Annotated in this window: 58 protein-coding genes and 6 pseudogenes (1 of these 64 running past the window's edge); 40 read left to right on the top strand and 24 right to left on the bottom strand. The window is 32.8% G+C overall.

Annotation, left to right across the window (positions count from 1 at the left end):
• On the bottom strand, positions 1 to 91 hold the 5' portion of the coding sequence (locus tag CQZ94_RS24680; protein ID WP_258166048.1) for a DUF3916 domain-containing protein. 389 nt of this gene lie to the left of the window's left edge; 91 of the gene's 480 nt are visible here — the first part of the coding sequence; its start codon is at positions 89 to 91; its stop codon lies off the left edge, out of view.
• Positions 92 to 457: 366 nt separating this feature from the next.
• On the opposite strand from CQZ94_RS24680, the gene CQZ94_RS24675 reads away from it, so the two are divergent.
• Positions 458 to 2,653, top strand: coding sequence for an LPXTG cell wall anchor domain-containing protein (locus CQZ94_RS24675; RefSeq protein ID WP_105587537.1), 2,196 nt, complete (start codon positions 458 to 460; stop codon positions 2,651 to 2,653).
• 262 nt (positions 2,654 to 2,915) lie between these two features.
• Here the strand turns inward: CQZ94_RS24675 and CQZ94_RS24670 are convergent, their stop codons facing one another.
• A complete protein-coding gene (locus CQZ94_RS24670; RefSeq protein WP_105587535.1) occupies positions 2,916 to 3,146 on the bottom strand; it encodes a DUF3937 family protein in 231 nt (76 codons plus the stop codon).
• A gap of 283 nt (positions 3,147 to 3,429) precedes the next feature.
• On the opposite strand from CQZ94_RS24670, the gene CQZ94_RS24665 reads away from it, so the two are divergent.
• The gene (locus CQZ94_RS24665) at positions 3,430 to 4,050 is read left to right on the top strand and encodes a recombinase family protein (protein WP_105587534.1); all 621 of its coding nucleotides are present in this window, start codon (positions 3,430 to 3,432) and stop codon (positions 4,048 to 4,050) included.
• 99 nt (positions 4,051 to 4,149) lie between these two features.
• Complete coding sequence (locus CQZ94_RS24660; RefSeq protein ID WP_141497420.1) at positions 4,150 to 4,809, top strand: protein kinase family protein; 660 nt, start codon at positions 4,150 to 4,152, stop codon at positions 4,807 to 4,809.
• A 571-nt stretch (positions 4,810 to 5,380) separates the two neighbouring features.
• Here the strand turns inward: CQZ94_RS24660 and CQZ94_RS24655 are convergent.
• A complete protein-coding gene (locus tag CQZ94_RS24655) occupies positions 5,381 to 5,977 on the bottom strand; it encodes a recombinase family protein (protein WP_181149545.1) in 597 nt (198 codons plus the stop codon).
• Positions 5,978 to 6,459: 482 nt separating this feature from the next.
• Here CQZ94_RS24655 and CQZ94_RS24650 point away from each other — a divergent pair, with 482 nt between their 5' ends.
• The 6 genes and pseudogenes from CQZ94_RS24650 to CQZ94_RS24625 all read left to right on the top strand — a co-directional run bounded on the left by CQZ94_RS24650 (position 6,460) and on the right by CQZ94_RS24625 (position 10,531).
• Positions 6,460 to 6,813, top strand: a complete 354-nt coding sequence (locus CQZ94_RS24650; RefSeq protein ID WP_002035151.1) for an ArsR/SmtB family transcription factor — start codon at positions 6,460 to 6,462, stop codon at positions 6,811 to 6,813.
• A gap of 1 nt (position 6,814) precedes the next feature.
• Positions 6,815 to 7,249: a hypothetical protein gene (locus CQZ94_RS24645; protein ID WP_002203099.1), complete on the top strand. Its 435-nt coding sequence runs from the start codon at positions 6,815 to 6,817 to the stop codon at positions 7,247 to 7,249.
• Between the two features lie 143 nt (positions 7,250 to 7,392).
• Positions 7,393 to 9,156: a SulP family inorganic anion transporter gene (locus CQZ94_RS24640; protein WP_098915880.1), complete on the top strand. Its 1,764-nt coding sequence runs from the start codon at positions 7,393 to 7,395 to the stop codon at positions 9,154 to 9,156.
• An 86-nt stretch (positions 9,157 to 9,242) separates the two neighbouring features.
• A pseudogene (locus tag CQZ94_RS24635) lies at positions 9,243 to 9,767 on the top strand (hypothetical protein).
• Positions 9,768 to 9,808: 41 nt separating this feature from the next.
• Positions 9,809 to 10,048, top strand: a complete 240-nt coding sequence (gene dltC, locus CQZ94_RS24630; protein WP_105587531.1) for a D-alanine--poly(phosphoribitol) ligase subunit DltC — start codon at positions 9,809 to 9,811, stop codon at positions 10,046 to 10,048.
• A gap of 141 nt (positions 10,049 to 10,189) precedes the next feature.
• Positions 10,190 to 10,531, top strand: a complete 342-nt coding sequence (locus CQZ94_RS24625) for a zinc ribbon domain-containing protein YjdM (protein WP_105587529.1) — start codon at positions 10,190 to 10,192, stop codon at positions 10,529 to 10,531.
• Positions 10,532 to 11,409: 878 nt separating this feature from the next.
• Here CQZ94_RS24625 and CQZ94_RS24620 read toward each other — a convergent pair.
• Complete coding sequence (locus CQZ94_RS24620; protein WP_105587528.1) at positions 11,410 to 11,955, bottom strand: CGNR zinc finger domain-containing protein; 546 nt, start codon at positions 11,953 to 11,955, stop codon at positions 11,410 to 11,412.
• A 370-nt stretch (positions 11,956 to 12,325) separates the two neighbouring features.
• Between CQZ94_RS24620 and CQZ94_RS24615 the strand changes: the two genes are divergently transcribed.
• Both CQZ94_RS24615 and CQZ94_RS24610 read left to right on the top strand, forming a co-directional pair.
• Positions 12,326 to 13,528, top strand: coding sequence for an MFS transporter (locus tag CQZ94_RS24615; RefSeq protein WP_105587527.1), 1,203 nt, complete (start codon positions 12,326 to 12,328; stop codon positions 13,526 to 13,528).
• 245 nt (positions 13,529 to 13,773) lie between these two features.
• A protein-coding gene (locus CQZ94_RS24610) for an IS3 family transposase (RefSeq protein WP_105587525.1) occupies positions 13,774 to 15,320 on the top strand; the annotation gives its coding sequence in 2 pieces (ribosomal slippage) (positions 13,774 to 14,407 and positions 14,407 to 15,320; 1,548 coding nt in all).
• 92 nt (positions 15,321 to 15,412) lie between these two features.
• Here the strand turns inward: CQZ94_RS24610 and CQZ94_RS24605 are convergent.
• Positions 15,413 to 15,673 carry a hypothetical protein gene (locus CQZ94_RS24605; protein WP_105587523.1) on the bottom strand — a complete coding sequence of 87 codons (261 nt, stop codon included), beginning with the start codon at positions 15,671 to 15,673 and terminating at the stop codon, positions 15,413 to 15,415.
• A 295-nt stretch (positions 15,674 to 15,968) separates the two neighbouring features.
• Positions 15,969 to 16,148 (bottom strand): annotated as a pseudogene (locus CQZ94_RS32270) (hypothetical protein).
• A gap of 275 nt (positions 16,149 to 16,423) precedes the next feature.
• Between CQZ94_RS32270 and CQZ94_RS24600 the strand changes: the two are divergent.
• From CQZ94_RS24600 to CQZ94_RS24590, 3 genes are all read left to right on the top strand, one after another.
• Complete coding sequence (locus CQZ94_RS24600; protein WP_105587522.1) at positions 16,424 to 16,615, top strand: hypothetical protein; 192 nt, start codon at positions 16,424 to 16,426, stop codon at positions 16,613 to 16,615.
• A gap of 268 nt (positions 16,616 to 16,883) precedes the next feature.
• Complete coding sequence (locus CQZ94_RS24595) at positions 16,884 to 17,084, top strand: helix-turn-helix transcriptional regulator (RefSeq protein ID WP_002094847.1); 201 nt, start codon at positions 16,884 to 16,886, stop codon at positions 17,082 to 17,084.
• A gap of 5 nt (positions 17,085 to 17,089) precedes the next feature.
• A complete protein-coding gene (locus CQZ94_RS24590; protein ID WP_002192061.1) occupies positions 17,090 to 17,383 on the top strand; it encodes a hypothetical protein in 294 nt (97 codons plus the stop codon).
• 271 nt (positions 17,384 to 17,654) lie between these two features.
• Here CQZ94_RS24590 and CQZ94_RS31345 read toward each other — a convergent pair whose 3' ends face one another.
• Positions 17,655 to 17,828, bottom strand: a complete 174-nt coding sequence (locus CQZ94_RS31345) for a hypothetical protein (RefSeq protein WP_181149544.1) — start codon at positions 17,826 to 17,828, stop codon at positions 17,655 to 17,657.
• On the bottom strand, positions 17,828 to 18,922 hold the full coding sequence (locus CQZ94_RS24585; protein ID WP_105587521.1) for a Rap family tetratricopeptide repeat protein: 1,095 nt from the start codon (positions 18,920 to 18,922) through the stop codon (positions 17,828 to 17,830). The genes CQZ94_RS31345 and CQZ94_RS24585 overlap by 1 nt, the downstream gene beginning before the upstream one ends.
• A 1,013-nt stretch (positions 18,923 to 19,935) precedes the next feature.
• Here CQZ94_RS24585 and CQZ94_RS24580 point away from each other — a divergent pair.
• The 3 genes from CQZ94_RS24580 (at position 19,936) to CQZ94_RS24570 (ending at position 22,107) form a co-directional block, all read left to right on the top strand.
• Positions 19,936 to 20,325: a hypothetical protein gene (locus tag CQZ94_RS24580; RefSeq protein WP_105587520.1), complete on the top strand. Its 390-nt coding sequence runs from the start codon at positions 19,936 to 19,938 to the stop codon at positions 20,323 to 20,325.
• A gap of 33 nt (positions 20,326 to 20,358) precedes the next feature.
• On the top strand, positions 20,359 to 20,835 hold the full coding sequence (locus tag CQZ94_RS24575; protein WP_105587518.1) for a metal-dependent hydrolase: 477 nt from the start codon (positions 20,359 to 20,361) through the stop codon (positions 20,833 to 20,835).
• A 342-nt stretch (positions 20,836 to 21,177) separates the two neighbouring features.
• Positions 21,178 to 22,107, top strand: coding sequence for a DUF3994 domain-containing protein (locus CQZ94_RS24570; protein ID WP_105587517.1), 930 nt, complete (start codon positions 21,178 to 21,180; stop codon positions 22,105 to 22,107).
• Between the two features lie 309 nt (positions 22,108 to 22,416).
• Here the strand turns inward: CQZ94_RS24570 and CQZ94_RS24565 are convergent, their stop codons facing one another.
• Positions 22,417 to 22,776 (bottom strand): hypothetical protein, encoded by a 360-nt coding sequence (locus CQZ94_RS24565; RefSeq protein ID WP_105587515.1) that lies wholly within the window; start codon positions 22,774 to 22,776, stop codon positions 22,417 to 22,419.
• A gap of 185 nt (positions 22,777 to 22,961) precedes the next feature.
• Between CQZ94_RS24565 and CQZ94_RS32455 the strand changes: the two are divergent.
• Positions 22,962 to 23,217, top strand: a pseudogene (locus tag CQZ94_RS32455) (IS66 family transposase); the annotation flags it as partial.
• Positions 23,218 to 23,523: 306 nt separating this feature from the next.
• Here the strand turns inward: CQZ94_RS32455 and CQZ94_RS24555 are convergent.
• Entirely contained in the window at positions 23,524 to 24,174 is a 651-nt protein-coding gene (locus tag CQZ94_RS24555; protein WP_105587512.1) for a Yip1 family protein, read from the bottom strand.
• A 557-nt stretch (positions 24,175 to 24,731) separates the two neighbouring features.
• Between CQZ94_RS24555 and CQZ94_RS24550 the strand changes: the two genes are divergently transcribed.
• Positions 24,732 to 28,013, top strand: a complete 3,282-nt coding sequence (locus tag CQZ94_RS24550; protein WP_105587510.1) for a VaFE repeat-containing surface-anchored protein — start codon at positions 24,732 to 24,734, stop codon at positions 28,011 to 28,013.
• An 80-nt stretch (positions 28,014 to 28,093) separates the two neighbouring features.
• Here the strand turns inward: CQZ94_RS24550 and CQZ94_RS24545 are convergent, their stop codons facing one another.
• On the bottom strand, positions 28,094 to 28,774 hold the full coding sequence (locus CQZ94_RS24545) for a 3'-5' exonuclease (protein ID WP_105587508.1): 681 nt from the start codon (positions 28,772 to 28,774) through the stop codon (positions 28,094 to 28,096).
• 488 nt (positions 28,775 to 29,262) lie between these two features.
• Between CQZ94_RS24545 and CQZ94_RS24540 the strand changes: the two genes are divergently transcribed.
• The 8 genes and pseudogenes from CQZ94_RS24540 to CQZ94_RS24500 all read left to right on the top strand — a co-directional run bounded on the left by CQZ94_RS24540 (position 29,263) and on the right by CQZ94_RS24500 (position 35,067).
• A complete protein-coding gene (locus tag CQZ94_RS24540; RefSeq protein WP_105587507.1) occupies positions 29,263 to 29,526 on the top strand; it encodes a hypothetical protein in 264 nt (87 codons plus the stop codon).
• A gap of 12 nt (positions 29,527 to 29,538) precedes the next feature.
• Positions 29,539 to 30,177, top strand: a complete 639-nt coding sequence (locus CQZ94_RS24535) for a hypothetical protein (protein ID WP_105587505.1) — start codon at positions 29,539 to 29,541, stop codon at positions 30,175 to 30,177.
• Between the two features lie 211 nt (positions 30,178 to 30,388).
• Positions 30,389 to 30,793 carry a PH domain-containing protein gene (locus CQZ94_RS24530; protein ID WP_105587504.1) on the top strand — a complete coding sequence of 135 codons (405 nt, stop codon included), beginning with the start codon at positions 30,389 to 30,391 and terminating at the stop codon, positions 30,791 to 30,793.
• A 233-nt stretch (positions 30,794 to 31,026) separates the two neighbouring features.
• Positions 31,027 to 31,830 (top strand): hypothetical protein, encoded by an 804-nt coding sequence (locus tag CQZ94_RS24525; protein WP_105587502.1) that lies wholly within the window; start codon positions 31,027 to 31,029, stop codon positions 31,828 to 31,830.
• Positions 31,831 to 32,141: 311 nt separating this feature from the next.
• Positions 32,142 to 32,582: a hypothetical protein gene (locus CQZ94_RS24520; protein WP_105587501.1), complete on the top strand. Its 441-nt coding sequence runs from the start codon at positions 32,142 to 32,144 to the stop codon at positions 32,580 to 32,582.
• A gap of 167 nt (positions 32,583 to 32,749) precedes the next feature.
• Positions 32,750 to 33,109 (top strand): annotated as a pseudogene (locus tag CQZ94_RS24515) (S-layer protein); the annotation flags it as partial.
• Between the two features lie 405 nt (positions 33,110 to 33,514).
• Complete coding sequence (locus CQZ94_RS32450; protein ID WP_105587499.1) at positions 33,515 to 34,231, top strand: DUF6843 domain-containing protein; 717 nt, start codon at positions 33,515 to 33,517, stop codon at positions 34,229 to 34,231.
• Between the two features lie 596 nt (positions 34,232 to 34,827).
• Entirely contained in the window at positions 34,828 to 35,067 is a 240-nt protein-coding gene (locus CQZ94_RS24500) for an amidase domain-containing protein (protein ID WP_258166047.1), read from the top strand.
• Between the two features lie 302 nt (positions 35,068 to 35,369).
• Here the strand turns inward: CQZ94_RS24500 and CQZ94_RS24495 are convergent, their stop codons facing one another.
• Positions 35,370 to 36,752 carry an alpha/beta hydrolase family protein gene (locus CQZ94_RS24495; protein WP_105587496.1) on the bottom strand — a complete coding sequence of 461 codons (1,383 nt, stop codon included), beginning with the start codon at positions 36,750 to 36,752 and terminating at the stop codon, positions 35,370 to 35,372.
• A 257-nt stretch (positions 36,753 to 37,009) separates the two neighbouring features.
• On the opposite strand from CQZ94_RS24495, the gene CQZ94_RS31340 reads away from it, so the two are divergent.
• From CQZ94_RS31340 to CQZ94_RS24485, 4 genes are read left to right on the top strand one after another with little or no spacing between them, the layout of a single operon-like run.
• The gene (locus CQZ94_RS31340) at positions 37,010 to 37,255 is read left to right on the top strand and encodes a hypothetical protein (RefSeq protein WP_181149546.1); all 246 of its coding nucleotides are present in this window, start codon (positions 37,010 to 37,012) and stop codon (positions 37,253 to 37,255) included.
• On the top strand, positions 37,252 to 37,566 hold the full coding sequence (locus tag CQZ94_RS24490; protein ID WP_258166046.1) for a thermonuclease family protein: 315 nt from the start codon (positions 37,252 to 37,254) through the stop codon (positions 37,564 to 37,566). Before CQZ94_RS31340 ends, CQZ94_RS24490 begins: the two co-directional genes overlap by 4 nt.
• On the top strand, positions 37,548 to 37,997 hold the full coding sequence (locus tag CQZ94_RS31930; RefSeq protein WP_258166045.1) for a DUF4046 domain-containing protein: 450 nt from the start codon (positions 37,548 to 37,550) through the stop codon (positions 37,995 to 37,997). The genes CQZ94_RS24490 and CQZ94_RS31930 overlap by 19 nt, the downstream gene beginning before the upstream one ends.
• Before the next feature lie 15 nt (positions 37,998 to 38,012).
• Positions 38,013 to 38,237, top strand: a complete 225-nt coding sequence (locus tag CQZ94_RS24485; RefSeq protein ID WP_258166044.1) for a hypothetical protein — start codon at positions 38,013 to 38,015, stop codon at positions 38,235 to 38,237.
• Between the two features lie 165 nt (positions 38,238 to 38,402).
• Here the strand turns inward: CQZ94_RS24485 and CQZ94_RS24480 are convergent, their stop codons facing one another.
• From CQZ94_RS24480 to CQZ94_RS24460, 5 genes and pseudogenes are all read right to left on the bottom strand, one after another.
• Positions 38,403 to 38,654: a hypothetical protein gene (locus tag CQZ94_RS24480; protein ID WP_105587494.1), complete on the bottom strand. Its 252-nt coding sequence runs from the start codon at positions 38,652 to 38,654 to the stop codon at positions 38,403 to 38,405.
• Positions 38,651 to 39,754: a tetratricopeptide repeat protein gene (locus tag CQZ94_RS24475; protein WP_105587493.1), complete on the bottom strand. Its 1,104-nt coding sequence runs from the start codon at positions 39,752 to 39,754 to the stop codon at positions 38,651 to 38,653. Before CQZ94_RS24475 ends, CQZ94_RS24480 begins: the two co-directional genes overlap by 4 nt.
• Before the next feature lie 302 nt (positions 39,755 to 40,056).
• The gene (locus tag CQZ94_RS24470) at positions 40,057 to 40,842 is read right to left on the bottom strand and encodes a hypothetical protein (protein WP_258166043.1); all 786 of its coding nucleotides are present in this window, start codon (positions 40,840 to 40,842) and stop codon (positions 40,057 to 40,059) included.
• A gap of 210 nt (positions 40,843 to 41,052) precedes the next feature.
• On the bottom strand, positions 41,053 to 41,412 hold the full coding sequence (locus CQZ94_RS24465; protein WP_105587491.1) for a hypothetical protein: 360 nt from the start codon (positions 41,410 to 41,412) through the stop codon (positions 41,053 to 41,055).
• A gap of 156 nt (positions 41,413 to 41,568) precedes the next feature.
• Positions 41,569 to 41,847: pseudogene (locus CQZ94_RS24460) on the bottom strand (NUDIX hydrolase); the annotation flags it as partial.
• Positions 41,848 to 42,106: 259 nt separating this feature from the next.
• On the opposite strand from CQZ94_RS24460, the gene CQZ94_RS24455 reads away from it, so the two are divergent.
• Together CQZ94_RS24455 and xerS are read left to right on the top strand one after the other, a co-directional pair.
• On the top strand, positions 42,107 to 42,514 hold the full coding sequence (locus tag CQZ94_RS24455; RefSeq protein ID WP_181149542.1) for a hypothetical protein: 408 nt from the start codon (positions 42,107 to 42,109) through the stop codon (positions 42,512 to 42,514).
• A 2,014-nt stretch (positions 42,515 to 44,528) separates the two neighbouring features.
• Positions 44,529 to 45,605 (top strand): tyrosine recombinase XerS, encoded by a 1,077-nt coding sequence (gene xerS / locus CQZ94_RS24440; RefSeq protein ID WP_070129389.1) that lies wholly within the window; start codon positions 44,529 to 44,531, stop codon positions 45,603 to 45,605.
• 480 nt (positions 45,606 to 46,085) lie between these two features.
• On the opposite strand, the gene CQZ94_RS24435 is transcribed toward xerS, so the two are convergent.
• The 3 genes from CQZ94_RS24435 to CQZ94_RS24425 all read right to left on the bottom strand — a co-directional run bounded on the left by CQZ94_RS24435 (position 46,086) and on the right by CQZ94_RS24425 (position 48,612).
• On the bottom strand, positions 46,086 to 47,039 hold the full coding sequence (locus CQZ94_RS24435) for a DUF3994 domain-containing protein (protein ID WP_105587486.1): 954 nt from the start codon (positions 47,037 to 47,039) through the stop codon (positions 46,086 to 46,088).
• A 284-nt stretch (positions 47,040 to 47,323) separates the two neighbouring features.
• Entirely contained in the window at positions 47,324 to 47,668 is a 345-nt protein-coding gene (locus tag CQZ94_RS24430; RefSeq protein ID WP_042984607.1) for a hypothetical protein, read from the bottom strand.
• Between the two features lie 635 nt (positions 47,669 to 48,303).
• Positions 48,304 to 48,612 (bottom strand): hypothetical protein, encoded by a 309-nt coding sequence (locus CQZ94_RS24425; protein WP_255260669.1) that lies wholly within the window; start codon positions 48,610 to 48,612, stop codon positions 48,304 to 48,306.
• A 532-nt stretch (positions 48,613 to 49,144) separates the two neighbouring features.
• Between CQZ94_RS24425 and CQZ94_RS24420 the strand changes: the two genes are divergently transcribed.
• From CQZ94_RS24420 to CQZ94_RS31925, 6 genes are all read left to right on the top strand, one after another.
• Positions 49,145 to 49,393, top strand: coding sequence for an NUMOD4 domain-containing protein (locus CQZ94_RS24420; protein WP_258166042.1), 249 nt, complete (start codon positions 49,145 to 49,147; stop codon positions 49,391 to 49,393).
• 605 nt (positions 49,394 to 49,998) lie between these two features.
• Positions 49,999 to 50,202: a hypothetical protein gene (locus tag CQZ94_RS24410; protein ID WP_105587541.1), complete on the top strand. Its 204-nt coding sequence runs from the start codon at positions 49,999 to 50,001 to the stop codon at positions 50,200 to 50,202.
• 186 nt (positions 50,203 to 50,388) lie between these two features.
• Complete coding sequence (locus CQZ94_RS24405; RefSeq protein ID WP_071770702.1) at positions 50,389 to 51,075, top strand: alpha/beta fold hydrolase; 687 nt, start codon at positions 50,389 to 50,391, stop codon at positions 51,073 to 51,075.
• A 154-nt stretch (positions 51,076 to 51,229) separates the two neighbouring features.
• Positions 51,230 to 51,646: a hypothetical protein gene (locus CQZ94_RS32265; RefSeq protein ID WP_105587484.1), complete on the top strand. Its 417-nt coding sequence runs from the start codon at positions 51,230 to 51,232 to the stop codon at positions 51,644 to 51,646.
• Positions 51,647 to 51,650: 4 nt separating this feature from the next.
• Complete coding sequence (locus CQZ94_RS24395) at positions 51,651 to 52,097, top strand: hypothetical protein (protein ID WP_105587483.1); 447 nt, start codon at positions 51,651 to 51,653, stop codon at positions 52,095 to 52,097.
• Between the two features lie 226 nt (positions 52,098 to 52,323).
• The gene (locus CQZ94_RS31925; protein WP_229163531.1) at positions 52,324 to 52,719 is read left to right on the top strand and encodes a hypothetical protein; all 396 of its coding nucleotides are present in this window, start codon (positions 52,324 to 52,326) and stop codon (positions 52,717 to 52,719) included.
• 189 nt (positions 52,720 to 52,908) lie between these two features.
• On the opposite strand, the gene pagR is transcribed toward CQZ94_RS31925, so the two are convergent.
• From pagR to CQZ94_RS24375, 3 genes are all read right to left on the bottom strand, one after another.
• A complete protein-coding gene (gene pagR / locus CQZ94_RS24385; protein WP_105587482.1) occupies positions 52,909 to 53,208 on the bottom strand; it encodes a transcriptional repressor PagR in 300 nt (99 codons plus the stop codon).
• A gap of 428 nt (positions 53,209 to 53,636) precedes the next feature.
• Positions 53,637 to 54,398, bottom strand: a complete 762-nt coding sequence (locus CQZ94_RS32260; protein ID WP_105587480.1) for a hypothetical protein — start codon at positions 54,396 to 54,398, stop codon at positions 53,637 to 53,639.
• A 683-nt stretch (positions 54,399 to 55,081) separates the two neighbouring features.
• The gene (locus tag CQZ94_RS24375) at positions 55,082 to 56,752 is read right to left on the bottom strand and encodes a ribonuclease J (protein ID WP_105587479.1); all 1,671 of its coding nucleotides are present in this window, start codon (positions 56,750 to 56,752) and stop codon (positions 55,082 to 55,084) included.
• A gap of 497 nt (positions 56,753 to 57,249) precedes the next feature.
• Here CQZ94_RS24375 and CQZ94_RS24370 point away from each other — a divergent pair.
• A pseudogene (locus CQZ94_RS24370) lies at positions 57,250 to 57,390 on the top strand (IS6 family transposase); the annotation flags it as partial.
• 75 nt (positions 57,391 to 57,465) lie between these two features.
• On the opposite strand, the gene CQZ94_RS24365 reads toward CQZ94_RS24370, so the two are convergent.
• Positions 57,466 to 57,671, bottom strand: a 206-nt coding sequence (locus CQZ94_RS24365; RefSeq protein WP_105587477.1) for a hypothetical protein, incomplete at its 5' end; no start/stop codon positions are given.

Below are 57,671 nucleotides of genomic sequence, written 5' to 3'. Positions count from 1 at the left end.
TATTAAATGGCAGATAAAGATGCCAACATCCTAAGTCAGAATGATCATGATAGTTAGGTAAAGAATTCGTATCTTCAGTAATACACTTCAAAAAAGTACGACATCTGTTGAGTGACAATAAAATTGTTTAATTTTGCCCCTAGAAATACAATAACCACCTATCAAATTTACTGGATAGGTGGTTATTAAAGTTATTTAAAAATCGTTTTTCTTCTTTCATCGTACAATACTTCAGGAATAATAAAGTTATTTAATTTTGAAAGAGAACCATTCATAATGGTCCTCTTAATCTTCCCAATCTAACCTTAGCTTGATAGCGATGTGGCGAGACCCTATAAAACTTGTTAATATTTTCATATACACCAATCGAGTTATGCATATATTGGTTTTATTATGTTAAAATTGTAATGAATATTGCAAATATACTAATAGTTCAAGCGACGGAAGGGGCTTTCAGATGGGGAATAAAACAGCCAAATCAAAAAAACTAGTAGGATTTGTAGCAACAGCAACATTAGCTACGTCAATGATTGCAGGAGTAAGTAACGCAAGCGCTCAAACAACAGATTCATTAAAAGTAAGTGAGCCAACACAGGAAAAAGCAGCAGACAAGAAAGAAAAACTTCCAGAAAACCAGGCGCCAGTATTAACTGGAATTTATGATATTGAAAAACATGTAGGAGATTCATTTGATCCAATGTTGGGAGTGTCAGCTATTGATTCAGAAGATGGCGATATTACTTCTAAAGTAAAGGTAGACGGTAAAGTAGATACTTTTAAGCCAGGCATGTATGAATTAACTTACACGGTTACAGACTCTAAGGGTCTTACAGTAACTGAGAAAAAAACAGTAACGGTTAAAGAGAATTTGAAACCTACATTAACAGTGCCTTATAAAGCAACGATTCATGTAGGAGATTCATTTGATCCAATGGCAGGGGTGTCGGCTATTGATCCAGGAGATGGTGACATTACTTCTAAAGTAAAAATAGACGGTAAAGTAGATATATCTAAAGCAGGTAATTATGAGTTAGTTTACACGGTTACTAATTCTAAGGGCCTTACAGTAACTGAGAAAAAAACAGTAACGGTTAAAGAGAAGGAAGGAACAAAAAATGAAGCACCAGTATTAACTGTACCGTTTACAACTATATTACATGAAGGTGATACGTTTGATCCAATGAAGGGAGTATCAGCTTTTGATCCAGAAGATGGTGATTTAACAAGTAAAGTAAGTTATGCAGGTGCAGAAGACGTAGATACTTCTAAACCGGGTAAATACATTATAGTATATGGTGTTCTCGATTCCCAAGGGGAGCGTACAATAAATGTACGACATGTAGATGTAGTGGCATCAAATATGGGACCTACATTAACAGTGCCTGTAAAAACAACGATTCATGTAGGAGATTCATTTAATCCTATGGCAGAGGTATCAGCTATTGATTCAGAAGATGGCGACATTACTTCTAAAGTAAAAGTAGACGGTAAGGTAGATACTTCTAAAGCAGGTACTTATGAGTTAACTTACACGGTTACAGACTCTATAGGGCATAAAGTAACTGAGAAACAAACAGTAACGGTTAAAGAGAAAGAAGAAACAAAAAATGAAGTGCCAGTGTTAACTGTACCGTTTACAACAACACTGCATATAGGTGATACGTTTGACCCAATGAAAGGTGTAAAAGCTGTTGATAAAGAAGATGGTGATTTAACAAGTAAAGTCAAACATAAAGGCAATGTAGATACGTCTAAACCAGGTAAATATATTGTAGAGTACGGGGTTGTCGATTCCCAAGGAGTTAATGCAACAGCTACACAGACTGTAATTGTGGAGGAAAATGGAGAAACTCCAGATATGGAACCGAAATTAACAGTGCCTGTTGGAGCAACGATTAATGTTGGAAATAAATTCGATCCAATGGCAGGTGTATCGGCTATTGATAAAGAAGATGGCGACATTACTTCTAAAGTACTAGTAGACGGTAAAGTAGATACTTCTAACGCTGGTACTTATGAGTTAACTTACACGGTTACAGACTCTAAGGGTCATAAAGTAACTGAGAAACAAACAGTAACGGTTAAAGAGAAAGAAGAGTCAAAAGGTGAAGCACCAGTATTAACTGTACCTGCTGAAGTGACTATGAATGTAGGAGATAAATTTGATCCAATGTCTGGGGTTAAAGCTATTGATAAAGAAGATGGCGATATTACTGATAAAGTAATCCATTTTGGTGAAGTAGATACATCTAAAGCTGGTACTTACGAAATGAAATTCCTTGTTCGTGACTCAGACGGTAATGAAGCAACTATGACACAAAAAGTGGTTGTGAAGGATAAGGACAATGGTAACGGCTCTGATAATAGTAATAACAACACTAACAATAGCAATGGCTCTGATAATAGTAATAACAACACTAACAATAGCAATAGCCCTGATAATAGTAATAACAACACTAACAATGGCAATGGCCCTGATAATGGTAACAGTAATAGCTCAAACAATAGTACTTCTTATAAAAAAGAAGATATATATAAACAGCTTCCAAAAACGGGTGCAAGTTCAAATAACAGTACAGCAGTAGGCGTATTGATGATCCTTGCAGGTATGGTAATTACTTTTGGACGCAAATTTAAAAAGGCGCTAAAATAAAGCTACTCAGTGCATCAAATAAAAAGATGGTGTGAAATTCTAATTCACACCATCTTTTTAAATAACTATTTTATTTTTAAAAGGACTTTATTATTTTTTTTACAAATCTATTATTTGTGTACAACATCTTCTTTTTAAACCTCTTCTTTTCTTTATTCTCATGTATAAAATCTCTCCAAATCATCTATTTCTTTATATATAACACAAAAATATAAAGTTTACATAACACAACTTACCGGTAGCAAATCAGAAAAAACGGCATCTACATAGATGCCGTTTTTTCTGGTAATTTTTTCGTACATTGATATAAAGCAATTGCACCTAAAATAACAAGTATACCTTCAGGAGCATCTAATAACACAGCTTTCCATGTTCCAGAAATTAACAATACATTACCTGTATACCCCTTAATATAGCCAATAGTAAATTGAATTACAGATAAAAAGATATATAAACCTAAACCAATTCGAATCACTTTTTTATTTGTAAACATATTTATCCCTCACTAACAATTTTATATCTTTATATTTAATTATTATAGATGCAATTAAATATTCTGTCAATATATCTGGAATAAAAGGAATTTTTAAAATATCCCCTTATTTATTTTGGTTATTTTTATCCATAAATGCATATCAAAAGGTATACCTTTACAGATACATAGAAAACTATAAAAAACCACGTCTATAAATGTCGATTTCTTATTTTACAGATATCTATTTATTTCATATTCCTTTACAGACATAATTGATATAATTACCAGTGAGGTGTGGCATATGAAACATAAAAAATTTGGATATGTACGAGTTTCAAGTAAAGATCAAAACGAAGAACGACAAATTCAAAATATGAAGGATTTAGGGATAGAAGATCGGGATATTTTCATTGATAAAGAATCTGGAAAAAATATGGAGCGAGAGAACTATCAAATGCTAAAACGTCTTGTTCGTACGGGAGATACTATTGTATTTGATTCCTTAACAAGACTTGGGAGAAATATGAACGATACATTAGAAGAATTTAGGCACTATGAAAAACATAGAGTAAATTTACAATTTATAAAGGAACCCTATATTAACGTCAATTACACTGGAGAAAGTACAAATGATGTCATTCAGAGTGCGATTCAAAAAGCAACTCTTACAATATTATCAGCCTTTGCAGAAAAAGAGCGCATTGATATTAAACAACGTCAAGCTGAAGAAATTGCTCTTGCCAGAAAACAAGGTAGACGTTTAGGACGTCCGCCTGTCGAAATAACAAAAGAATTTACGGATGCTTACAAGGAATGGAAATCCGGTTCAATTACAGCAGTAGGAGCCATGAAAAAGTATGGCATCAAACGTTCTTCTTTTTATAAGCTTGCTAAACAGTATGAGGAAAGAATGAAAGAATAGAGAGACAAAATTTTAATTTGTTAAGATAGTAATTGAGGTAGCACCAACATTCGTCAAAATGTGGGTGGGCCCCCTTTTAGCAAAACCGGAGTGGAAATGATGAGTATAAATAGTTTTGTGGGATTGATAAAGGACGAATTATTAAAAGAGGTAAGCATAAGAAGTGAGGATGAATTCGAGCCTGTAGTAGTTAAAGATATTCCTAGACTTTGGAAGTGTTTAGGGACAGGTAATTATGCCGCAGTATTTATGCACAAAGAATACAAAGATTGGGTAGTGAAAGTTTACGCGCGAGAAGGAGAAGGAATTGAAAAAGAGTCAGAAGTATACCGAAGAATCGGAAATCATCCTTCTTATTCGAAGCTTATATATAAAGGAGAAAATTTCATAGTATTGAAACGTTTAAAAGAAATTACCTTATACGATGCTATTCATAAGGGAATTAAAATTCCTAAGCAGGTAATCCTTGATATCAATGAAGCTTTAGAGTATGCAAGGGAACAAGGATTAACTCCTTGTGATGTTCACGGGAAAAATGTGATGATGGAAAACGGAAGGGGATATGTAGTCGATGTATCTGATTTCTTAAAAACAAAAGAAGATAGTAAGTGGAGAGACCTAGAAAAGGCATATTTTACATTTTACTTGCCTTTCATTTATAAATTGCCTTTCCCTGTTAAAATACCGTATTTCATGTTAAACATTGTTAGACGTTCATATAGAAAATATAAGAAGCTTAAAAAGAAATTCAAATTGTAAAAGGACCACATACTTATCTTTAGGTAAGATAAGTGAACCACTAGTAAACAAAAGGACCGTACATTTTAGATATGTCTAATATGTACGGTCCTAATTTTATAACTTCATGAAGGCGTACAGCCAACATTTTAACGAAAATATACGCTAAGCAAAATTCGACATGAAAAAACGTTGATTTTATTACTCTAAGGGAATCATCTAATCTCAAAAACGTAGGTATTTGAGACAAATGCACTTCAAGATAAAAGGTGCTGAAATGAGCCTAAATAGTGTCTCAAAACCCATCTTTAAATCAAAATCTCAACTCAAATCGTATTATTTAGTTTTGAGAATCCTTTAGCGTATAAAAACGTTAAAATGTGCGTGCTACCCCTATGAAAACTGTATTTTAAACCAAATTAGGGCTACATCATCACATCTTTATTTCAAATTCACAATTTCAAAGACCTTTGTATGTAAAAATATAATTAAATGGCTTAAAATGCGCCTGACGGTATCGAGATTTTTGAATACACATACAAAATATGGTTTCATTTAACAATGTATCATAAAAATACCCTCCATTTTTTATTCACTCAGTTTTTAAACGATTTCTTTTTTCCCGTTGCAAGGTGCTTACACTAATTCCTGTTATTTTCTCTACTTTCCTATAAGATTCGGTTTTTAATAATTTAAGAGCGTAATCCATTTTCTCTTTACTATATTTCTTCGGTCGCCCCTCTTTAAAATTAGGATTCAACTTAGCAATTGCTTTTCCTTCTTGTGTTCGTTCTACAATCATATCTCTTTCAAATTCAGCAAATGCACTCATGATGTTAAACATCAATCTACCGGTTGGCGTATCTTCCACTATTCCCATGTTGAGTATGTGAACTTTAACACCTTTATCAAATAACATTTTAATCGTTTGGATTGCATGTTCAGTCGAACGTGCAAAACGATCTAATTTTGTTACAACAAGTGAGTCCCCTTTTTCTAGTACAGAAAGTAGCTCCTGGAATTTTGGTCGATCAAATTTTGTGCCTGTAAATTTTTCAGAGTAAATTTTCTTACAACCTTCTTTTTCTAACGTTTGAATTTGAGATTCCAAATCCTGGTTCAAAGTACTCACCCTAGTGTATCCATATTTATCCAAAAAAACACCTTTTCTATGTTCACTTTTGACCATAAGTTTTAATATAGGTCAATGTACTGATTTTATCACATCTTAATAACATGTTCAAAACTTTTAAGTTATGAACATGGTTTCGTGATGCGGTATTTTAAATACATCAAATTAATGCGCAAAACAAGATTCACGATATTAAGGGGTCTCGCCAACTAAACGCGAATTTCGTACGCTAAGGAATTTCTAAGTTGAAAAACTGGGTTTTACCGTGCGTTAACAAAGTTCCATAAACGACATTTAATGTTTGTTATGGGACTTTGTTTTTGGTAATGAGTTTTAGAACTGGTTTTTGACCGTATTTCTTTCAGTTTTGTTAGAACTAAATAGAGTTCCTTAAACGGTCGTTTCTGGTTCTTTTTCAACGTTTCAAAATTTGTATTGAAAATAGTAAGTCATAGAAGTATCATATACATATTCAAACGTTTGAAGATGTATATGATACTTTTGGTTTTTAATTAAAAATAAGTACTAGAGGTGTTTTAATGGGAAATGAAATGCAACAATTTAAAGCTGATTTTTTTAAAGCCTTATCACATCCTCTGCGAATAGGTATTCTAGAACTATTGTCAGAGGGTGAAAGAAGTGTAAATGAAATTCAAACCATCCTTAACAAGGAAGGTTCAGCTGTTTCTCAACAATTAAGTGTACTACGTTCAAAAAACATTGTTGTTGGTACTAAAGATGGAAAACGAGTTTTATACTCTCTACGGGACCCTATGATTGTGGACTTACTGGTAGTTGCACGGAAAATTTTTAACAACCATTTAATCGACACGATTTCAATGTTAGAAGAACTAGATGAAACAGAACGTGAAACGATAGTTAAGGAGGGTTAAGTTGAGCATTGAAGTTAAGAAAGAAGATATCATTCAACATGGAATGGAAATATTTCGCTCAATAGGAGCTCATCACGTTTGTAATGTTTGTATTAAAAGTGGAAATTCTTGTTGTTTTTCATGCCAGCATTTACAGGATGGAGTTGGATGTCAAAAGAGAAATACAGCTTGTACAGCTTGGTTATGCGGAATTCAAAGTTTTTTATTTGATCAAATAGGGTTATTGGACGAATGGAATAGTTTCTGGAGTGAAATTCCAGGACAAATGTTTCGTAGAGATAGTACCCCAGATAACGTAAGAATTAAATCGTTTATAGATATGAAAAAGCTAGATAGTCGAGGTGGATTACTTCTAGTAGAAAGGTTAAATTCCTACATACAAGAAGGAGGAGATATAGGTAAATTAGAACGTCATTTAAGCAAAACGTATAACTAATATTAGATTGATGCTCTCTTATAAAGAGATAAAAAGCGTCTATATAAGAGTATGAGAAATGCATTTGTAACTCGAATTTATCAAAAGAAAATATTCTTTCAGAAGAAGTAAGATTTATTAAAAATAGAAAAGAAGGTTTTGTAATGAAAGGGTTATTTACGGGAAGATTTGAAGGATATTCATTGGGACATTTTCAAAAGGATCTTCTTTCAGGAATGATTGTTGGAGTTGTTGCGATTCCGCTTGCTATGTCTTTTGCTATAGCCTCTGGTGTTAAGCCAGAATATGGGATTTATACAACATGTATTGCCGGGATACTTATTTCGCTATTTGGTGGTTCAAAGTACCAAATTGGAGGGCCTACAGGTGCTTTTGTTCCTATTCTTTTAGGGATTGTAATTACCTATGGATATGAAAATTTACTACTTGCTGGTTTATTAGCTGGAATTATCTTATGCCTTATGGGAATTTTTAAACTAGGATCTTTAATTAAATTTATTCCACGTCCTGTAACAATTGGCTTTACATCAGGTATTGCCGTCAGTATCTTTACGGGACAAATTGCTAGTTTTTTAGGTTTAACAGGTATAAAAAAGCATGAGGAATTTATAGCGAATCTGAAGGAAATTTTTACTCATATCGGTACTACCAATTCTTACAGTGTCATAATTGCTTTGATTTGCTTTCTTGTTATACTCATAACACCAAAAATTTTTCCAAAAGTACCAGGTTCATTAGTAGGTGTTGTTATTTCAACTTTAATTGCAACTGTATTTTTCTCAGGTCATGTACCTACTATTGGTACAGCATATGGTACGATTCCAAACACACTTCCTCAGTTTGATATACCAGAAATCACAGTAGAGCGTATAAAACAGTTAATTGGTCCTGCATTTGTTATTGCAATGTTGGGTGGTATTGAATCTCTTTTATCCGCCGTCGTGGCAGATGGTATGACAAATAGTAAACACAACAGTAACAAAGAGCTTATTGGCCAAGGAATTGCCAATATTGTTGCACCGTTATTTGGAGGAATTCCGGCAACTGGAGCAATTGCCCGCACAGCAACCAATATTAAGAGTGGAGCGGTATCCCCGATTTCGGGTGTTATTCATGGGGGATTTGTGTTATTTACACTTCTACTATTAGCTCCATACGCTTCGCATATTCCACTGGCTAGTATGGCTCCCATTTTAATGGTAGTAGCTTGGAACATGAGTGAGCAAAAACATTTTTATCACATACTTAAAATGAAGACAGGAGACTCCCTTGTCTTACTGGTAACATTTACACTCACTGTATTTACCAGTTTGACAACAGCTGTGGAGGTCGGTCTTATTTTAGCTATTATTTTGTTTACAAAACGTATGAGTAATATGCTTGTCATATCTAAAGTGCTTCCTGATCATACAAAAAAGAATGAAAAATTGTTACCACATGTGGTAAATAAAGCTCATGATTGCCCGCAAATTAGTATTTACACAATAGAAGGACCATTATTTTTTGGGGCTGCTCAAACATTTGAACAAAATATTTTAGCGACCATTCATTATAAACCTAAAGTTTTAATTTTACGTATGGGAAAAGTTCCTTTTATTGATACCACAGGAGAATCTTACTTTAGGAATATTGTTCAGCATTTTAAAAAACAAGGTGGCGTACTTCTTATTTCAGGAATTCAATCAGAACTAAAAGTAACTCTAGATAAGAATGGATTGTATGCTGAGATTGGGGAAGAAAACTTTTTTGACCATACCGGAGAAGCCATTAACTGTGCTTTAGGACATTTGAATACAAAAAAATGTATAGGGTGTAAGCATTTCGCTTTTCATGAATGTACCGGGCTTTCTCAGCAATCTCAGGAAGTGAGTACAATAAAGAATAAGGCAAATGCATTAGATTTTTAAAAAATTCACTTCACATACAAGGTTTGTTTGATTTGATCTACTCTTTTAATCCTTTTATTAAAAAATAGAGAAGGAGAAAGTTTGCTTTGGAGAATGCGGAGAAGATTTTTACAAGGTGTGAACAAGAAGGTTTTTCATACATCCAACAAATGATTATCAAACAGTAAGAAGAGAATATCTTCCTTACATTTAAACGAAAAACGGATTATACAAACAGTATCCTTTCAAAAGATGATAAAAAGAATTATGAAAAAAATGTCTCGTTTTTTTCACATGTTTCTGGTGGTGTAATTATATGGGGAGTAGCTTCGAGTAAAAACAAAGATGGTGTTAACATGGCTAAAAAAATCCAACCTATCTCTAATGGAAAATCATTTTTAAGTAATTTAAATTGTTTATTTCCAAAAGATTTTATTGCTATAAACCCGGATGTTAAAAACATATATATTCCTTTTCCTAAAGAAACAAACAACGGATTTGTAATCACATATGTTCCGGGGAACAACTATCTGTTAAGCCTTAATAACTATTATACAAAGACCAGGGATAACTTTGTAATGATGATGGGGCAGATTCTTTTAAATGATGTGTTAAAAAATAGAAGACTATGAAGAAATTCATTATAAATCATGGATATAGAGGAGAATAAATAATGTCTGAATTTAAAGGTCAAGTATTAAATGTGTTAGAAGAAGTATGTGAAAATGATATCGTAAAAGAGAACCCAGATGTGCAATTATTTGAAGAAGGAATTCTAGATTCTTTTGGTACAGTGTCTTTATTAGTAGAATTTCAAGAACGTTTAAACATCGAAGTGTCTATTTCTGACTTTGACCGTGATGAATGGGCGACACCGAACATGATTATTAAGAAATTGAAAGATATGAGATGAAAATAGGTGTTTGAGATACAGATAAGAAACACTTCTCAAAATTAAAGTTTGTAATTGCTAGTCTTACAAATCTGTAAAAGGAAATTGAAAAATAATGCTTATCTATTCAAATGAATGATAACAAGTGGAGGAAATAAAAATATGTCTAATTTACCTAGTTGCCCAAAATGTAATTCAGAGTACACTTACGAAGATGGAAATCTTTTTGTTTGCCCAGAATGTGCCCATGAGTGGACTTTAGAATCAGAAACTGAAAATAGTGAAGATACAAAGGTAATTAAAGATGCAAATGGAAATGTTTTAAGCGATGGTGATTCTGTAACAGTAATTAAAGACCTTAAGGTAAAGGGAACTTCATTAGTCGTAAAAATAGGTACAAAAGTAAAAGGTATCCGTTTAGTTGATGGAGACCATGATATTGATTGCAAAATTGAAGGTTTTGGAGCTATGAAATTAAAATCTGAATTTGTTAAAAAGGTATAAATGCGATTTTAATGCAACAGAACTAATTTGAGTTAATTGTTTAAGGCCAATAGATGTACAACATTTTTAGGATAGAATTCAAATAACTTTTATAATAGAAAGACCTCATTCATGATAAGTATTCTTGAATGAGGTCTTTCTATTTTGTGACATTATCTCGAACATACCCGTATATTTTTTGAAAAATGATGCGGGAATATGCTAGAAACATAAGAAGCGAAATTCCTTAACGTGGGAAAATGGGTATTCCGCATGGTGAAATTGTCTTAGCGTGGGTTTTATGTCATTCTGTTGGCGGTACCCCATCGCTATCAAGCTAAAATTTTATAGCACCCCAGAACGAAATTTTGTACTAACTTAACTTGTAACAAAAAAGCTCACTTTTTCGTTTTGGGGTAATTCTGAATTCTTAAGTTGATGGGCATGGGGTCACCATATCATTTCGGGAAAATTGTACGTTTAGACATAATTTGGACACATTTTAACCAGTTCCTGTAGATTTAAAATAAAGTTGCACTGTTTATAAAAAAGTCATACCGTTTTGAAAAAGTTTGACTGTTTGTAAAAAAGTTGTACTGTTTTGCTCTTTTTTTATTAAAGAATTCTAAGTGAGTTTTAATTAAACTTTTTTATAAAATGGAATACTCATTCAAAAAGAAACGAATCCATTTTGATTAATCTTTTTTCAAAATGGATTCGTTTTCTGTATTTAAAAATATGGGTTTATACGAAAAATTTTTACAAAATCAGTCTGTCTAAAATCAGAAAGTGTTCATTTGTTAAGTGTTTGCATTGACAACATAAGGAAGGAGGTGTCATTAGGAATCTTTTGTTATTCTTATTCTACGTTATATATTTACACACAAAAATATTTATTCCTATACCTTTGAACTAGCTTTATTCTTTTTTCGATGTCGTTGCACTTTTGCTATGGTACCACATGATCTCCCTTTTGGTTCGGATGCATACATACCACACCAACGTTTACTTCCATTTCGAGAATTATCATAAAAAACCCATTTGCAATCTGGACATGCTTTAAGACGCTTCCACTGACTTAAGGAGATGCTCTTAACAATTATAATCAAAATCCCACTAAAAAAGTCATGTTTTTTAATAGCATTATATTGAATATTATCAACATCTAAAATAGATATATGTATAGGGTAATTTGTTAACCACTTGGTTAAATTATCAACATTATTTGTTTCTAATGACATGCGAACATCTTTCCGAAATCGATGCACATCCTCTAGCTTACCAGAAAATCTAATACCACTAAAATTCTTTGATATAAAACATTTAATATCTTCTTCACAATTTAAATGTTCTAATGGTTTACGTGTATCATTTGGAATCTCCCAAGTATTTAAGAAACTACGGACAATTTCTAGCTCCCCTGGTGCTACTTGATTATTAATCAATCCTGTTCACCTCTTAATTTGTAACATTGACTTTATTATACAATCATTGGTAACATAATGAAAGAAAATGTTAACCATTAAACTTTAAAGAAGGTTAACAATATCGAATGATAATTAGACTTTTAAGGTGGTGATGTAATGTGTTATGAGACTCTTAAGTTAATAAGAAGTATTTTAACTAATAATCAAGATTACCATGATCACTTTATGAAAGTTGTACTATACACAATAATGCATAAATGAAAGTGTTCTAAAAATTTTTATTTTTACCCAATATTTTAAAAATGTAAATTAGCACTATACAGGAGATTACATAATAAAACTAAGTGTTACAGTAAATTTAGAAGAAAGAGGAAGGGAGTAACAATAAATGATTAATACAAGAATTCCTGTTCCCATCAAGATATTACTTACAGCTGTGTTATTTATGAATACAGGCAGTTTTATGATTATGCCTTTTTTAGCACTGCATTTAACAAATGATCTCCACTTCTCTTCTTGGGAAGTGGGGACTATTTTAACTACAATCCTCGTTTCACAGCGTGGGCTACCAGTATTTACAGGTTTTATAGGTGATCGTGTAAGTCATACAGTAAATGTAATTTTAGGAGTGATGGTAAGAGCATTAGGATTTGGGGCGTTTGTTTTTGCTAACAGTTTTTGGTCTGTGGCTATTGCAGCATTTTTAATTGGCTTTGGAGGAGCATTATTTGATCCTTCTGTGACTGCTTTCTTTACATCGCAAAAAGAAACAGTTCGAAAAAAAATATTTACTTACTTTAACCAAATGCTTAACACAGGAGTGATTATAGGTCCGTTAGTTGGAGCATTATTGGTTAAGTTTGATCCAGTATACCCATTTACTATCGCAGGTATTGCTATGTTAGTTTTATCTTTTATTCTTTTTATCTATCGCAGTAGATATCCTAGAACTATTAAGGATAATCAAAAAGTATTATTAAGTTTGAAAGCCGCTATTTCAAATAAATCGTTTGTATTATTTATATGCATAATGCCTTTGTTTTGGATCATGTTTGCTCAATTAAATATTTCATTTCCAATTAAAGCATATGATTTATCTGGTGATAAACAATTAGTGAGTTCCATTTTCATAATAAATGGGGTTTCAGGATTACTCTTAATGTTTTTTTTAAGAAAATTATTTATTAATCAAGATCCTATGATTATGGTGAAGCTGGGTGTCTTGATTATGGGAGTAGCAATAGGGATGATTCCTCTCATGTCATCTATTTATTGGATGCTATTTTGTATTTTTCTTTATACGTTAGGAGAAACACTGGTACTGCCAGGAGCTGAAATGACGGTGGCACAATTTAGTGCTAACAAACCTGCAGGTTTGTTTTTCGGAATGTTTCAAGCCTGTTGGGCTTTTGGAGGTTCTTTAGGAAATTATCTTGGAGCTTGGTTAAATAAATTCAACCATATTTCCTGGTGTTGGTTAATATTTTTAGCGATAGGGGTTTTGGCTTCAATTTTATTTAATATGATACATCGTAGTATGAAGGAAAAACCCGAATTTACAGAAAAACAAAATATTAGTTCATTAACTTGATTTAGAGTTGCTTACATTTCATTTTGGTTATGTCCCGCATAATTTACAAAATTGTATGTGTACTCAATTGATGTTATAAGCTAAGTCGAGAATAAACTCTAGATACCTTGAAAGTGATTGAACTTTTTTATAAAGCCCAAACTTAAATATACTGAATAAGAATCTATTTTGATCAATCTTGATATGCTCCCCATTAGGTAGACAGATAAAAAATAAAATTTGTTTATCTAAGGGGAGTATTTTCTATGGCTCGAATAAAGTATTCTAAAGCTGAAAAACTGGCTATTTTAACTCTTTATAAAGATGGTCATCATTCAATAGCTGACATTACAGCTAAGTTTTCTGTTGATCCTGGTACGATTAGAGATTGGAAGAGAAGATATGAAATGAATGGTGAAGACGGTTTAACAGAGGCGACTTCTTGGAAGTCTTATTCAAAAGAGCTAAAGTTAGCAGCGGTCAATGATTATCTATCAGGACACTATTCGTTAAGCAAGGTTATCCAAAAATACAATATATCCAGTACTGCGGTTTTAGGAAAATGGATTAAAAAGTATAATAGTCATAGAGAATTAAATGATACTGGTAAAGGAATGAAAAACTCTATGACAAGTAGAAGAAAAACAACATTAGAAGAACGAATTCAAATTGTAAATTACTGTATACAACATCAGAAAAGCTATCAACTCGCAGCCAAAAGCTATGAAGTTTCTTATCAACAGGTATATCAATGGGTCAAGAAGTTTGAAGCACATGGTGAAAAGGCACCACAAGACAAACGTGGTCGAAAGAAAGAGGAATATGAATTAACAGATGAAGAAAAGTTTAAGCTGGAAATGAAACGTTTAGAGCGAGAAAATGAACGATTACGTGCAGAAAATGCTTTTTTAAAAAAGTTAGAGGAACTCGAAAGGAGGCGTCGTTAACAAGCATTCGTCTACAAAATAAATATAAAGCAATTCAAGATTTACATGCGAACGAAAATCTGCCAGTGATCCTTTTATGTGAAATTGCCGGTGTATCTCGTGCCGCTTATTACAAATGGCTACAACGTACGCCAACAGCTAGAGAGTTAGAAAATGAATCAATTCTTCAAGATATTCAAGCTATTTATGAACAAGTAGGAGGCATTTATGGGTATCGAAGAATGAAATTAAATATTAATAGAAGATACCATAAACGCATTTATCGCTTAATGCACATCGCTGGATTACAGTCCGTGATTCGTCGAAAAAGAAAACGCTATGTTCCCTCGTCAGCGCAATATGTCGCTGAAAATCGCCTCAATCGTGAATTTACTGCAAGCAAGCCTAATGAAAAATGGGTAACAGATGTCACAGAGTTCAAATTAAGAAACGGAAGAAAAACATATTTAAGCGCCATTTTAGATCTTTATGATGGCTCTATTATTAGCTATGTATTGGGTCATTCAAACAATAATAAATTGGTATTTCAAACATTGGCCCAAGCCATCACTATATTAAAAGAGAATGAAAAACCATTGATTCATAGTGATCGAGGGTATCAATATACGTCACATGGGTTTAAGAGAAAAATAGAAAAAGCAAACATGATTCATAGCATGTCCCGTGTAGGAAAATGTATAGATAATGGACCAATGGAATCGTTTTGGGGAACATTGAAATGTGAAAAATATTACCTACATAAATATGAAACATTTGAAGCGTTACAACAAGCAATAGATGATTATATCCAGTTTTACAATAACGAACGTTACCAAGAAAGATTAAACGGCTTAAGCCCATTGGAATACAGAGTTCAAGCCGCTTAAAGTATTTTTATTATTTCCACTGTCTACTTGACAGGGAGCTGTTCAAAAAAGAATACCACCTTTAAAGGCGGTATTCTTTTTTATATTTTCATCTAAGCAACTAAATAATTAAATGCCATATATATAGTTAAAAATACACCTAATACTAATTCAAGACCAATAATTATATATGAAACATTTAAATTAAAATCTCTTATGCTTCTATATATAAACATAATCCCTAATAAGAAGAATGTAACATATAAATATTGACCGATACTAAAAGTTAAAGCACTCGATAGTAAAATTAAAATTATAAACAGTTTGTCTATTGTTTTATAATTAATTATTTTTTGTCCAACAAATGGTTGCATAAATTCCCTCCTAACATTTTTTCCGAATTATGGATATTATAAGGGCTATTATATCATGAATTTTCAGTTTTTTTACGTTATAAATAAGCTGTTTATATAAGTTTACATAACCCCACTTATGGGTAGGAGAACGTTACAGGCATAATTACACATAAAGAAAAAGAATCCCTTATGATTTCTGGGATTCTTTTTCTTGTTTAAAGTTTTATCAGACAAATGATCTGCACATAAATTTATTTTTGATATACAGATCATTTTTCTGATAATTTTTATAAATAATTGCGGAGTAATAAGCTTACATAAATGCTTTTAAAAGTTCTTGAACTAATGGAATTGCTCCACCTACGAATTTTAAAACTGCCATTGCGATTTCCATAATCATTTCCTCCTTTTTATATGATGTAGTAAATCTTATACTCTCATTATATTAAGTGTATTAACTTACATCAATACATTTTAATATGCAATATTTCATCTTAAAATCATGTTTTATACGGTTATAATAGAATAGGTAAATTCTACAGCATTTTTCGATATACTAAATGGCTAATGAACATAAAAAAGATGCGATGTTTATAATAAAGTCGCGACGTTTTGAAAAAAGTTTTATTGCGGATTTATAAAAAAGTTGTTGTTAAAGATGGTGTGAATTGGAATTTCACTCCATCTTTTCTTTTTAATTTTGTATAATGAAAATAATGATATTTATATATATTTATATTAAATAATTAAACAGGAGGAATAAATAATATGTTAGATACATTAATAAATCATTTTAAAGATGTAAATTTAGTATGTTCACAATGTGGTAAAACAATTGAACGTGGTGAACGATTTGCAGTTTCTTTAGTATTATCCGAAGACAAAATTATGCCTGTTGGACAATTAGATAAAGTATTAGCTAAGATAGCAAACGAAATTTTATGTAGTAAATGTAGATAATACTGAACAGGGAGCTAATCTTCACTATTTGCTTGCCAAAATTATCAAACTTAATAACAAATGTACCTTTGAAATAAAGTCGTACTGTTTATAAAAAAGATGTACCGTTTTAAAGAAAGTTATACCGTTTATAAAAAAGTTGCACCGCTTTATCCCTTTGTATAAAGGGATATTTTTTGTGCGTATTTTTAATTACAAAAAACATTTTGTCAAAAATACTTTACGAATTGTAAGAAATAAATTACAATACTTTCAAGAGGTGTTGCTATTGTTACATAATAAAATTGTCGTTTGTCGAGCAGAAAAAGGTTGGACTCAAGAAGAACTGGCAAAAAGAGTAGGTGTTAGTCGTCAAACTATCGCTACTCTTGAAAAAAATAAATATAATCCTTCTCTAATTCTTGCTTTTAAAATTGCAAATATATTTGAAAAGTCAATAACTGACGTGTTCGATTATCAGGAGGAGTGAGACATATGTTGTGGTTAAAATCTTTATTTTTAGTTTTAATATTCATCAGTCAGATGTATGTAATAAAATTTCAATCAAGTGATGAAGCAAAAGACGAAAGAGGGAGAGAAATTCAATATAAAACAAATAATTTGTTGTACAACATCCTATATTTAGGTATCATTGCTATTATTATTTTTCAATCGATAGATATTGTTCCTTCAGAATTTCTACCTGATTTATTGTTATATTTTGTGCTTTCATTAAGTGTGCTAGGCAGTATTTTTATATTTATCAACAGAAACAGGAAAAATTACTAATATGAGTTAGGCTTTTTATCTTGTTCTTTTAGACGATTGAACAAAATGTTTCTTTTAAATTACACCCTTTCTACATAATAGTTTATTCCGCGATTTGTGGACAGTGAAACTCCCAGCATAAAATTGGGCCGAAGCAAAGAAGTTAGGTGGGAGATCAACCGCTCGTAAAAGCCTGATGGATTCAGCTGAATATATGAACTTAAAGACACAAGAGTACAACTTAATGTAATAAAAAAAGAGCCATATATGATGGTATGGCTCTTTTTAAGTATTAAAATGTTTCTCCATGTTCTCTCATTACGTAATGGATAGAGCTATCCTGTACTTTTGGTGCAAATGTTTCTCCATGTTCAGCATTTTGTGTTGTGTTGTTTGAAGTAAAACTAAAACCAAAAACGGCTACTAATCCTAGAGTGATACCTAAAACTTGAATTACTTTCTTCATTATTTTAGTGCCTCCTTTTTACGTAGTTTTTCTTCGGCTTCGTGTGACTTAAAGAAATATTGGTTTGCTTTATCTTGCTGGTTAGATGAGTAGTATTTTAAAGCCAATTGTTTAGAATAGTCATGAACGAACCCTAATAAACCTTCTTGCTCAAAGTACTCAATTCCTTCTGCGATTAAATTTCCGTACTTTTCTGTAGATTCTTTTGAGTTAAGGGCACTTAATATTAAGAAGTGATGTTTATATTCCGTGTTATTGATATGATCGCATGCATCTAACCCAGTTTTAATAAATTTTAATGACTCTTCTGTATTTCCCAGTTTGTAATTTTCTCTTGCAATAAGGAAAATAGCTTTATAACTTTTTTCCGGAGTAACCATAGCTGTTGTTAGGTTTCGTATAGCTGCTTCTGAAAGATCCTGCTCAGCATATAGAAAACCTAGATTATGTCTAATTTTAAGCCCTAACAAGGTATTCTGTTTTTTAGTAACGATATCTAAAGCCTTTATAAAGTATTCTTCCGCGTATTCATATTGCTTAAGTGAAGTACATGTTAATCCAAGGATGTTATTACAAGCTGCTATATTAAGTTCATATCCTGTTTCAGGTTCGAAGAATTTTAAAGCGCGGTTTGCATACTTCACTGCTTCTAAAGGTTGTCTTACCTGATAGTAAAAAGCAGCTGCTTTATAATAGAATTCTGCTTTCTCAATCTCATCAGGGATATTTGCGATTAATTGTTTTGCCTTATCAAAATACTCACCAGCTTTTTTATATTCTCCAATTTCTGTGTTATGAATTGCCTTAAAGAAATTGTAATAGTAATTCAAAAGTTCTTCACTTGGTTTATTAAAATCTTCAATTTTTTCAAGTGATTTTTTTGAACCCTCATAATCTTTGTTTAACATGTTATGTCTAAACTCTAATAAAGAGTAATATAAAAGTACGTTTTGGTTTTCGTCAATTTTATCAATCTTATTTTGTATTTCTCCAAATAAATTAATTGATTTTTCATGATCAAGTACACGAATAGAATCATGCCAGTTACTTAAAAGCTCTGTAATTTCACTTAATGCTACTGTTGCAGCTCCCATATAAAACCCTCCTATTATATATTGTGCGATTTCTCATTATTGTATCAAAATTGTTAATATTCAGGTATCTAGAAAAATATTTCTCAACAAGATTCTATTTACTTCTTCAAAAAAATCGTTGTTTTCGAGGTTTTGAGACTGTAACACCCAAAAATAAACTAGAAAATATGTTTTTATAAGGACAATTGAACTCCAAGCAGAATTATTAAGTCTGACCTAATTTAGATATTATTTTACTAGGCTTAAGAGTTTTAACCGACATTAACGGGCTGTAAGGATTCCACCGCAAAATTCGGCGTATGTGAGGAAGTTAGGTAGGAGTCTTACACCCGCAAAAGCCCGAATGGTTCAACTAATAATCAGTGGGGATGAACAAAACCCCCAATGATTAAAGTTTCATTTTATTGAATGTAATTAATTAATAATGATTTGAACCTATTGCTTACGCTTGTTTCTATTTTGAATTGAGAATATGCTGATATTGTTTTATCGGTTCTTAGTTTCGTAGATTTATTTGTATATATTTAAAGTGAAGGACAAGGAAGGTACCTTTATTCATCTGTTAAGTAAAAAGTTTTTTTATCTTTATAATTAAAGGGGGATCTGTAGAAAAGTGAATCCAGTTTAGTTTGCGATTCTTATGATAGTTATAGCAATAATTTTTAATCTAGGAATCCTTTTTTGGGGAAGATCCAGAGGAGATTACAAAAAGCAACGATTACATAATATTAATCTTAAGAAAAGGGAGAAATGACATTTGTCTATTTTTGATAGATTATTATTTCTTTATGTTTTAAGCATGGTTGCTTTATTATTCTGTGATGTTTTAGGAGTCAATGTGTTTTATAGTTTTTCTACGATGATAATAAATATGATTTGTTCGTGCTACCTATATATTCATTATGTGAAAAGAAGGAATATAGAAGTCCATTATGATGTTTAAAGGTAACTGGTAGAAATTTGTGAACATACTTATTAGTCGATTCTGGGAATAATGATTGTGGGGGAAAAAGATGAAATGGGGAATAGAAGCAATAAAAAGTTATGAATTAAATTGTAACGACCTAGATCGATATACATTTTTAGGGAAAGAATACCAAAGTACAAACTGGAGTTACTTATCTCTCTCTTATCTTCAAAATTTCTTAGAAACATCAGGTTTGGATAGAGATATGATATTAGAACTGCTGCCGATTAATTTTAAAGGCATTGTATGGAATTCTCTCGAAAGCGAGGACTTGGAATTTATAAATGCTTTAACTAACCCTAAAAGATGTTTGGAAATTTTAGATAGATATAACTTAATGGATTCTGCAGCAACTTATACACCAAGTATGGAATATAAACTGAGATGGTTAAAAGAGCGTTGGGTGAAAGGATATTATATTTTCGCCAACTGTTAAGATAAAACTTGAATAATAGAAAGGAGGATACAATTGAGAGGACCGACTCATGTAGCGGCAGGAGCAGCATTTGCTTTAATTGCACATAATTATGCGGGAATAGGGGACGATTCATATTTATTAACGGCCACATCAATAATTGGGGCATTAATACCAGATATTTGTCATCAAGGATCTACTTTAGGAAGAAAAATACCTTTATTATCTTGGGGAATCAATAAAACTTTTGGTCACCGTACTATAACACACAGTCTAATTTTTCTATTTGGTATTACGGCACTTCTTTGGTACCTAGTTCCCCAGTACCCCTTAATATATATAGGAATGTTTATTGGGGTATTAAGTCATCTAGTGTTAGATGCACTCACTCCTAGTGGGATTCAACTGCTATATCCATTAAAAATGAAAATAAGATTTCCGTTATATACAAGAACAGGAAGCATGATTGATTATATATTATTCTTTTCACTTATTATAATTGACATTACTTTAATTGGAGGTTCTTTTTAAAATCACATGTGGAGTTGGGTAGGAATAAGGCACTCGAACAGCTTTTTAATGTTCGAGTGCTTTTTTAGTGTAGTATTTTCAGTTTAATTATTGTATTTATGAGGAAGTTGTTTTTTCTGTTGATTTACAATGGAATTGTTAAACGCATAATACAGTGGATTAATTCTTAATGAACAGATGGTATAGGTTAGTGTTATAACTAAATTTTATAGAGGCATACAAATTGTAAAGACTCTCAAAATTATTCTAAAATATGGGAAAACTTCATATCTAATTTATATAATTTATGTTATGGTACATTATGTAAAATAATTGAAATGTTTTCTAAGGGGAGGATACATAATGAAAGCAAAAAAACTAGTAACTTTAGCGATACCGATTATGCTATTGGCAGGTTGTGGTACCGATAAAACAGACGCAAAGCCAAAAGAAAAAGTAGAGTCTAAATCAGAAACTAAGGAAAAGTTATCAAAAGAGCAGTATCCAGTTCGTATGACGGGTTTATCTTCTGAATTAATGAATAAAATTTCTTCCATAACTGAGATAGCATTAGATAAAACGAAGGACGAAAAGGATTTAGTAAAAGGGTTAGTAAAAGAAGAAGCTGAGTTACAAAAGACTATTACTAAGTTTAATAAAATAGAAGCACCTAAAGAGTATCAAGACTCACATAAAGAAATATTAAAGGCGGTAGACTGTTATAGTAAGGCATATGCAATTCAGGCTAAAATGGCAAAAACGGATGCTAAAGACATAGATAAATCAAAAGCAAAAGAATCAATGGATTTAATTAGAGAAGGTAATGGTTATTGGAAAACTGGTTTCAAACCAGTTGAAGATGCTACAGTAAAAAAAGCAAACGATCTTGGTTTCGGTACAGGGACAAAAACTGATACTCCTTCAACTTCTAAGACCGATGATGATAATGTGCAAATATCCGCAGACGGTAAAGAGTTATTTGGCACGTGGGGTAGTTACAGAGGTTCTGAGTTTCATAAAGGTTTAGACCTTAGAGAAGATAATTCATTCACGGCTTATGATGATACTGGTAAGTCTTCTTATGAAGATAACCATATGACAGGTACGTGGTTATATAATGCAGACAAGAAGCAAGTAACTATGATTCCTACTGAATTTGTTAAAGACGGTAAGAAGATAGATGCTAGACAAATGAATGCGGTAGTAGATTATACTGTTGAGTTTTTTAGAGCAGGTTCTTTAAGAATGGTAGATAGTAAAGGTAACAAATTAGAAGTAGAAAGACAGAAGTAAAATTGAAATAAAGTCGAAGTTTCTATAAAAAAAGCTGAACCACTAGATTCCTTTGTATAAAGGGATCTTTTTTGTGCTTATTTTTAATTACAATGTTCTTATAGGGTAATACTTTTGTTACAAGTAATGAGGCAAAAGACGAAAGAGGTGTGGATTTGAAATAAAGTTTAATCGTTTTGAAAATTTATTTCCAACCAACAATATTACTAATATGTATCACCGTAAAAATTACTTAAATAATTACTTATATAATTCCAAACAAAAAACTCTGTAAAATTATTACAGAGTTTTATCTCGACTTTTCATTTGCTATTTACTTGGTGATAACGTAAAATCTCCAAATTTCTTTTTAATAGCTGAAGTCGTTGCCTTAAATTTATATTCATCACCATCTTTTTTTACTTCAAATACAATTGGATCTTTCCCATCTTCTTCTAAACTAATTTCATCTTTATTAATTTTATATGTAAACCCTCTTGTGAAAGCTCCTATCTTGAAAGAAACTGTATTTTTAGCGAATTCCGCTGTATATGATTCGCCATTGGTAGCAACGACATTCCACTTTTTAGATTGCAAATCATCTGATGGATCTTTACCACAAGCACTTAACCCCATAATTGCTATAACTATTAATAAAACATAAATGCTTTTTCTTTTTAAATCCTTCATACTCTTTTCTTTATCCCCCTTTAAATAACAAAAGGATATGCTTTAGCCCTTTAAAAGCTGAAAGTCATACTCTTTCTACATTTCCCCTAAAATACCTTTCTATGTATATTATTTTACAATAAATTACAAAGATAGTCCAAAATAATCATATATTGTTGTAGTAAGTTTCACAAAAACTCGTCAACTTGCATCAAGAATATGAAACGATTCTCGCAAAAGGAGAAGAATTGAATCCCATTCGCCCAAAAGAAAAGAACGCCCGCGGAAGACCGAAGCAAAGTCCGGCGCGTAATCTCTTAAATCGATTGAGCACTTATCAAAACTTGATTTTGGCATTCCTTCTCTACCCCGCTATTCCATTTAATAATAATCAAGCGGAACGAGATATACGCCCAGTAAAACTACGACAAAAAATAAGCGGTTCGTTCCGGAGTGAATATGGTGCTCGCAATTATTTACGAATTAGAAGTTATATGCGCACGATAAAAAAACAAGTGAAATCTATTTTTCAATGTACCAAAGAATGGATTGAAACGGGAGAATTAGATCTTTCCCCAACTAAAGATGAGAGGTAGTGCTTCGTAGCGATTACCTCTATTTGTCTTGCGTTTGTAGCTACTGGCTGAGTAGTTACGATAATTCTTTTATATCTCTATTTTCACGTGTTAACCACTAGTACACCGCAGCAAGTCAATATTACTAACAGCACGTAGAAAACGTTTGGATAAATAAGAAGCAAATAAATTATTAAAGGGTTATAACCCCTACTATAAGAAATACTATTATTACCAATGGAAGAATGATAATCATAAAGGACACTATTATTGTTAATAATGCTTTCCATGCTGAAAATTGGTGTGCTTCTCCTAAACATTTTAAGGAAATAATGATTGTCCAAATTCCAATAACTACATCAATTATGGCAAAAATAAGAAACAAAATCGTTAAAGTTATGCTACTATCCATTTCCGGTGTCTCACTCGTAAAGTTTTCTATCCCAAACAAGAAAAATGAAGGCACCCAAACTAATATAAGAGAATAAACGTAAGGGATATAAGAATAGGCAACTGAGTAACGTGTTTTTTCAAAGGTACCTTGTCCACCAAGTTTTTTTGCCACCCAATTAAATAACGCTGGTAGCAAAAAATAATAAGTTAAGAAAACAACGAAGGTACCGAATATAACTATTGAGATTATTGAAAATGGACTACTTATTAAATCCGCCACATTTTTAGAAGATGCTCGATCTAAAGTCTGTACGAATGAGCCTAATAAAATGAGTAAAAACACATTCTTTGGTTTGGATATAAAAATTTCTTTCATTGTATCACGTGGTTTTGTCCAAATGGAGAACCAAGGATTAAGTGCACGTTTAAATTGATTTTCTGGAGTTTCCATATAAAGAAAATTCCCCTTTCTTAAAAGATATTAAATATAAATTCCCAATTATCCCAGTTATGTACATAGAAATATTAAAGCATAAATAGTCAATTATTTAAATATAAATATTCAATCATTTAATTTCATCTGAAACTTAGGGGAAGTGCTTCTTAGCAATTACCTCTATTTGTCTTGCATTTTTAACTATGGGCTGAGTAATTACAATATTTGTACATTAATTCACAACAACGAATCTATTTTTGATCAATCTTTTTTTAAATATGAAGAGTTCTTCTTTAATAAAAACAACATTTATAGCATACTTTGAATCAAACTTTATTCAAAACCAACAAGAGGAGAGAAATTCAATAGATTTAAAAAATTAGTGCTTAAATTTCAAAATCAAAATGTGTGAATATAAAAATGAATTGTAATAAATGTAAAAAATAAAAATATTTGGAAAAATGATTTAATATTTGTAATTATTTGTCTTATAATAGTTCTTAGGTTTGTTGTGATTATTTCCAATATTTAAATAATCATGCAAAACAAATATTGTTTGGGAGGTTTTTAGATTGGGTAGAAGAGTTGTTGTAAGAGTTTTGGCAGTGCTTTCTGTACTTGCATTATTCCTAAATGTTTTTTTACCAAGGGCTAGTGCAGAGGTTATGACGCATGAGAAATATTCAATGGATTGGAGTTATAGTAATAGTCTAGGTAAGCACATTCGAACTGAAATGATCAAAAATTCAAGCGGTCAAATCGCTTATTGTTTAACTCTAGGTTTAAAATCACCAAATGGAGAAGATCTTCCTGAAATGGGGAAAACAGATAATGTAGTATATAGAGTCCTATTAAATGGTTTCCCGCAAAAAAGTGTAGAACAGCTGGGAGTAGCTAATAAGAATGAAGCACATTACGCGACACAGCTTGCGGTTTGGAATGCATTAGGTCAACTTGATGTAAATGAATTAAAGCATGAGAATAAAAATGTTGAAAAAGCGGCTAAGGCAATTATTAATGCTGCAAATAAAAGTGAAGATACACAAGATATTTTTATGAATGTGATTCCAGCTGAAAAACAAAAAGCAGAATTAAAGGGTGAGTTCTTTGAAACGAACCTATACACAGTACAAACAAATGCTAAGAGTGGTTCTTATAAAGTAGTAGCGAAAAATGCCCCTAATGGAGTTAAAATTGTTAGTGAAAATGGAGAAGTGAAAGATCAGCTTTCAGTTGGGGAAAAATTCCGTATCCAAATTCCTAAGAACACAAAAACAGGGGAATTTAATCTAAGTGTTGCTGCTAATTTAACTAAAGTTCAAGCAATTGCTTACCGCGGCACGGATACTGTTCAGAATGCTACAGTATTATTAGAAAGAAATGAAGAAAAGCTTAGCAGTGATCTTGCAGTAAATTGGGAAGCAGCTGGTTCTTTAAAAATTAAAAAGGTTGGAGAAAATGGGGAAGTTCTAGCTGGTGCAGTATTTGAAGTCTTTAATGCAAATAATGAATCAGTTGGAAAAATCACGACTGGTGCTAATGGTATTGCAGAATTAAACAACTTACCAATTGGTACTTACACAGTAAAAGAAATTAAAGCACCAACAGGTTATGTTTCAGGTGATAAACCACAGACTATTGAAGTTAAGACAGGGGAAACAGGAGCTGTTCAAGTAGTAAATAACAAAGTGAAAGGTAACATCGAAATTAAAAAACTTAGTGATTCAGGAAAGGTTTTACCAAATGCTGAATTCACAGTCTTCACTGAAGATGGTAAAGAAGTGAAAAAAGTAGTAACAAAAGAAAATGGAATTGCAAATGTTGATGGTCTTACGTATGGTAAATATTATTTCTTAGAGACAAAAACACCTAATGGATATATTGGAAATAAAACAAAGTATCCTTTTGAAATTAAAGAACACAATAAAACACTTACTTTTACAGTGGAAAATACAGAAGTGAAAGGTAGTGTAAAATTACTTAAAGTAGATAATGAAGATATCAGTAAAAAATTAGAAGGTGCAGTATTCGAGCTAAAAGATGCAAGCGGGAAAGTAATTGGCGAATATAAGACAGATAAAAATGGTGAAGTTAACGTCAAAGATTTAGCGTATGGTAAATATTCATTTGTAGAAAAGGCTTCTCCAAATGGTTACGTTCTTGTTAAAGAACCAATTGTGTTCGAAATAAAGGAACATGGAAAAATTATTGAGTTATTGGCAGTTAATCATCTTATCAAAGGTGATCTAGAAATTACAAAGGTAGATGTAGCTGATGGAAACAACAAGCTTCCAAATGCAGAATTTACGATTTATAACGAAGCAGGGAAAGAAGTAGTAAAAGGAAAAACAGACGATAAAGGTATCGCTAAATTTGAAAAGTTACCATTTGGAAAATACACATATAAAGAAACTGTTGCACCAAAAGGTTATGTATTGAATGAAGAAACGTTCTCTTTTGAGATCAAAGAGAATGGTCAAATCATTAAACATATTGTCAAAGATGAAAAGATTCCTTCAATAAAAACAACAGCTACTGATAAAACAGATGGTACAAAAGAAATGCACACTTCTAAGTCTGTAACAATCCAAGATAAAGTGGAATACAAAGACCTACAAGTAGGTAAAGAGTACACTTTAAAAGGTAAATTAATGGATAAAGAAACTAATAAACCATTAGTTGTAAATGGTAAAGAGGTAACAGCTGAAACTAAGTTTACACCAAAAGAAGCAAATGGTTCTATTACGTTAGACTTTACATTTGATGCAACTGGTTTAGAAGAAAAAGAAGTAGTAGTATTCGAAGAGTTATTGAAAGAAGGAAAAATTGTTACAACACATGCTGATATCAATGACAAAGGTCAAACTGTTAAGTTCGTTAAGCCATCAGTAAAAACAACAGCTACAAACCAAGCTGATGGTGGAAAAGAGATGCATGCAAACGATTCTATCACTATCCAAGACAAAGTAGAGTATACTAACTTAGTTGTTGGTAAAGAGTACAGTGTAAAAGGTAAACTAATGAACAAAGCTATTAACAAACCATTATTAATTGATGGTAAAGAAGTAACAGCTGAGACTAAGTTTACTGCAAAAGAAAAGAATGGTTTTGTAACATTAGACTTTACTTTCGTTGGTGCTGAACAGCAAGGAAGAGAAGTAGTCGTGTTTGAAGACTTATTACATGAAGGTCAAGTAATTGCGACTCACGCTGACATTAACGATGTAGGACAAACAGTTCGATTTGTAGAACCTTCCATTAAAACAACAGCTACAAACAAAGCTGATGGTTCTAAAGAATTAGACGCTTCTAAATCTGTAACTATCCAAGATAAAGTGGAATACAAAGACTTAATTGTAGGTAAAGAGTACGTTGTAAAAGGTAAACTAATGGATAAAGCAACAAACAAACCATTATTAGTTGATGGTAAAGAAGTAACAGCAGAATCCAAGTTTACTGCAAAAGAAAAAAATGGTTCTATCACACTAGATTTCACATTTAATGCTTCTGCATTACAAGGTAAAGAAGTAGTCGTGTTTGAAGAACTGTATCAAGACAATGTCTTAGTTGCTATTCACGTTGACATTGAAGATAAGGGTCAAACAGTGAAATTTAAAGAGGTAAAACCGGAACAACCTAAACCAGAACAGCCGAATCCAGATAAAAATACTCCAACATCAGAGCAACCTAAAGAGCAAGTAAAAGAACAACCACAACCTAAGAAAGAAATTCAATCTAAAATTGGATGGTTACCGCAAACAGGTACTAACCTTACAAGTTGGATCTCTATGGCTGCAGGCGCATTACTGTTAATTGTTGGTGGAGTGATTTTCTTAAAACGTAAAAATGCATAGAAATTAAAAAATAAGCACATCTGTTTTTTAACAAGATGTGCTTATTTTTATTTTAATAATTTAGTCCTATATACAGTATTTTAATCTATTTGATTATTTTTGAGTTGTTGTAATAATTCCAGGACAGCAAAGCAGTCAGCGACTGCTCGGTGTTTAATAGTTAATTCCGTTGCATCACTTAATGAAATCCATCTTTTTGAATCTACATAATCGGCGTACATTTTCATAATACATGTGGCTTTAAAATTCTTAAATTCTACATTGTTAGCAATACAGGTGTTTTCTATCATGCCTATATCAAATTCATCGTTATAGATAAGTAGAGTTTTTCCCACGGTAATTTCACGTAACTCTTTATATATTGCTTTCCACGATGGTGCATCGTGAACCATTTCATTTGTAATACCGTGAATGGAGGCTGCTTCAGCTGGAATATTTACTAAAGAATTTAATAGGATGTTTCCATTTAAATCAATTACACTTATCTCGATAATTTGATCTGTTAGAGTAAGTCCAGTTGTTTCGGTATCTAAAATAACAAACTGATCTCTATCCATAAACGTTTTATTGATAGATGTTTTGATTTTTAATTTTGTTTCCTTTAATTGATTCATAATTACTTGATGTTCGTAACAGCTAGGGCAGAGATTTAGACGCAGTTTAGTTTTGCTTTGAACGACATAATCACACTGTTTACAAGTTCGCTGCTCTAAACCTAGTTTTCTAGCATTTGATAGTGCTAGTTTTTGCTTATCAGACAACTGCCGTTTCTTTCCTGATTTTGAGCGTTCATATAGCTCTATATACTTATTTGTTTGCTCTCTGATAAACCTTAGCCACAGGAGCTTCTAAGGGCCTTAAACCTTCTTTACTAAGTTTAGTTTTGCTTGCAAGTTCTAAGGGGACCTCACTCCAATTTTTATAACTTTTCATTTATCTTCACTCCAATGGTTAAAATAGTTATTGAAATAAATATGCCTAATTTTTTGGGGAGTTAATATTAATCTTATATAAATTCTATCTTAATTCTAATTTATGGTAAAATTTAATGGTGGATAGGAAGAAAAAGGATAAATGGTGTTCGCGAATAATAAAGTTGTTAAAAAATAATAAGATCATTTCAAAAATAAAATAGATGTTTTGAAAAATGGTATTAATTAAAATTATAATTTTTATCCAGCATGATAAAAATGGGGTATTCTGGTATTTTTATAGTTAGTAAAAGGTTATTCTAAAAGGAGTATGTTGGGTGAATCATAGACGCAAGAAAAAGAAACCGAAACTAATAAGAAAAGAAACTGTTCAGATAAAACCGATAGTTGGGGAAGAAAAACCATCAAAGGAGAGTAGTAACAAGCTGGTTGACATTTTCCTTGGTATTCTTCTATTCCCAATTCTTATATGGGCTGTCTTGGAAGGTTCTAAAACACAAATAAGCAAAGGAAAGACTTTCCTTATTATTGTTTTCTTTCTCTTAATTGCAATAGGGTTATCTATGATAGGAAACAAATAAGGGGGAGTTCAGATGTTTAAGAAGAAGGAGAAAAAAAACATTCACGCTAAACTGGTTAACAAACAAGGGGAAATCATTCGAGAGTTAAATGGTACAGAAGAGGACTTAGAAGAAATAAGAAAAACGGGTATTGAAATTCGTTTAGTTGAAGAAAACTCATATGAAATGGTAGCAACCGATGAACAGCTAGAAAAACTAGCAAGAATCGAAGAAGAATACGAAGAATATTTAGATGCATGGGAAGAAGCCTTAAACGAGAGATTGGAAGAACGAGAAAGAGAAGAAGCAAGACAGAAAGAAATGAAAGAAAAGAATAAATGGAGTACAAAGAAGAAAGTAATCGTATTTGGACTGATATTCTTTGTATTTATTGGATTACCTATTATCGAGGGGTATCAGAATAGTAAACTAGTTGAAGAAGGTACATCATTAAATGCAGAAATTGTAGGTAGGCATGTAGAGAAGGAATTCATGTTTACACACCCAACATTAGTAGTTGAGGTAGACGGTAAAAAGCATAATGTATGGGTAAGTGAAAAGACATATAACGGAGCAGAGTGGTTAGGTAGACTAAAAGTCATCAAAACAAAAGATGGTAAAGTTGAGAAAGATCCTAGATATGAGGGTGAAGACTTAATCAAGAGTTATTAAACAGTATGTTTTTTGTATTCGCTTCTCAAATTAAACAACATTATTATTTGTAAAAATCGAATCCATTAAAATGAAAAAAATTTTAAATAACTTTGATAACCTCCTATCATATTGTTGAGGGGAGGCTATTGCTTTTCTGAAGATAAAATTAAAGAACTTTATTATGTCAATATAAACGGTAAGGATTATTAATATATCGGGGGAATAAAAATTGTTAAACAATAATGTATTAGATGCACTATTTAATGAGGTAGCACATGAAGATGAATCGTATTTTTATTATTTTTACACAATGAAAATGGCGGCAACATCAGAATATATTAAATTTGGTCCTGGTGCATTTTTAGAAAATCAACATCAAGTGATTTGCTTTACTAATAAGAGGATAATGATGCTTGAATTGAATCCGTTAACTGGTAAATTTAATGGCAATAAAATAACAATTGATATTGAAGATGTAGAGGGTATAAAAGTAAAAAGAGGACTAATAAAGTCTAAAGTTACTGTTACATTAAAAGGTAACAAAGGAGATATTGTTATGAATCCAAATAGTTTTACAATTGGATTGTCAAATCATAAAAAAAATTTAGTGAAACTGCAAGAGATGTATAGTTAAAAATCATTCTCTATAAAGTTAAAAAATCCATTTTAATTAAGGGGTCTTGATAAAAGACTTATTAGATGGATTTTTTATTTCTTTTATATGGGATAAGTAAAGTTAATCAATCCTAAAATTTGGATAGGTGTCGATTTAAAACAAAAAAATAGGATAAATCTATATAAATTGTGATTAAATAATATATGCAATGTTGAAAGTATTATTTGTTATAGGAAGCAGGTGTACTGAGAGTGAAGAAAGTAATAGCAACTATTTTTATAGTAGGATTTAGTGGAATATTACTATATTTATTTACTGATGTTTTTACAAAAATACAAATCCATAAACCAGTAGGAGATAACTTAAATGAGCATTATGGGATAAAAGATGGAGATTTTATAATTCTTTCTGCATATGATAACCGACTTGGAGGAACAGGTATTCAAACTTATATAGAAATAAAAAAACCGTATTATACCACTACATATGTAACTGTTGACCGAAATTCTTATGAGATAGATGAAGATGATGATAAGTATGTCTTCTTAGATATATTTAAAGGCGCTTATGTCCAACAACATAGTGATGTTATAAAACAATCAAATGAAATTATTAAAAAATATAACTTATTAAGTGAATCAAATAACGCATTTGATAAGGCGAAACAAAATTTCTATTACTATTTAAACTTTACTATCGATGAACAACAGGAAAAAGAATTGCTTACAAAGTTTAAACAAAGCCAACAATTAGACACGAAAAAAATAATTAAAACTTTGAAAATGAATGAATCTAAAATCAATTCTTATCATATGGGAGTAGTGAACTTTAATTATTATTATAGTGTAGAAAAAAATAAGGGGAATATACCAGATATCCTTAGCATAATGAATGATTTTAACAGAAGTAATGTTTTAACAGAAGGTATTTATAATATAGTACTGCAGCCAAGTAGCTCTTCAGGTGTAGATGATGGCAAGGAGAGTTATGTTTTGTTTAGTGTAGATAAATCAGGTGAATTTAAGGTAATAAAAAATAATGAATATGGGGGATGATTCATACATGGCCCAGTACCAGCGTTGCTGTAACTAGGGGAAAAGTAACGCTGGTACTGGGCCTACATTTAAGGTTTAAAAAGTACGCATATCAAATAAATCGCAACTTCATAAACGGGCGTAGTTGTATTGGAACATAGACAGAAAATGAACAAACTTTTTTATAAAACTGTTCACGCAATCCTAAGGAAAGAGTCGGTTTTAATCAATCTTTTTTTAAAATCGATTCTTTTTGTGAGTCATATTATGTGAGTTGGTAAGAGGTTTTTGATCAAACTTTATTTTAAAACAACATTTAAAAGGAGTGAAAAATGAATACAATTAATAAAATCTTAAGCGATTTTGCTGAAATAAATGCAGACGAATATGTAAGTAATTATTATGAGCTTAGTATTATGTCAGAAAATAAAAAGGACAATATTTTTGAACTTGCCAAAAAGGCGACATACGCTACTAGTAATGACACATTAGAACTCATACAATTGAAAGAATGGAAAAAAGAATTCCTAATTTGCCAATATCCCAATGGGGAGTCTTCTTGGTTTGGGAAAATACCACACGGATATGATTTAAATGGATTGACTTCGAAGGAATATATAATAGAGCAGTTATTAAATGTATTCAAACAAGAACCAGAAGAGGTTTATTGGATTAAATTAGATCCAGGAGGTTATTATGCATGCTGTTATGAAGAATATTTGTTTAAGACAAACAAAGGGATTTATTTTTTTAGTATGCAAGTACACGATTAAATAATCAGGATTTGAAATATAGTTTTATTAATAAAAAAGATTGATAATAAAATGATCTAATAATAAAGAAGAAGTCTCCATGTCAAAGAAATAGGAATTAAATGAAGAATACAGATAGTCCAGGTGAATTTTGTATTCTTCTTAATTCCTATTATGTTTTTGAAAAAGATGTGGTTGCAGGTAAAACAATTGAAACACAAAATGAGATTAATAAAGGACTTCGTGAAATTGAGGGAAATCATCGTAAGTTAGCTGAAGGGCTTTCGGGTGTAGTTAAAGATTTAGGACCAGTTGTGAATAGTTCCATTCGTTTGAAGCATTCCATAGATGAAGCAAAACCTGGGATGGAGGAACTTGTACAAGTAACAAGGAAAAACGCTCCAATCATTGCGCAAGATTTACAAGCATTGGATGCCAAAGTCCCTGGATTCTTCACAGATTTCAATATGGGAATAGATCTTGCAAATATCTTTATGGATTCTGCGAACAAACTGGCAAGTCATAAGATTGATATTTCAGCTGCAGCATAAAACAATATCACTCTAATTCTATAAAAATTCGTACTGTAAACCAGATTTTTGTTAAACAGACTAGTGCTTTAATTGAGCAAGAAACTCAAGACTTTTAACTTCCGCTAGTGAGACATTGTGTTAACCTTACATATATATCCTATACATTTAAAAATCCCAACAAATCGATTTTTACAAATGGTACAATTAGGAAAAGAGAGGTGAACAGGTAATGACCAAAAAAACAGGTTGCTTCCCTAAGTATCTTTATCGTTATGATTGTCATTGCACTGAGAGCCAGTCTGACAGGGTTTTATCGCTTAAAAAGAAAAAATATTGAGAGCGGATCATGTCTCCCTCAAAATGGGAAAGGGTTTGCTATACAACAAGAATATAATTGAATTAAGTGTAGGAGGAATTCGGATGGATGAAGTACCAAAAAATAAAAATAAAAATAAAAACCTGTTGTTATTGATCTATCTTAGTTTAGGATTGAATCTCATCACAGCTCCATTAGCATTTTTTATAGGCGGGATGGCAACAGACCCTCCAGACAGTACTGAACTTGATTTTTTGAAAGGATTTCTCTTCATTCAAGCAATACCACTTTTCATACTGTTTATATTTTTGGCATGGTACTTTATCCGTAAGAGTAAATATGCTTATGCTGGAATAGCCTTTTTTGTGTCTGCTATCATTCTAGGCACCCCCAGTGTTTGGATTTATGATATGTATAAGTCTTTCGCAAATAAGGTCTTTTTGATACCTGATGGTTACAAAGGATGCGTAGGTGTCCTTTATAATATAAAGGATGCACCACCCCTAAAAATTGAAGATAAGAAAATTATATATAAAGTAACTAAGGATGGAATATTGAAAACATCATCGAATGAAAGGGTTGGTAAGGAAAGTGAACGTGATTCTGGGTGGTATAATGTAGAATTCTATTATGTAGACAAAAACGGAAACCAAGTTAAGAGGTTAGAGGAAGGCAAAGATATTCACAATGCATCAGAAATATCGGCATCGGGATTACAAACCTTGCAATTCTTTATAGGAACAAAGAAAGAAGCAGAAAAACATTCAAAATTCTCATTTTGTTTTAACGAAGAACAAAAACTGCAAATTGATCATAAGTAAGTCATTTATTCATATGGTTGATTAGAAGATAGCATTTGAGGTATCCCCAAGTCGAGTGCATTCCTTTATAACCGTGTTTTATAAACCTAAACCTATTTAACAGGGTGGTTGTGAAAGATGGAACTTCCGCATTCAAAAATGATGTAAATAAGCTGTCCATATGGGCAGCTTATTAAATTTTTTGGATAGTTTGGTTGTTTTCAAAAATGCTGGTGATGAAGTATCGCCAGCAAGTTAAGAAACAAATCGTTCTGAAAGACGAAAAAAATGAACTGGATTCTCAAAGGCACGATGGTGAGATGAAATTTTGTTTTTGGGGTACTTCAATATCTAAGCTAAATGTCTATGTAGCAGAACTAAAAAAAGACGCCATAAGGCGCCCAAAAATTGGGTTAATGAGGTTTTAGTTTTCCAATCTAAAGAAATTTTGTATCAGCTCACAAAGAGAGTATATCATAACATCTAAGAGAAGTAATATGCATTCTTACATATCGAAATGAATCTTGTATTCTTGCGCTGACGAACCAGGAATAACAACATCTGAAGAATATCAGCAGTGTAAAAATATCAAATTTAGGATGTACTTACACGAAACTATGCCGAATGCGAATGGAAATCGTGTAGTACATAAAGCTTCGCATACTTGGACTGTAGTTGAAAACTTCTATACTTACTGGTCTTCTAGAGTACCAACTTATGAGACTTATAGCCCGAAAGCATTAGAAGGTAATGCGAATGTTGGGGACGTTATTCAATATCGAAGTGATATAACTGGCCGAAAATGGCATAGTTTAATGGTTACAAAAAAATCGCCAGGTAGTTTCCAAATTAGTTAGCATACTTCCGACCGAAAAAATGATGAATTTGGATATATTTTAGACAGTGATGAAGATGTGAAAAATTCTAAGTTGTTAATTCTACAATTTACTCGTTCTTAATGTGTAAACAATAGTTATTGTAATCATTAATTTAATCCCGTTATAAAAAAAGATGCTATTTCTCCCAAAAGAGGTGGCATCTTTTTTGTTCTGGTGAAACAATAAAGAGAATAATATATGTCTGTATCTCGTGAATGGAATCATTAGTATCACAAAAGCCTTCACGCAATGATGATTGCATGAAGGCTTTTGATGTTTTCTTATTTCTTTGTATCATTGACCCATTTAACAATGTCCTGGATGACGTACTCGGGAACATTGGCAGGGATTTCGTATTCACTAGGACGACTTAAACCCCCGGCACCCTCTGTGAAGAAATGATTCAATTTCGGGTATTCTTTGAACTGAACATTCCCGCGGTTTGAAAGTCCTTCCTGCCATTTTGTATATTCATCTTTTACTGTTACTTGATAATCGCGTGCTCCTTGCAGAATCAGTAAAGGCTCTTTTCGTGATTTTGCCTCCTCAACTGGACGCCACCTAGAAACATCATACATAAAATGAGGAGACGGAAAATTGTAGCCAGCTGGTGGATGGTCAGGATCGAAAGTAGGATCCTGGATAAAAGCGAACTGTCTTTTTAGTTCATCGATTACTTCCTTTGGTGCCCCAAGGTATTGATACTGATCAATGAGAATGTCAGTGAAAGGGCGTGCAGGTGGTGCGAGTAAGATACTTCCTCGGACAAGAGATGAAGGTGCTTTGCTCAGTATACGCGGCATTGTGCCAGCTCCTTGGCTATGTCCGAGAATGAAAATGTTATTTGGATCAATGCCTTCCTGCTGCGCTGCTGATTTTGCTGCATATATGGCATCATCTGTAGTATCACGTTCTAACGTACCAGGTTCTGCACTCATTTTAAAACCGTGTTCTAAGGAACGTTTCTCGTAACGTAACACTGCGATACCGCTTGATGAAAGACCAGCTGCAAGGTCTCTAAAGATTTTAGCTCCCATAAATGTACTGTCACGATCATGCGGACCAGAGCCGTGAACAAGAACAACAACAGGTACCTTTTCACCAGGCTTATGTTTCGGAACCGTTAATGTGGCTGGTAACGGATATGTAGAATTTCCAATGACGATTTCACGTTCTTGATAGGAATCAGGTTGATCATAGTTAGGATTCGGGATGGTATAAGATTTTTGGGGTGTCCTTACCCCAACTTCATCTACTTTCCCGCCAGGTGTGAATTTAAGGAGTAGCGGTATGGTAGCTCCTTCGATAACTCCTGGAATTTCCACCGTCTGATGGACCAAGTTTCGCTCTTTTATTACAGGTGTTCCCATACTTTCAATGCCGCTTCCGCCACTTTGTGTCCACCAATTTTGTAATGTGCTTGCTGTAAACTTAGATTGAAAAGCTGCAGACGTCAACTGAAGTGCCTCTGCATATTTACCTTGCTGGAGATAGTCAAAAAATAAAGACGTACGCTCCGTTAAAGAGACTGGTTTCTTTTCTGCAGGTTGTTCCTCACGTGTATCTGCGTGAATAGCTGTTGTAAGCGGGAAAGATGAAACGCCTAAAGAAAAGAGTAGGGTAAAGGAAAGTGCTGATTTTTGTATTTTCTTTTTTTTATTCATGTTTTAGCCTCCAATATGTGATGGTAAAAAACAGGTATGGTAATTAGTGGAATAGCTCCCTCTTGGAGTTTCGGTACATGCAAGAGGGAATCCTGCATACGTATCATAAAAAAGCACGTTTGAAATCGTAGGAGATTCTAGCTACGTAATGAAACACGAATCCGTGCTATGCATTAGAAATCAATAGTTTTTCCAACAATGATTCCAATCTCGTTATGATGTAGGGGAAGAAAAACAAGAAGAGAGGGAGGAATAAGATGAAGAAATTTTTCTGGCTCATTTCTACAATGTGTATCGCTATAGGATTGGCAGCAGGGTGTAGTAACAAAGATGACACTGGTTTTTCTGTTACAAGAGACGTAGTGGAGATAGACCAGCAGAAAGGAAGCGAAAAAAAGCAAAATAAAAAAGAACAGGATAGTAATGAAACGGCGTCCATACCTGTAAAAAAGAGGAGTATACGGGTAAACTACAGCACCCAGAATTGGTCGAGCAAGCGATGAAACCAGTATCTGGGGAGAGTAAGAAACAAAATGAAAATAGAATAATCAAAGCAACGATCCTGGAGCATATCGACGGTGATACGTTACGCGTGAAGTTAGCGAACGGTAAGGTAGAAGCTGTGAGATTTCTTTGTATTGATACACCTGAAGTACATCATCCAAGATTAGGTCTCCAACCATTCGGATTAGAAGGGGCGGCATTTACTGCAAAATATGCACCAGTGGGAAAAGATGTAGAATTAGAAATGGATGTGGGGGAACGGGATAAGTTTAAAAGATTAGTTGCCTATGTGTGGGTAGATGGACGATAGAAGAAAAATTAAAACTAACAGATGAAGAAGTGAAGCGGCACTATAATCGGTCGTGGATGAAGAAGCATCGATTAAGTACACCACTTATGTTGTATTGGGATAATAGTCCTTATGCAATGATACAAGAACTGTACCCTGATAAATTTCAGGAATGGGAGTTTGCCAATACACCGCGTAATTTTTGGACGAAAGAAAAGGGGTTAGAAGTTCTGAAATGGGTGATAGAGGAAAAAGAGAAACTATCAGACTCGGAATTAATTGAAGTGTACGATATAGAATGGATTAGAAAAAACAGTTTATCAACGCCACTTAACAAGCACTGGGGGAATAATCCTTTTCAGTATTTAAATGAACTATATCCTGGTAAATTTCAGGAGTGGAAATTTCGTAGAGTGCGAAAAGGATATTGGAATAAGACAACAGCGCTTTAGGTGCTACATATATTATTGAAAGAAAAGTATAAGATGAAGGAAGACGACGTACTAGTAACATGTGACACAAAATGGGTTGTTGCAAATAGCTTATCCATGCCCTTGCATAATTTTTGGAAGAACAATCCGTTTCGCATGTTGCATGACTATAATCCAGCCGTGTATACCACTGAAAAGTGGGAAGTTATTAAAAAGACGAGAAGAAAGAAAAGAGTTGGAAACAAAAATACACCTAGTTAATAGGTGTATTTTTTAGACTTGAAAACCACTTATGTAGTAGATATGTCTCTCGGGTACAGTGTATCACAATAGAAATCATACGTATACATAATATTTGTTACGTAAAATAGCCTCCTTACAGAATACGGATCATTTAAAATCTAAGTTGATCCCCTTTTGGGTAACTTAGATACCTCCGCCAGGTTCTGTATTAGCAGGGGCACCACCAGTATGTCCCTCAGAATTAGCAGGAGCACCATCAGTGTCACCAATGTTGTATGCAGGAGCGCCGCCAGTTTGTCCATCAGAAAATGATGGCGCTGGTGGAGATGGGAAGTGAGTATGTCCAGCTTGGTTTGTGAAACCTGCATTTAATCCAAATGCAGCAATTCCCGTAAATGCAATACCTAAGGCGATTTTACCAATTGTTTTTTTCATTTCTTTAACCCTCTTTCATTCGATTTTTTTGCTATTGTACTATTAAAGAAGTATGAACTTGCTTTCTCATGTTGTTGTTTGTTATAAAACGCTAGAGCTAGTTTTTCAAGATACTCAGAAACGTAGATATATAAAGATTCTTTATTGAAGTATTCAATTCCTTCTAAAACAATCGGTTCAATTTGGTCTAATTCATTTTGATTCGTGAAAGCTTCTAAAATAGCAAAGTGATGTTTGTGCTCCTCGTTATCAAGTTTAGATACGATTTGTTTTCCTGTTTTAATGTATTCATTCGCTTTGTCTATCAGCCCTAATTTTTCATGTTCTTGTGCAAGTAAGAATATAGCTTTATAGTGAGAAGGGATTTTTTCAACGACTTGCGTCAAGTGACGAATCGCTTCTTCGGATAGATTCTGACTTGCATATAAGTGTCCTAGATTACCACGTACATACAGTTGTAATGACTCTTCATTTAGCTTCTGAAGAATATCTAGTGCTTTGTTATAGCTTTCCTCAGCTTGTTCAAAATGTCCAACGTCTACATAGGAAGCACCAAGTACACTTAAACAGGAAGAAATGTTTCTTTCATATCCATGTTGGGATTCAAAAATTTCTAGTGCTTTCGAAGCATTTACAATCGCAAAACTTGGTTGTTGTTGGTGACAATGATAAGCTGCATATCGGTAATAGAAATCAGCCTGCTCGATTTGACTATGTCCCGATAAAAGTGCTTGTGCTTTTAAGTAATATTCTTCTGCTTCCTGGTAATGATTAATTGCTGCAAAATGAATCGCTTTATAATAATGATACAGATAAGATAAGTGTCGATCTTCTGGTTTTTCCTGGTCCTCTATACTTTGAAAACTATCTTTCGTGATCGATAGACCATCTGTCAGAGCGGTATGTCGAAACTTAAGTAATGCGTAATACAAATGATAAAGCGGACTTGTTTCAGTTCCTTTTAGAAGTATCTCCTCGTGTTCTTTTGTGGCTTCTTGAAACTGAACTTGCGCTTCTGCAATGTTTTGCGTTAAGATTGCGTGGTACCAAGCTTCTAAATCTTTTGTCGTATATGTATTCCCCTTCAATGAAATGTTCATAATAGCCCCCTTATATTCTTCTATAGAGTTGTATCTATAATGGTAACACAATCAATAGTAATAAATTGGAATATTCATTTGATGAATATTATTTAGAATATTCTGTATAACATAACCTTGTTATTCCTTGCATTTTTATGGTGGCATCTATTTTTAGGTGGAAAGGGGACATCGAACCACTATAGAATTTGAATAAAATGATGTCATATGCACATTGCTAAAATAAAAGTTGAGAAAGTTTGAATGAGCTATGAATAGGGTGAGAATGCAAAAAGCCTAGCTACAAAGCTAGGCTTTTTGTTTTAAATGTGTTCACCATGATCTTCTAGTTTCGGAGCACCACCAGTATCACCTTTATTATATGTAGGAGCCCATGTATCACCTTTATTATAAGCAGGAGCCCCACCAGTATTGCCGTCTGAATCTAGTTTCGGAGAAGGAGTATCGCCTCTATTAAAGGCAGGAGCCCCACCAGTGTCGCCTCTACTATAAGCAGGGGCACCGCCAGTATTACCATCAGCTTCTAACGAAGGAGCAATAAAATCAGCATGGAACTCTTTTTTAGGAACCATTCCTTCCCCATGAGTATTAGTGTAAGCAGGAGCGCCACCAGTATTGCCGTGTGAATCTAGTTTCGGAGCTGGGAAATGTTCATGCCCCTCTTGTTTTGGAGCAGGTGTATCAGCATGGCTTTCTTGTTTCGGGGCACCGCCGTCTCCTTTATTAGAAGCAGGAGCACCACCATGATTTCCATGAGCGTCTAATTTAGGTGCCCAACCTTCGCCATGAGTATTTGTGTATGCGGGAGCGCCACCGCCATCCCCAACGCTTATTGATTTCGGAGTAGGATAATCACCATAACCTTCTAGTTTCGGAGCAGGCGTATCGCCAACGTTGAAAGCAGGAGCGCCACCGTCGCCTTTATTATATGCAGGAGCCCATGTATCTCCATGAGAATCTAATTTCGGAGCAGGCGTATCGCCATGTGCAGCTTTTACAACTCCGCCACCATCCCCAATGCTTACGCCAAAAAGACCAAAACTAAATACGGATAACCCTACAATAGTTGTACCTATTTTTCTTTTCAATCTATACCTCTCCTTTTGTATTGTTTTTTTCATTTTGTCTAAACGTGGTAGATAAAATGAAACGAATCGTAAAAAATTACCAATTTATTTACGATATAAGATTAATTCTGTGTAATATTTTGTAAAACCTTCTTGTAATTTGAAATTTCGAAAAATAAAATTCGACAAAAACCACTTTTTCAAGTGGTTGAATAGATTTCGATTTGATTTTTATAGTTGTACAGATGAATCATGAAAACGACTCTTCCAAAAGTTTTCATATTCCTGTTGTTGTGCCTTTGATAATTTCTCCATGAACCATTTTTCGGCAACGAGAATGGTCACAGTTGTTCCGTCGCCGCGCTGATATGTTTTTAAAACCCAGTATCCTTTTGGTCTTTTACTCGATGATCGGTCCCACAGTGTACGATTTACTTCAATCGCACCTTTACTTAATTTTTGATTAATACCAACATGTACAAAGGTTGCGTAAAATGCTCCAACATAACCTTGTTCATCAACAAATAGTGCTTCTGTTTCTAAGTGCTCAAATTTGTAACGATTACTTTGCAGTGTTTGTAGTTTAATCATTGTAATAGTCTCCTTCACATTATTTTTACGCATAATCGCATCATTCATCGCACCAATTCTTTCAGTAATACGCCACTTCGCATGAGGAAGAGAGGTAGAAACATTCTTAGTGTTTCTACAAGAGGCATGATAGTGTATGTAGACTACAAATCATATTTAGTCCTTGATGGTATTTCTATCATACAAATGGAACTGCTTTAGGATAGAGGTAGACTTAGAATCAAAGAGTGAATCGTCGTGAAGGGATGCCCAGCGAATATCAATAATGTATTCATCTCCTTGCAAGGTAACGTTTTCGTGAATAGGGCTATGTCCATACATGAACACGTTGTGGGGTTCCTCATAAAATGTGATTAAGTTCCCGACAGTTATTCCTGTTTCTTCTAACATTTCACGAACTGCAGCTTGATACGGTGTTTCACCTGGTTCCATCCCGCCCCCAGGAAAAGTTCATACTAAAATACCACGACTTGTTTTTTGCCGAACAAGTAATACTTCATCTTTGTGAATATATAAAACACGTACAATATTTCGTATCATAGTTCATTCCTCCGTCTCATGTTTAACTGCTCTACATGCTACATTCGATATGTTCGGGGATTTCCTTTATGTATTCTTTTTTCATACAGAAAATGTGAAAAGAAAGGAAAGAGTTGTAAATTTCCGTATGATATCACTAGAGGGAGGGGATTGTATGAAATCAGTTAAAGGGATTACAATCCTTACGGCTGTTTGTGAGAGTGTGCTAGGGATTCCATTTTTAGGAGGCATATTGGTTGTTGCGTCATTTTGGAGTGCGTTATGGATTATGCTTGTGGCACACATTGTAGCACTTATTATTGCGCATCAAAGCGGAGCATCCAAACTAGGAAGTATTATGGGGATCGTGGCATCCATTCTTGGGTTTATCCCATTTGTAGGTATGATTTTGCATATTGTTACGGCAATTATTCTATGGTTAGAAGTGGCTTCGATGGGTAATAGGGAAGAGGTAATCAAATTAATGTTTATTCTTGCTAGTCCAATTGGAATCATACTGATGATAAACTGGGCGCAGGAAACATTCAACCCGCGTACCTGGAGAGTCGACATAGGGACTTAGAATTAAAGTTATATAACTGTAGTGAGTTATATACAGGTTATAATTCACGAGGTGATGGGAAACCTCCGTTAAAAGATGATCAAATTTTCTCAAAAGACGAATGTAAAAAGTTTAGAGAGGAAATAAATACATACCACAAAAAACTACATAATGAAGAATATCCGTATGACTGGAAACTGGATAGAATAGAGAATTGGGATGAGTTTCGTAGAGAAGGTGAAGTGAAGACTGGTTCAAGCTTACGAGCGTAATTGCTATTGTTAGGGTTAGACACACCATGTAACAAGGCCATATTTGGAATTTCATATACCGTTAAAATTAGGGGTAATCCTAAGTGCAATTTAAAAAAGAATAGAAGAAAAGTCATGATAAAAAAATACAAAAAAGGAGTAGCTAGCAAGGCTAACTGCTCCATGTCAAGGAATCTCCAAGGGGAAAGGAGAAAGACTAAGGATTTTGAATGAGTTTTGGCTATCGCCCATCACTAGTATTGACGGAATAGTGAGTTTTATTCAGTCGAAATGGTTGAATGCGTATGTATGTTACAGAAAAAAACCGATACCTATCCATACAATGCCTAACACAACGAATGTTTCAATGGTGATTAATCGTTTAGCCCTTTCTGGGTGTGGTTAGCTTCCTAATGAAGGAGAAAGCACCACTTATCCCTATTAATGTAAGAGCTAACAGTAGTACTGCACTATTCATCCTTATCACTCCTAGTATTTGGATATTCTTATTATATACCAACCAGCAGTTCAAAAAATAGTTATGTAATAGAATAGTTTCTATGAAATATATAAGTATGTTGAGAATATTCATTGGATAGAGGTAGAGTAAGGCTACTTTCAGAATCGGAAAGTATGAATGTTGTGTGAAAGGAATTCATACTGTTGAAAATATAAAAAACGTATAGTACAATGAGGGTGTAAGCTAGATTATAACGAACAAGAAGTCGGGTGGTTCTGATTCTCGTTCTATTGATAGGTCGAAAGCTCTTTGAAAAGTCTTGGTTTGGTCACCAAGGCTTTTTTTCGTATTAAGACAGGAATAAAAGCACTGCATGTCGCTTTTTATTAGTTTACATAACCTTTATTATCAGTAGATGCAAAAAACAGGAGGATATTTGTCTCAAAATGAAAAGAATTGTTATCTTATTGAGATATAAAAAAGAATTTCAAATCTGCATTAATATTAAATTCGTCTCGATGTTTACCTAAAACAAGAACAATATAAAGAACTATTGACATAAAGAATATCTTTTTTTAGTATGCAATCAATTAAGTTTTAAATATAATACAGTTTATTTAGTCTTAATGGACTAATGTTAGCTATTTGGTGCTGAAATTTTCTGAAGTTTTTTAATGCTGGTAGATCTCTATCAATAACCATAGACCATTCCTGACATTAATAAGTTCTGTTAGATGAACATAAAAGTTTCAAAAGAAGGGTAAAAATAAATACTTCACAACTTCGCACGAAATACCAATTTTACGCACAATAATGCGATTATATAAAAATCAAATACAGTATCTAGGGATTTCAAGCCCAAGTGCATGAATCTTAGTATATTGGTATACGCCATATAATTCATATTTTATATAAGAATAATCAAATGCTGAATTACTCATAAACAATTTTTATAGTGAATTACATTTTAATTTATAAGAGCTTTTCTTGTGTTGATCTAACTAACTTCTGATTAACCTTGATTAAATTAACCAATTCACATTTTATAACGACTTTTAAACTGTGTTCATGTATTCATTTTGTTAGAATTTATATTTGAAAATCGTTTTATTTTATATACATATATAATTTTTATCGCCGAATATGAATTTATCACTTGGTTATCTATAACTTTTATTAGAATAATTACACTTTCCCATTCAATTTCGAGTGAATTTTAGTATTTCATAATTTAATTATGTAAATAAGTTCGTGTAAAAATTGAATTTAACGCGAACTTGTGTTCGTGTGTATTTTCTGTTATAGTATATATGAGGTGATTTTTATGGATTACAGCAAGCAACGTCAAAAATCCGTACATCGTAAGAAATTATACGAAAATTTAAATGAAATGCCCTTTTACATAGAAGAATTTGTGGAGTACAAAGAATTGCATGATGCCTCTCCCTCCACCCTATTGAATTATGTATATGATTTTAGAGTCTTCTTCAATTGGCTATTATCTGAACAAATTATTGAATTAAAGCCCATTAAAGACATATCTTTCTCTGATTTGGAGAATTTAAAGAAAAAAGATGTTGAGAACTTTATGAGGTTTCTAAAACTACAACAAAATATGCAGAATTCCTCTGTTAACAGAAAAATTTCGGCCTTAAAATCTTTATTTAAGTACCTTACCTCCCTATCAGAGAATGAAGATGGAGAATGCTATTTTTATAGAAATGTAATGGCTAAAATCGAAATACATAAAGATAAAGAAACATTAAATGCCCGTGCAAAACGTATGAGATCTAAAATATTTCATAATGATGATGACCAAGAGTTTTTAAATTACGTTAAATATGAACATGAAAAATCTTTAACAAAACATCAGGTGTTCTATTTTTTAAGAGATAAAGTGCGCGATGTAGCTATTCTTTCTCTCTTTCTTGGTAGTGGTATTCGTGTAAGTGAATTAGCCGATCTTCGTATGGAAGATATAAACTTAAAAGAAAGACTAATTGATGTAATTCGCAAAGGAAATAAAGAAGATTCAGTATGGATTACCCCAATTGCATTGAATGATCTTGAAAAGTATATGGAAATTAGAGATAACAAATACGCCCCAGGGAAAGAATTAAAAAATGTGTTTTTATCGAAGTATAAACATACTGCACAGCCTCTTTCGGTTAGGGCTATCCAAGATATAGTAGAAAAATATACTAAGGCCTATGGTAAAAAAATGTCTCCTCATAAATTAAGACACACATTGGCAAATAAATTATATATGGAAGAAAAAGACTCGTTACAAGTCATGCAACAACTTGGGCATACCAGTCAAGATACAGCTTTGTTATACACTCAACTTGGGGAAACAACTATTAAAGATAGTTTAGGAAGAATAGGAAAGAATAAAGAATAAAAGTTCAGCAATTTTGCATTGCTGAACTTTTATTCTTTCCCCTAACTAGCTAAGCTAGGGGATTTAAATACTATGTGTTATTCGTTTCATCTTTGATTTTATTGTGTAAAAAATACATAGTTTGAATTCTACTTTAATTGTTATATAAAACCCTCTTTTGATAGATATAAATAAAAATTTTAGATTTCTACAATTGTTATTTGCGTTAAATGGGGTCCCGCCACATTGCTATCAAGTTAAAAAATCTGTTGTTCCCCAAAACGATAAAAATAAACTTCGGTACTATAAAAACACAAAATTTCCATTTAGGGGGTACTTTAAAATCTTAGCTTGATGGGTGTGTGGCGGTACCCCAATCAGAGGAAAACAGAATAGATCTTAGTGATTACCTCTATTTGTCTTGCGTTTTTAACTATGGGCTGGATAGTTACGAAGAAGAAAAGATTAGGCGACTATACCTAATCCTTTTCCTTTTTATCATTACATTTGCTTTGTATATCGAGTTATTTTCATAGAATCTTGGTTAAATAATTGCAAATTCTTTTTATCATAGTTTTGTACTTTGTACTTAAGGTCTTTATTAATAACTTCTGCTTCCTGACCATTTACAAATTGTTTGTCGATATGTAATCGTAACTCTTTGGATGGAACATCATAAGTCCATGTACCTTCAATGTGGTTACCTTTCTTTGGATAATCTCCATATAGGTAAACTTCAAACTGTTTTGGATTACCACCTTTTAAGATAAGAGAAGGTTGGAAACCGTTTTTCGTTTCAAAACCCCAGTTAGCAATTAACTCTGTTCCATCTACTACGTTCTTTTCTACTGCTTCAAGGTTAGTACCTTCTTTATTATCCAACTCGTTTAATTGAGCTTCTGTTATTGCTCTGTTAGGAGAGCCTTCTGTGAAACCAAGTTCTTTTATGAATTTAAACCAGTACTCGTCACCTTTCTTGATTTCATTATCAGACTCTTCTAGTAATTCTTTATCAGTTCTACCCCCTTTAGGCATTTCTTTTCTAGAAAATACTTCTTTCGATAGTTTCATTGCCTTTGAGAAGTGTTCCATTGAACTCTCTACATCTTTATGGACGTCTGCATACTCTTTAGGAGGGTCAACTTCATTAAACATATCAATTGTTCTTTCGAGTCGTTTAATTCTATCTATAATCGCTTCCCTTGTAGTAGTGTTATCCGAGATATGACTCAGTTCATTGTTGTATGCTTTAAAGTCATCTTCTAAATACTTACAATAAGTATTGATATCTCGTTTATAAAACTCAGCAGGTACTTTATGAGTTTTAGCTACTTTCTTCGATTCTTGTTTCTCTTCTTGCTTGGCTTCGGCTTTTTCTTTTATCTTGTCTTCCCCACCACACCCTGTTAAGAGTAAGATAGGGAGTGCTATGGATAATACCTTGTTCGGTTTCATAACATATACCCCTTTAATATTTTAATAAGCTTTTATAAAGTAACCTCTACCTTATAAATGGATTTTTCTGCAATGGCATGCAAATGTCTCGTTTCCCACAACATAATAAATGATTAGATTAACTCAACAAATTTTGTTTGTTACAAATTCAAGTTATCTTTATGGCAGCAATTATCCCCCTTACTAACCTTCTAAAAGCAATGTATAGCTGAGTAGTTACTGTAAAAAAATATAATTTTCCAAATAAGTAATTTAAATTATTAAAAGTAGTTAATATAAAAAAATTATGATAATTGCGCACTAACAGTAATAGTAAGTCCAAAACCTAAAACTAGAATAATCCAAGTCCAATATTTATTTCGAATGAAAAATAACGCAGAGTTATCTTTTATTTGAAGTCTTTCTCCGGTTTTTTCATCGACGAGTGTTCGTACACTATCAGATATAAACTTTTTAGTGAAAAAATAATTACTCATCGCTATAAATATAGTACAAAATATTCCATTAAAAATAAATCCAGGGTTATGTACTGTGTCCATTTGCAAAATACTAGAAAATATTCCACTTATCAGACTTCCTAAAATTAATGCTAAGACTACTAACAGTCCTTTACCTCTCCAAATAATCATTACAGTGACTCCTTTCAATTTCTAAATAATGGGACATACATATTACATTATATTACATTATGTTACTTTATGGAAAAGTTTCTTATCAACTATCACACTGGTATTACAGAAAAAGTTGAAGTTTATGACTTGAACAAAGGAAACTAGTGGATCTAATCCATTTGTTGGTTCATCTAAGCGTACGAAATTCGCGAAATGTTGGTGCTAAAATGGTGAATCCCTTATTTCGTTATTTTTCTTCTTTATTCTAATTTTTTAAGTTTAAAAAGGGGTAGGACGCACATTTTAACGTTTTTATACGCTAAGGGATTCCCAAAACTCCATAACACGGGTTGAATTGAGAATTTGATTTAAAGATGAGTTTTGAGACACTATTTAAGCTCTTTTCAGCACCTTTTACATTGAAGTGCATTTGTCTCAAATATCTACTGGTGATATCGCTTAGAGTAGTAAAATCAACGTTTTCTCATGTCGAATTTTGCTTAGCGTATATTTTCGCTAAAATGTTGGCGGTACCCCAGCAAGACCTCCTAAAAAGTTTTTAGAAACCATCGCAAAATTATTTTTTATCAAAATGGCTACTTATTATTAACAAATGGCAAGATACACCCTCTTGAAGTAAAGACCCCGTTAGCTTAATAAAATTCTGCTACCTCTTTGCAGTGTTTTTCTAATTCCTTTAATGTAAATAACTGTGTCTTCGGATACTCGGAAGAGGTTTCCTTAGTATAAGTTAAATGCACAATTGCATATTTTTCTAATTCAATAATCCAATAAATCACATCGTCATTATCTTCTCTCTTTGCTACTGCAACAGCCTTTTTTCCGTAGAGAATGTGATTTGTAGATAACTCCCTATTTAGTTCATTATTAAGAATTTCTGCCAAGTTATTCGGGATGACCCACCACGGTTCCTCCAAAAAGCCTTTTATTATATCCTTCATAGAAAGCTACCTCTTTCGTATTTTTTCTTCAGCTTGTTTCACTAAACTGCCCTGTTAGTTTAATTATAGGGTAGCCCCATATTAAGTAAAAGTTAATTTCGTTAGAATCTTTCTCAGCAACACGCCCCATATACCTCCATCTACATATAAAAATAATTAGTGCGTCGCATTGCACCGCATGACGTCCTCGCTGATCTCGTTCATTACTTATTCATTGCTTGTTTCTTTTCTTTCTTTATTCGTTTGTTTGTTCTTCTTTCATTGTTCTTTCATTCGTTCTTTCCTTGCCGTTGCCCTTCCCTCGTGTCATACGCCCTCTCCTACTGTGTACCTATCGCCCAGCAGGGACTATATTGCCTCGCAACAGCACCGCCCTTTTTGATAGGGATTTATGATGGAGGCATACCCCTTGTTATTGTGTTGCAAAACAGCCTCGTGCAGAACTGATGAGTTGTGATTGGGTTATATAGGGTTTACCGAATAGTTACTTGTCGATACAATCAATATAGCTAGAAAAATTGGGGGAGTCATTATGATTGAAGAACAAAAAAGGATGATTAAGGGTTACGAGGGATTATATGAAATTACCGAATCAGGCAGAATTTATTCCCTTAGTAGAAAGCGTTTTAAAGTAAGGTGTAATGATGAATACGGATTCCATATAGTAAAGCTGTCAAAAAACGGTGAAACTACCAACCATAAAGCTTTTGACTTATGGAAGAAAGCATTTCCTAATTTATCCGAAAGTTCCTTTAAGGGTGCAAAAGAAAAGATTTACTGAATAAAGGTAAATATCCATCTCATATTATATAGGGTGGATTTTTGACCTCTTTATTTATAGTGTTTTGAATGTATACTTTTGTTATTTATTTTGAAGATATCAGGGGATTTGGTTTGAAGTCAATTAATAAGGGGATTTGAAAGTAAACTAATGGGTAAAAGTTTACATTGGAGTTTTGAATCATTTATAGCTAATTTTGTAATAAATTTCTCAATATAGATATACTTGTTAATTATGGTTTTTATATTCAAAATTGACAAAAATTAAAGTATATTAAAAATATGATGGTTATCCCTTTTGTTTACTCCTTGTGCTAAAGATAAGATTGTGTTCCCGATCTTATCTTTTTTCTTTGTAGATTTTTGATACAAAAAAAGGAATCCTTATAATATTATAAGGATTCTGCAACAGGAAATAAGAAAATATAAATAATAAAAAGAATTACTTATATTATAGTTTATATGGTGACCCCTAATATGAAAAATATTACTATATATCCTAGGAATAGTTTTTCTATATTGTACTTAGTGTTATTCTTTAAATAAACATCTTGGAAATACATATTTGCTTATAAAAAGGAGATAAAGATTTTGAAAAAGAAGCTGATGCTTGTTTTTTGTCTGTCTATTTTATTCATATTATCTGCTTGTCAAAAAGAATACAACGGAAAATATGTACAATGGGGCGACACTATAGAAAGCGTTAACACAGACAAACTAGAGAGGAATAACATTCCATATAAAGTGGAGGGTAATAAGGTGTATATTCCAGAAGATGCATTTGATGATGCAGTAGTGTGCTGTTCTTAGGTGAGCATAAAACCGTAGAAATGGTTAATTTCTACAGTTTTTATTGCATTAATTTAAAATTCTTTCGTAGTGGCCCATCATACCTTGAATCGTTTCCGTACTCTTAAAAGGTTAATTTTGTAAAAATGTATTATAATGGATTTTGGAAATATAAAATGTTAAATGTATTAGAGGGGGAGAGATATTATGGCAACATTTATACTTGTACACGGTGCATGGGATGGTGGATATGTTTGGAGGGAAGTTGCAACACAGTTGAGAAAAGAGGGACATGAAGTATATACACCTACATTAACGGGACTTGGAGAAAGAGCGCACCTTGCACATCCGGGTGTAGGATTAAAAACATATATTCAAGATATTGTGAATGTTATTCACTATGAAAAATTAAAGGAGGTTATTTTAGTAGGGCATAGCTATGCTGGAATGGTAATAACGGGGGTTGCAGATATTATTCCAGAATGCATTAAAAATATTGTGTATATTGATGCAATGATTCCAAATAACGGAGATTCTGTAATGGATATTTCTGGCCCGGAAATGTCTTCACATTTTATAGAAGAAGTAAAGGTTCATGGAGATGGATGGCGTATTATTCCAAGAAATACGTCAGATCAAAGAAAAGTTGCTATGCCGCTATTAGCATTTACACAATCAATTGAAATGAATAATTCGATAGTGAATGAGATCCCACATACATATATAGAAATTCTTGATCATCCTGCAAATTGGCCAATGGCCCCTATTTTTCAAAGATCCGCTGAAATAGCAAAGGAGAGAAAATGGGATGTATATTCAATTCAAAGAGGTGGGCATTGGGTTATGCAAACAAACCATGAAGAATTAGCTCGTATTTTAGAAAGATGTAGTTAATAACATAAAAAGAATGTACATAAGAAATTTGCTTAGCGTATATTTTCATTAAAATGCTGGTGGTACGTCATATAGTGGAGGACTCTTATCAGAAGGGTTATACTTTTATTCCCAAGTACTGAAACCGATACTACATAAATAGGAGGAACAGACTTTGCTTGAACTTAGTATAGGTAGACTAGAGCCTTACTTTCTTATACTTGTAAGCATTATTGTATTGGTGTTTCAAAGTATTGTCTTTGTAAGAATAGTAAGAGACTGGTTTAGAAATAAGGACATAGAAAAATTAAAAGAAGACAAACAGTACATTAAGAAACTGACTATAGTATACATCGGAATTATGATAATAGGTATAATAACAAACTTACCTCTATTCGGATTCATATTGTTAGGTTTTATGTCTAACAGTATTATACTAACATCTTTAAAGATAGAACTATCCAATACCAAGTCAAATCAATTAAAGACTGTAAAGAACTCAAATTTCATATCATGGTTCGTAATAAATGCTATACACTTAGTGTTATTCTTTGTAGAGGAAATAAAACTTATTAAAAGTATTTGGGGGTAGACTCATGGATAACGATATGACTTCGTATGCTTCACTGATGAACTACATAATAATTGTATTACAACTAGCTATTTTTCTAATGGTAGCTTTATACTTTATCAAGAAAGACTTATTGAGAAGTATAATTAAGAAGATGGTAAAGAAAGACATTAAGATAGAAGAGGTAGGTCTTTTAAATGCAGTAAGGTATTTATTGTTTAAAGGTATTATTATTCAAGTAACAGTTGTACTACTTATAAGTGCTTTTTACGGGTACACTCTAGTAACACCTATGTATGTAAGTTTTGCAACAACTGTTGTTCTCTTAGTATTCTTTTCATTCGAGTTAAACTATAAAATGGAAGAGAGTACTTTTAATAAAACAAAAAGAAACGTATTCTTAATACTGTCATTCTTAGTTACAGTAGGGTACTTTTCAGTAGTATTAGACTTCTTTAGTCAACTAGTATAGTTTTTAAAGTAAATACTTGATAACAAGGGGAAAATCAATCTAAAAAGCCACTTTCCTTACGTAAGGGAAAGTGGCTTTTTGTGTAGTCTTATTCAATTAAATGGCCCGATTGTTGAATTATTGGTTTAGAATAAAGTTTAATTAAAACAATCATTGAAAATTTGGTTTAGAGATAAACAAAGTAAGTAATGAATGTTTTTATGATATGATATATAAGTACCAATTTTTGAGAAAGTATATTGAAGCATCAATTGACAAGTACCAACTAATACATGCGAAAGAAGAGTTCTTGAGAACAGCAGATAATGAAAATTTCAGTTGTAACAAAAACAACCATTTTTTAATCTCATTACGAATATATAATCCATCAGAAGAACGGATTTTAATGGATGAAACCATAGTTGAAGATGGAACCTTTAGCTTCAAATCGTTAGCAGAGCAAATAAAACCTTTAAAACTAGGAACATATACAGTAGAAATTTTTGTGGCTCTTCCTTCTACTCAGCGTGAAGAATTTCAAGATAAAGTAAGGATTGAGTATGAAAATTTAGATGGCCCATACATTGTTCGAGAGGGATTACTTGGTCCGACAATTGTATATGAACAAGAATTTATTATCTAATTTTGTTTAAACTTTATTCCAGACCAACACCTGCATATAATAAATACATAGCTAATATTATATTTCTGACCATGTAAATATTGTAGTTTGAAAACAAAGATAAAAGCCCTCCACAACAAGGAGGGCTTTGTATTCTATATAAGTGAATCTTTAAATGGTAGACCTAATATTTTATTGTATAAAATATAATTATTGTATTGGACCTAATAATCCCATAATTTCTTCAGCTTTTGGATTTTTAATGCTGTAGTAAATTTCTAACCCCTGACGATTCCCCTTTAAAACCTTCCCTCTCATTTTAGATAAGTGTTGGGATACAGTTGATTGTGGAATGTTTAAAATTTCGGTCATTTGGGTTACATTTAGTGTTTTATGTTTAGAAAGCTCACTGATCAGTTTTAAACGCATTGGGTGTGCCATAATTTTTAAAAGCTCCACATCCTCTTCTAAAATCGTGTTATCTACGTTGTGATTTGCAAATCTCGTCATAGTATCTTCTCTCCCTTATTTGTTTTCTTCTAATGTAGCGCAACTTCCATATTACATAATATTAGTATGTTTGAATGTTTACTATAAAAAATACTATTTAAAGTATACAATTCTAGTTTGTGCTAGTAGTGGAGTTAATGTGTGGTTTGTATGAAGTTTTTAATTACTATTAATCTAGTCTGTTTAAGTATGAATGCTCTTTTGGAGAACTTTATTATTAAGGTGACCGCTTTTAAATTTAAAAATAATTAAAGTTAATTTCATCATTAATAATATTTTTGTAATAATCAATGTATAATAAAATTATAACTCATGTAAGAGTCTAAGCGTTTTTTGATCAACGATCGCTTAGGTAATGAGTTATACCCCTTGGAAAAGGTACCTTGCAGCAGGGGTACCTTTTCTTTTATTTTTAGTTATAAAATAGTTTAATTAGAAACTATGTAGTTAAAAAGTATGATGATTAAATTGTAATTGAAGTGAAGCATATATCCCATATGAATATTTTTAAATATTAGAAAGAAAATCATTTGAGCGATAGCTGGTATACCGATGATAGTTAAACATTGCACCCAATTATAATTATATGTAGAAAGATGAAGTAGTCCAAATGAGCTTCCAGACAAAATTAAAGAGGTTGTAATTGAAGTAATAGGACTTATTATGAAGGAACGTATGATTTTGTGCCAAAAGAATAATATAGATACAAACATAATGTTCTCACCAATTAATTGAATTGCAATACCAGGCGTTTTAAGGAACATATTGGTCATCCCTTCATTTTCAATGGGGTTAGATGTTCCTTTGAATGTTGTAAAAGATATTAGTACGGACAAAAACAACAACATTATAATGTAAATAATGAAAGCAGTGAAGAAAGATATTTTTAACTGATGGAAAGTGATTTTTTTAGAAAATAAATATCTTTGATCCCACATTATAAGTAGAAATACAAACGTGATAGGAAACGAAAAATATAGTGCTTTAATTATGTATTGCAGCAGTATATCTATATTGTTTATATACTTAAGCGTAAATGAAGGGAAAGGTAAATATACTGTAGCAATACAAAATAAGATTAGTATTAGAAGCTGCAGATACGTTTTAGTTTGCACTAAGCAATCCATGTATGTATTTGCAGCACTAAACGCGTTTAAAGGCCTTTTACATTCCCTAAAAAGAAATTTCATAACACACCTCCATTTTCATTTTGGTAAATACATTTGATTCCAACTCTAACTATCCATTCTTCCCTACTATTACTAAATGTAAGCTCTTAACTGGGCATTTCATAAAACTTCACGTACCGAAATTATTAATTATATTTAAAATATAGTTAGTAAGGGATTTTCTATTCCCCCAAAAAAAGCACCCCACTGGATGCTTTTTTTGTTCTCTCTATAATTCGCTTAGTAGTCTCTATTCCATTTCTAAAAGGTTTGCTTGCTGCACCTTATTAATTTCTTCTATAACTGGTACGTTGGTCCAAAAGGCAAAAGGCAGCAATCAAAATCATCATCTTGATTTTCCGCAATTGGGAGCGATTATTGAATAACTCTTAGTGTTAAACAGCTTTATTGTTATATTTTTAAGTATAGTGAAGTATTCTGCATCAAAAAAAACAATTTTATTTTGACCCCATCCTAAAATCAGCATGGAGTTATGTGTGTTTGAAGTTTTAAAATTAAATACCTATATAGTCACTCTACACCTGCCCTTTAGTTTCAGTGCAATCCTTCACAAATATTAAATTTTGCTTGGGATTCTTATTCCATTAAATGGTCCAATACAAAAGAAAGAGCACAATTCTTATTAGAGAATTGTTCCCAATTGTTGAAAATCAATTAATTCATTTTTTTTAAACTTCCCCCTATTAAATTTCAATAAGTATAGGTACAATCATTGGTTTTTTCTTAGTATGTGTATATACATATTGTCGTATTGATTTTTTTATTTGTTTTTTCATTACATTCCATGAGTTTCTATTTGCTTCTTGTAGCTCGTTAACAGTTTTTATAGTAAGTCGATTAACGTCTCTTCGGAGTTCCGAGAAATCTCTATCCACAAATCCACGAGAAATGGTATCGGGGTCAGAAATCAACGTTCCTTCCGCTTTGCTCATAGTTAAAATAATCATGAGCATCCCATCCTCTGAAAGTTGTTTGCGGTCTCGTAACACAATTTCCCCAATATTATCGACATCCCCCCCGTCTATGTAGGTATTCCCCACCGGTATTTTCCGGGTCTGACGGGCAATGGTATGTTCAATATCGACGACATCCCCATTATTGATGATAAACGTGTTTCCTTGCTCTACTCCAACGGATTCCCCTAACAAACGGTGATGGTGCAGCATTCTAAATTCACCGTGAATGGGAATAAAATATTTTGGTTTCATTAATGTAAGCATTAGTTTTAAATCTTCTTGATAACCATGGCCAGAAACATGCATTCCGGATGTACTTCCTGATCCATAAATCACTTTGGCTCCAAGGGCAAATAAGTTGTCTACGATACTCGTGATATTTCGTTCATTCCCGGGTATTGGACCTGCTGCAAAGATAACCGTATCTTCAGGTAAAATGTCGACACCGCGAAAGTTTCCTGTGGACAGGCGAGCAAGAGCAGCCAATGGTTCTCCTTGACTCCCCGTGCATAAAATGGCCACCCTTTCAGGAGCCATTTCATTGATTTCATGTGGGTCAATTAACATTCCATCTGGAACTGTTAAATAACCACGTTCCATAGCAACCGCTATGACATTAACCATACTTCGTCCAAGCAACGAAATTTTTCGATTTGTTTTTTGTGCTGCATTCACGACTTGTTGAACGCGACTAATATTTGAAGCAAAGGTAGAAAGAATAACTTTGCGTTCGGCTTTCATGAAAGCTGCTTCCATATGTTCACCTACTATTTGTTCCGATGGGGTCAAACCAGGACGCTCTGCATTGGTACTCTCAGATAATAGAAGCAAGACCCCTTCTTTGCCGATTGCAGCCATTTTATGAATATCCGAATTCTCATTATTCGCAGGGGTTAAATCGAACTTGAAGTCCCCTGTATGTACAATATTACCCTCTGGTGTGTGAAAGACTATTCCCAGGCAATCAGGAATACTATGGGTCACTTTGAAAAAACTTACCCTTATTTCTCCAATTGTCAAGTTTGAGTTTGAGTTGATTTCAATAAGTTCACTTTCTCTTAGGAGTTTATGTTCTTTTAATTTGATTTCAATTAATCCTAGTGTGAAGCGTGTGGCATAAACGGGTACATTCAATTTTTTTAAGAAGAACGGGATCCCCCCGATATGATCTTCATGTCCATGTGTGACAATTAAAGCCCTGACTTTATCTTTATTTTCTACTAAATAAGCTATATCAGGGATAATCAAATCAATTCCTAATAAACTTTCATCTGGAAACTTATTGCCACAGTCGATAATCACGATATCGTTTGAATATTCAATTGCATACATATTTTTTCCGATTTCATTCAAGCCGCCTAAGGCGAAGATAGATAATGCATTCTTTATTGTACTCAAATTTATAACCTCCCATTTTAAATATAATCTTAGTATGCCCTTTAGGTTTCCCTTTATCAGTGGGTTGAATGCTCGAGATTCCTAGAAAAAAGGGAACTTTAGACTTGTTTTTCCTAAATATACTGACTACAACATTGATGTCTTCGTTTCCCACATTGTTATCGAGGTCTTTCTTCCCATGGAGACAGCTGCTATTGAAATCACTCATGGTTTTCGATTCTTAATAAAGATGCAATTCTTTTTTAAGAAATGCGCCCGATAATGGAAGATCGTTTTGCAGAAGTCATGCGGCACTTACATTGTAGAATAGCCCTCTAAAACAGAAGAAGCTCTCCTCATACAAATTGCATAGCTTAGGGTGAGAACAAATTCTTCTAAATCATATCTACGTGCATTGGAAAAACCGTTGTCTTCACCTTTAACACTGAATCCACATCTCATCAGAACCTTAAGGGATACTTCAAATTATTAGCTTGATGGACATGGGACGACACCCTAATATGTTTGGATTAAAATCATTGCAAACAGCTAAAAAGGTGATTGCAAGAATAGAAGTTATGCATATAATCAAAAAAGGACAAACTCTCCAAGATGAAAAGTTTGTCCAAAACCATGATCTCTTTGGTTCAACAATATAAAATTCAGTTCCGCTAGGAATCTTTCGTTCTTTTTTCATATCTCACTATTTTTGCATCAGAACTAACAATAGTGAATTAGAATAATGACTTAATACTTGCTAGGACAGTAAGGATACCTATAATAATGACAAATACATTGCTCATTTTCCCTCTATATTTAGCTAGTACAGGCACTTTACGAATTGCATACATTGGTAATAAACATAAGATAGCAGCAACTAACGGTCCGCTAAGGGCATCAATGATTCCAAGAATACTTGGATTTGCATAAGCAACATACC

The organism is Bacillus sp. MYb209 (genome assembly GCF_002975175.1).
Lineage (GTDB): Bacteria > Bacillota > Bacilli > Bacillales > Bacillaceae_G > Bacillus_A.
Note: the sequence above shows the minus strand (reverse complement) of the source record. Positions and strands in the feature narration are given on the sequence as shown.

What these genes read in the sequence shown, in the direction of transcription:
- CQZ94_RS24475 (WP_105587493.1), bottom strand. Translation starts at nt 39,754, where the DNA reads ATGAACATTTCATTGAAGGGGAATACATATACGACAAAAGATTTAGAA.
- CQZ94_RS24625 (WP_105587529.1), top strand. Translation starts at nt 10,190, where the DNA reads ATGTCTAATTTACCTAGTTGCCCAAAATGTAATTCAGAGTACACTTAC.
- CQZ94_RS24655 (WP_181149545.1), bottom strand. Translation starts at nt 5,977, where the DNA reads ATGGTCAAAAGTGAACATAGAAAAGGTGTTTTTTTGGATAAATATGGA.
- CQZ94_RS24435 (WP_105587486.1), bottom strand. Translation starts at nt 47,039, where the DNA reads ATGAAACCGAACAAGGTATTATCCATAGCACTCCCTATCTTACTCTTA.
- CQZ94_RS24660 (WP_141497420.1), top strand. Translation starts at nt 4,150, where the DNA reads ATGAGTATAAATAGTTTTGTGGGATTGATAAAGGACGAATTATTAAAA.
- CQZ94_RS24455 (WP_181149542.1), top strand. Translation starts at nt 42,107, where the DNA reads ATGAAATCAGTTAAAGGGATTACAATCCTTACGGCTGTTTGTGAGAGT.
- CQZ94_RS24615 (WP_105587527.1), top strand. Translation starts at nt 12,326, where the DNA reads ATGATTAATACAAGAATTCCTGTTCCCATCAAGATATTACTTACAGCT.
- CQZ94_RS24410 (WP_105587541.1), top strand. Translation starts at nt 49,999, where the DNA reads ATGCTTGTTTTTTGTCTGTCTATTTTATTCATATTATCTGCTTGTCAA.
- CQZ94_RS24425 (WP_255260669.1), bottom strand. Translation starts at nt 48,612, where the DNA reads ATGAAGGATATAATAAAAGGCTTTTTGGAGGAACCGTGGTGGGTCATC.
- CQZ94_RS24650 (WP_002035151.1), top strand. Translation starts at nt 6,460, where the DNA reads ATGGGAAATGAAATGCAACAATTTAAAGCTGATTTTTTTAAAGCCTTA.
- CQZ94_RS32450 (WP_105587499.1), top strand. Translation starts at nt 33,515, where the DNA reads ATGGATGAAGTACCAAAAAATAAAAATAAAAATAAAAACCTGTTGTTA.
- CQZ94_RS31340 (WP_181149546.1), top strand. Translation starts at nt 37,010, where the DNA reads ATGAAGAAATTTTTCTGGCTCATTTCTACAATGTGTATCGCTATAGGA.
- pagR (WP_105587482.1), bottom strand. Translation starts at nt 53,208, where the DNA reads ATGACGAGATTTGCAAATCACAACGTAGATAACACGATTTTAGAAGAG.
- CQZ94_RS24520 (WP_105587501.1), top strand. Translation starts at nt 32,142, where the DNA reads ATGAATACAATTAATAAAATCTTAAGCGATTTTGCTGAAATAAATGCA.
- dltC (WP_105587531.1), top strand. Translation starts at nt 9,809, where the DNA reads ATGTCTGAATTTAAAGGTCAAGTATTAAATGTGTTAGAAGAAGTATGT.
- CQZ94_RS24490 (WP_258166046.1), top strand. Translation starts at nt 37,252, where the DNA reads ATGAAACCAGTATCTGGGGAGAGTAAGAAACAAAATGAAAATAGAATA.
- CQZ94_RS24665 (WP_105587534.1), top strand. Translation starts at nt 3,430, where the DNA reads ATGAAACATAAAAAATTTGGATATGTACGAGTTTCAAGTAAAGATCAA.
- CQZ94_RS24600 (WP_105587522.1), top strand. Translation starts at nt 16,424, where the DNA reads ATGTTAGATACATTAATAAATCATTTTAAAGATGTAAATTTAGTATGT.
- CQZ94_RS24590 (WP_002192061.1), top strand. Translation starts at nt 17,090, where the DNA reads ATGTTGTGGTTAAAATCTTTATTTTTAGTTTTAATATTCATCAGTCAG.
- CQZ94_RS24430 (WP_042984607.1), bottom strand. Translation starts at nt 47,668, where the DNA reads ATGATTATTTGGAGAGGTAAAGGACTGTTAGTAGTCTTAGCATTAATT.
- CQZ94_RS24500 (WP_258166047.1), top strand. Translation starts at nt 34,828, where the DNA reads ATGCCGAATGCGAATGGAAATCGTGTAGTACATAAAGCTTCGCATACT.
- CQZ94_RS32260 (WP_105587480.1), bottom strand. Translation starts at nt 54,398, where the DNA reads ATGAAATTTCTTTTTAGGGAATGTAAAAGGCCTTTAAACGCGTTTAGT.
- CQZ94_RS24570 (WP_105587517.1), top strand. Translation starts at nt 21,178, where the DNA reads ATGAAAGCAAAAAAACTAGTAACTTTAGCGATACCGATTATGCTATTG.
- CQZ94_RS24535 (WP_105587505.1), top strand. Translation starts at nt 29,539, where the DNA reads ATGTTTAAGAAGAAGGAGAAAAAAAACATTCACGCTAAACTGGTTAAC.
- CQZ94_RS24670 (WP_105587535.1), bottom strand. Translation starts at nt 3,146, where the DNA reads ATGTTTACAAATAAAAAAGTGATTCGAATTGGTTTAGGTTTATATATC.
- CQZ94_RS24605 (WP_105587523.1), bottom strand. Translation starts at nt 15,673, where the DNA reads ATGCAACCATTTGTTGGACAAAAAATAATTAATTATAAAACAATAGAC.
- CQZ94_RS24585 (WP_105587521.1), bottom strand. Translation starts at nt 18,922, where the DNA reads ATGGGAGCTGCAACAGTAGCATTAAGTGAAATTACAGAGCTTTTAAGT.
- CQZ94_RS24465 (WP_105587491.1), bottom strand. Translation starts at nt 41,412, where the DNA reads ATGATTAAACTACAAACACTGCAAAGTAATCGTTACAAATTTGAGCAC.
- CQZ94_RS31345 (WP_181149544.1), bottom strand. Translation starts at nt 17,828, where the DNA reads ATGAAGAAAGTAATTCAAGTTTTAGGTATCACTCTAGGATTAGTAGCC.
- CQZ94_RS24420 (WP_258166042.1), top strand. Translation starts at nt 49,145, where the DNA reads ATGATTGAAGAACAAAAAAGGATGATTAAGGGTTACGAGGGATTATAT.
- xerS (WP_070129389.1), top strand. Translation starts at nt 44,529, where the DNA reads ATGGATTACAGCAAGCAACGTCAAAAATCCGTACATCGTAAGAAATTA.
- CQZ94_RS24580 (WP_105587520.1), top strand. Translation starts at nt 19,936, where the DNA reads ATGAAATGGGGAATAGAAGCAATAAAAAGTTATGAATTAAATTGTAAC.
- CQZ94_RS24480 (WP_105587494.1), bottom strand. Translation starts at nt 38,654, where the DNA reads ATGAAAAAAACAATTGGTAAAATCGCCTTAGGTATTGCATTTACGGGA.
- CQZ94_RS24495 (WP_105587496.1), bottom strand. Translation starts at nt 36,752, where the DNA reads ATGAATAAAAAAAAGAAAATACAAAAATCAGCACTTTCCTTTACCCTA.
- CQZ94_RS24675 (WP_105587537.1), top strand. Translation starts at nt 458, where the DNA reads ATGGGGAATAAAACAGCCAAATCAAAAAAACTAGTAGGATTTGTAGCA.
- CQZ94_RS24395 (WP_105587483.1), top strand. Translation starts at nt 51,651, where the DNA reads ATGGATAACGATATGACTTCGTATGCTTCACTGATGAACTACATAATA.
- CQZ94_RS24555 (WP_105587512.1), bottom strand. Translation starts at nt 24,174, where the DNA reads ATGGAAACTCCAGAAAATCAATTTAAACGTGCACTTAATCCTTGGTTC.
- CQZ94_RS24405 (WP_071770702.1), top strand. Translation starts at nt 50,389, where the DNA reads ATGGCAACATTTATACTTGTACACGGTGCATGGGATGGTGGATATGTT.
- CQZ94_RS24565 (WP_105587515.1), bottom strand. Translation starts at nt 22,776, where the DNA reads ATGAAGGATTTAAAAAGAAAAAGCATTTATGTTTTATTAATAGTTATA.
- CQZ94_RS24640 (WP_098915880.1), top strand. Translation starts at nt 7,393, where the DNA reads ATGAAAGGGTTATTTACGGGAAGATTTGAAGGATATTCATTGGGACAT.